This is a genomic window from Nocardia sp. Marseille-Q1738 (assembly GCF_965283145.1).
Map to the genome: position 1 here is coordinate 623,116 of NZ_CBDIMS010000003.1, position 54,831 is coordinate 677,946.

60 protein-coding genes and 3 tRNA genes (2 of these 63 cut by a window edge) are annotated in these 54,831 nt (G+C 68.4%); 24 read left to right on the forward strand and 39 right to left on the reverse strand.

The genetic code is table 11. The annotated features are described in order from the left end of the window. On the reverse strand, positions 1–654 hold the 5' portion of the coding sequence (gene pgsA, locus ACWPXK_RS16445; protein ID WP_454196972.1) for a CDP-diacylglycerol--glycerol-3-phosphate 3-phosphatidyltransferase. It extends 6 nt beyond the left edge of the window; the window shows 654 of its 660 coding nt (coding positions 1–654); the start codon lies at positions 652–654; its stop codon lies off the left edge, out of view. A gap of 163 nt (positions 655–817) precedes the next feature. Here pgsA and ACWPXK_RS16450 point away from each other — a divergent pair, with 163 nt between their 5' ends. Both ACWPXK_RS16450 and ACWPXK_RS16455 read left to right on the forward strand, forming a co-directional pair. After that, the gene (locus ACWPXK_RS16450) at positions 818–1,384 is read left to right on the forward strand and encodes an amino-acid N-acetyltransferase (RefSeq protein ID WP_454196973.1); all 567 of its coding nucleotides are present in this window, start codon (positions 818–820) and stop codon (positions 1,382–1,384) included. Positions 1,385–1,410: 26 nt separating this feature from the next. Continuing rightward, a complete protein-coding gene (locus ACWPXK_RS16455) occupies positions 1,411–1,704 on the forward strand; it encodes a YciI family protein (protein ID WP_454196974.1) in 294 nt (97 codons plus the stop codon). Here ACWPXK_RS16455 and ACWPXK_RS16460 read toward each other — a convergent pair. After that, a complete protein-coding gene (locus ACWPXK_RS16460; protein ID WP_454196975.1) occupies positions 1,701–2,681 on the reverse strand; it encodes a TerC family protein in 981 nt (326 codons plus the stop codon). The two genes, ACWPXK_RS16455 and ACWPXK_RS16460, sit on opposite strands and share 4 nt — an antisense overlap. Before the next feature lie 485 nt (positions 2,682–3,166). On the opposite strand from ACWPXK_RS16460, the gene ACWPXK_RS16465 reads away from it, so the two are divergent. After that, a tRNA-Trp gene (locus tag ACWPXK_RS16465) sits at positions 3,167–3,239 on the forward strand. A gap of 31 nt (positions 3,240–3,270) precedes the next feature. Next, positions 3,271–3,347: transfer RNA gene (locus ACWPXK_RS16470), tRNA-Leu, on the forward strand. A gap of 6 nt (positions 3,348–3,353) precedes the next feature. Here the strand turns inward: ACWPXK_RS16470 and ACWPXK_RS16475 are convergent. Then, positions 3,354–5,933: a DNA translocase FtsK gene (locus ACWPXK_RS16475; protein ID WP_454196976.1), complete on the reverse strand. Its 2,580-nt coding sequence runs from the start codon at positions 5,931–5,933 to the stop codon at positions 3,354–3,356. Between the two features lie 66 nt (positions 5,934–5,999). Then, positions 6,000–6,623: a TIGR03085 family metal-binding protein gene (locus ACWPXK_RS16480; protein ID WP_454196977.1), complete on the reverse strand. Its 624-nt coding sequence runs from the start codon at positions 6,621–6,623 to the stop codon at positions 6,000–6,002. Between the two features lie 225 nt (positions 6,624–6,848). On the opposite strand from ACWPXK_RS16480, the gene ACWPXK_RS16485 reads away from it, so the two are divergent. Then, entirely contained in the window at positions 6,849–7,229 is a 381-nt protein-coding gene (locus tag ACWPXK_RS16485) for a DUF4189 domain-containing protein (protein WP_454196978.1), read from the forward strand. 29 nt (positions 7,230–7,258) lie between these two features. Then, on the forward strand, positions 7,259–7,816 hold the full coding sequence (locus ACWPXK_RS16490) for a hypothetical protein (protein ID WP_454196979.1): 558 nt from the start codon (positions 7,259–7,261) through the stop codon (positions 7,814–7,816). Between the two features lie 66 nt (positions 7,817–7,882). Here the strand turns inward: ACWPXK_RS16490 and ACWPXK_RS16495 are convergent, their stop codons facing one another. Both ACWPXK_RS16495 and dapA read right to left on the reverse strand, forming a co-directional pair. Further along, complete coding sequence (locus ACWPXK_RS16495) at positions 7,883–9,715, reverse strand: ribonuclease J (protein WP_454196980.1); 1,833 nt, start codon at positions 9,713–9,715, stop codon at positions 7,883–7,885. 130 nt (positions 9,716–9,845) lie between these two features. Continuing rightward, positions 9,846–10,754, reverse strand: a complete 909-nt coding sequence (gene dapA, locus ACWPXK_RS16500) for a 4-hydroxy-tetrahydrodipicolinate synthase (protein ID WP_454196981.1) — start codon at positions 10,752–10,754, stop codon at positions 9,846–9,848. 148 nt (positions 10,755–10,902) lie between these two features. On the opposite strand from dapA, the gene ACWPXK_RS16505 reads away from it, so the two are divergent. Next, the gene (locus ACWPXK_RS16505) at positions 10,903–11,346 is read left to right on the forward strand and encodes a hypothetical protein (protein ID WP_454196982.1); all 444 of its coding nucleotides are present in this window, start codon (positions 10,903–10,905) and stop codon (positions 11,344–11,346) included. 24 nt (positions 11,347–11,370) lie between these two features. Here the strand turns inward: ACWPXK_RS16505 and ACWPXK_RS16510 are convergent, their stop codons facing one another. From ACWPXK_RS16510 to ACWPXK_RS16530, 5 genes are all read right to left on the reverse strand, one after another. Then, a complete protein-coding gene (locus ACWPXK_RS16510; protein WP_454196983.1) occupies positions 11,371–12,570 on the reverse strand; it encodes a winged helix-turn-helix domain-containing protein in 1,200 nt (399 codons plus the stop codon). Positions 12,571–12,845: 275 nt separating this feature from the next. Beyond that, positions 12,846–13,865 (reverse strand): hypothetical protein, encoded by a 1,020-nt coding sequence (locus tag ACWPXK_RS16515; RefSeq protein ID WP_454196984.1) that lies wholly within the window; start codon positions 13,863–13,865, stop codon positions 12,846–12,848. Further along, a complete protein-coding gene (locus ACWPXK_RS16520; protein ID WP_454196985.1) occupies positions 13,858–15,183 on the reverse strand; it encodes an ATP-binding protein in 1,326 nt (441 codons plus the stop codon). The genes ACWPXK_RS16515 and ACWPXK_RS16520 overlap by 8 nt, the downstream gene beginning before the upstream one ends. Next, the gene (locus tag ACWPXK_RS16525; protein ID WP_040780472.1) at positions 15,147–15,833 is read right to left on the reverse strand and encodes a response regulator transcription factor; all 687 of its coding nucleotides are present in this window, start codon (positions 15,831–15,833) and stop codon (positions 15,147–15,149) included. The genes ACWPXK_RS16520 and ACWPXK_RS16525 overlap by 37 nt, the downstream gene beginning before the upstream one ends. A gap of 177 nt (positions 15,834–16,010) precedes the next feature. Continuing rightward, positions 16,011–16,388 (reverse strand): hypothetical protein, encoded by a 378-nt coding sequence (locus tag ACWPXK_RS16530; RefSeq protein WP_454196986.1) that lies wholly within the window; start codon positions 16,386–16,388, stop codon positions 16,011–16,013. 323 nt (positions 16,389–16,711) lie between these two features. On the opposite strand from ACWPXK_RS16530, the gene ACWPXK_RS16535 reads away from it, so the two are divergent. Further along, positions 16,712–17,539, forward strand: a complete 828-nt coding sequence (locus tag ACWPXK_RS16535; RefSeq protein WP_454196987.1) for an MmyB family transcriptional regulator — start codon at positions 16,712–16,714, stop codon at positions 17,537–17,539. Positions 17,540–17,767: 228 nt separating this feature from the next. Here the strand turns inward: ACWPXK_RS16535 and ACWPXK_RS16540 are convergent, their stop codons facing one another. The 4 genes from ACWPXK_RS16540 to ACWPXK_RS16555 all read right to left on the reverse strand — a co-directional run bounded on the left by ACWPXK_RS16540 (position 17,768) and on the right by ACWPXK_RS16555 (position 20,110). After that, positions 17,768–18,220 (reverse strand): flavodoxin family protein, encoded by a 453-nt coding sequence (locus ACWPXK_RS16540; RefSeq protein WP_454196988.1) that lies wholly within the window; start codon positions 18,218–18,220, stop codon positions 17,768–17,770. A 28-nt stretch (positions 18,221–18,248) separates the two neighbouring features. Beyond that, positions 18,249–18,749 carry a hypothetical protein gene (locus ACWPXK_RS16545; protein ID WP_454196989.1) on the reverse strand — a complete coding sequence of 167 codons (501 nt, stop codon included), beginning with the start codon at positions 18,747–18,749 and terminating at the stop codon, positions 18,249–18,251. A 127-nt stretch (positions 18,750–18,876) separates the two neighbouring features. Then, positions 18,877–19,623 carry a 4-hydroxy-tetrahydrodipicolinate reductase gene (gene dapB, locus ACWPXK_RS16550; RefSeq protein WP_454196990.1) on the reverse strand — a complete coding sequence of 249 codons (747 nt, stop codon included), beginning with the start codon at positions 19,621–19,623 and terminating at the stop codon, positions 18,877–18,879. Between the two features lie 34 nt (positions 19,624–19,657). After that, entirely contained in the window at positions 19,658–20,110 is a 453-nt protein-coding gene (locus ACWPXK_RS16555; protein WP_454196991.1) for a MarR family winged helix-turn-helix transcriptional regulator, read from the reverse strand. 75 nt (positions 20,111–20,185) lie between these two features. Here ACWPXK_RS16555 and ACWPXK_RS16560 point away from each other — a divergent pair, with 75 nt between their 5' ends. Then, positions 20,186–20,620 carry a MarR family winged helix-turn-helix transcriptional regulator gene (locus ACWPXK_RS16560; RefSeq protein ID WP_454196992.1) on the forward strand — a complete coding sequence of 145 codons (435 nt, stop codon included), beginning with the start codon at positions 20,186–20,188 and terminating at the stop codon, positions 20,618–20,620. A 34-nt stretch (positions 20,621–20,654) separates the two neighbouring features. Here ACWPXK_RS16560 and ACWPXK_RS16565 read toward each other — a convergent pair whose 3' ends face one another. Beyond that, positions 20,655–21,767, reverse strand: coding sequence for an alcohol dehydrogenase catalytic domain-containing protein (locus ACWPXK_RS16565; protein ID WP_454196993.1), 1,113 nt, complete (start codon positions 21,765–21,767; stop codon positions 20,655–20,657). A gap of 149 nt (positions 21,768–21,916) precedes the next feature. Here ACWPXK_RS16565 and ACWPXK_RS16570 point away from each other — a divergent pair, with 149 nt between their 5' ends. The 3 genes from ACWPXK_RS16570 (at position 21,917) to ACWPXK_RS16580 (ending at position 23,340) form a co-directional block, all read left to right on the forward strand. After that, positions 21,917–22,306, forward strand: coding sequence for a VOC family protein (locus tag ACWPXK_RS16570; RefSeq protein ID WP_454197064.1), 390 nt, complete (start codon positions 21,917–21,919; stop codon positions 22,304–22,306). A gap of 25 nt (positions 22,307–22,331) precedes the next feature. Further along, positions 22,332–22,724, forward strand: a complete 393-nt coding sequence (locus ACWPXK_RS16575; protein ID WP_454196994.1) for a hypothetical protein — start codon at positions 22,332–22,334, stop codon at positions 22,722–22,724. 190 nt (positions 22,725–22,914) lie between these two features. Then, positions 22,915–23,340, forward strand: coding sequence for a YbaB/EbfC family nucleoid-associated protein (locus tag ACWPXK_RS16580; RefSeq protein WP_454196995.1), 426 nt, complete (start codon positions 22,915–22,917; stop codon positions 23,338–23,340). A gap of 260 nt (positions 23,341–23,600) precedes the next feature. Here the strand turns inward: ACWPXK_RS16580 and ACWPXK_RS16585 are convergent, their stop codons facing one another. From ACWPXK_RS16585 to ACWPXK_RS16605, 5 genes are all read right to left on the reverse strand, one after another. Next, entirely contained in the window at positions 23,601–24,089 is a 489-nt protein-coding gene (locus tag ACWPXK_RS16585) for an FBP domain-containing protein (protein WP_454196996.1), read from the reverse strand. 94 nt (positions 24,090–24,183) lie between these two features. Next, positions 24,184–24,741 carry a TetR/AcrR family transcriptional regulator gene (locus ACWPXK_RS16590; RefSeq protein ID WP_454196997.1) on the reverse strand — a complete coding sequence of 186 codons (558 nt, stop codon included), beginning with the start codon at positions 24,739–24,741 and terminating at the stop codon, positions 24,184–24,186. Further along, positions 24,738–25,676 (reverse strand): oxidoreductase, encoded by a 939-nt coding sequence (locus ACWPXK_RS16595; RefSeq protein WP_454196998.1) that lies wholly within the window; start codon positions 25,674–25,676, stop codon positions 24,738–24,740. The genes ACWPXK_RS16590 and ACWPXK_RS16595 overlap by 4 nt, the downstream gene beginning before the upstream one ends. A gap of 70 nt (positions 25,677–25,746) precedes the next feature. Then, positions 25,747–25,947, reverse strand: a complete 201-nt coding sequence (locus tag ACWPXK_RS16600; RefSeq protein ID WP_454196999.1) for a DUF6186 family protein — start codon at positions 25,945–25,947, stop codon at positions 25,747–25,749. Continuing rightward, a complete protein-coding gene (locus ACWPXK_RS16605) occupies positions 25,944–26,357 on the reverse strand; it encodes a hypothetical protein (RefSeq protein ID WP_454197000.1) in 414 nt (137 codons plus the stop codon). The genes ACWPXK_RS16600 and ACWPXK_RS16605 overlap by 4 nt, the downstream gene beginning before the upstream one ends. A 144-nt stretch (positions 26,358–26,501) precedes the next feature. On the opposite strand from ACWPXK_RS16605, the gene ACWPXK_RS16610 reads away from it, so the two are divergent. Then, positions 26,502–27,515, forward strand: a complete 1,014-nt coding sequence (locus ACWPXK_RS16610; protein WP_454197001.1) for a Ppx/GppA phosphatase family protein — start codon at positions 26,502–26,504, stop codon at positions 27,513–27,515. 108 nt (positions 27,516–27,623) lie between these two features. On the opposite strand, the gene ACWPXK_RS16615 is transcribed toward ACWPXK_RS16610, so the two are convergent. The 3 genes from ACWPXK_RS16615 to ACWPXK_RS16625 form a co-directional block, all read right to left on the reverse strand. Beyond that, the gene (locus tag ACWPXK_RS16615) at positions 27,624–28,514 is read right to left on the reverse strand and encodes a manganese catalase family protein (protein ID WP_454197002.1); all 891 of its coding nucleotides are present in this window, start codon (positions 28,512–28,514) and stop codon (positions 27,624–27,626) included. A 313-nt stretch (positions 28,515–28,827) separates the two neighbouring features. Then, a tRNA-Gly gene (locus tag ACWPXK_RS16620) sits at positions 28,828–28,903 on the reverse strand. A gap of 74 nt (positions 28,904–28,977) precedes the next feature. Continuing rightward, the gene (locus ACWPXK_RS16625; protein ID WP_454197003.1) at positions 28,978–30,192 is read right to left on the reverse strand and encodes an MFS transporter; all 1,215 of its coding nucleotides are present in this window, start codon (positions 30,190–30,192) and stop codon (positions 28,978–28,980) included. A gap of 93 nt (positions 30,193–30,285) precedes the next feature. Between ACWPXK_RS16625 and ACWPXK_RS16630 the strand changes: the two genes are divergently transcribed. Further along, entirely contained in the window at positions 30,286–30,615 is a 330-nt protein-coding gene (locus ACWPXK_RS16630) for an ArsR/SmtB family transcription factor (protein ID WP_454197004.1), read from the forward strand. Between the two features lie 21 nt (positions 30,616–30,636). On the opposite strand, the gene ACWPXK_RS16635 is transcribed toward ACWPXK_RS16630, so the two are convergent. From ACWPXK_RS16635 to ACWPXK_RS16655, 5 genes are all read right to left on the reverse strand, one after another. Beyond that, on the reverse strand, positions 30,637–31,062 hold the full coding sequence (locus ACWPXK_RS16635) for a hypothetical protein (RefSeq protein ID WP_454197005.1): 426 nt from the start codon (positions 31,060–31,062) through the stop codon (positions 30,637–30,639). 151 nt (positions 31,063–31,213) lie between these two features. Further along, positions 31,214–32,554 carry a M16 family metallopeptidase gene (locus ACWPXK_RS16640; RefSeq protein WP_454197065.1) on the reverse strand — a complete coding sequence of 447 codons (1,341 nt, stop codon included), beginning with the start codon at positions 32,552–32,554 and terminating at the stop codon, positions 31,214–31,216. 38 nt (positions 32,555–32,592) lie between these two features. After that, complete coding sequence (locus tag ACWPXK_RS16645; RefSeq protein ID WP_454197006.1) at positions 32,593–34,869, reverse strand: polyribonucleotide nucleotidyltransferase; 2,277 nt, start codon at positions 34,867–34,869, stop codon at positions 32,593–32,595. Positions 34,870–35,632: 763 nt separating this feature from the next. Then, complete coding sequence (rpsO, locus tag ACWPXK_RS16650; RefSeq protein ID WP_159839097.1) at positions 35,633–35,902, reverse strand: 30S ribosomal protein S15; 270 nt, start codon at positions 35,900–35,902, stop codon at positions 35,633–35,635. A gap of 156 nt (positions 35,903–36,058) precedes the next feature. Then, positions 36,059–37,030, reverse strand: a complete 972-nt coding sequence (locus ACWPXK_RS16655; protein ID WP_454197007.1) for a bifunctional riboflavin kinase/FAD synthetase — start codon at positions 37,028–37,030, stop codon at positions 36,059–36,061. A gap of 434 nt (positions 37,031–37,464) precedes the next feature. Between ACWPXK_RS16655 and ACWPXK_RS16660 the strand changes: the two genes are divergently transcribed. The 4 genes from ACWPXK_RS16660 to ACWPXK_RS16675 all read left to right on the forward strand — a co-directional run bounded on the left by ACWPXK_RS16660 (position 37,465) and on the right by ACWPXK_RS16675 (position 40,310). Further along, positions 37,465–37,917, forward strand: a complete 453-nt coding sequence (locus ACWPXK_RS16660; protein ID WP_454197008.1) for a cupin domain-containing protein — start codon at positions 37,465–37,467, stop codon at positions 37,915–37,917. 1 nt (position 37,918) lies between these two features. Beyond that, a complete protein-coding gene (locus tag ACWPXK_RS16665) occupies positions 37,919–39,103 on the forward strand; it encodes an aminotransferase-like domain-containing protein (protein ID WP_454197009.1) in 1,185 nt (394 codons plus the stop codon). Continuing rightward, positions 39,100–39,519, forward strand: a complete 420-nt coding sequence (locus tag ACWPXK_RS16670) for a hypothetical protein (RefSeq protein WP_454197010.1) — start codon at positions 39,100–39,102, stop codon at positions 39,517–39,519. The genes ACWPXK_RS16665 and ACWPXK_RS16670 overlap by 4 nt, the downstream gene beginning before the upstream one ends. Positions 39,520–39,608: 89 nt before the next feature. Continuing rightward, a complete protein-coding gene (locus ACWPXK_RS16675; protein WP_454197066.1) occupies positions 39,609–40,310 on the forward strand; it encodes a metal-dependent transcriptional regulator in 702 nt (233 codons plus the stop codon). On the opposite strand, the gene ACWPXK_RS16680 is transcribed toward ACWPXK_RS16675, so the two are convergent. Next, positions 40,257–40,796, reverse strand: a complete 540-nt coding sequence (locus tag ACWPXK_RS16680; RefSeq protein WP_454197011.1) for a MarR family winged helix-turn-helix transcriptional regulator — start codon at positions 40,794–40,796, stop codon at positions 40,257–40,259. The two genes, ACWPXK_RS16675 and ACWPXK_RS16680, sit on opposite strands and share 54 nt — an antisense overlap. A gap of 93 nt (positions 40,797–40,889) precedes the next feature. On the opposite strand from ACWPXK_RS16680, the gene ACWPXK_RS16685 reads away from it, so the two are divergent. After that, on the forward strand, positions 40,890–42,476 hold the full coding sequence (locus ACWPXK_RS16685) for a DHA2 family efflux MFS transporter permease subunit (RefSeq protein ID WP_454197012.1): 1,587 nt from the start codon (positions 40,890–40,892) through the stop codon (positions 42,474–42,476). Positions 42,477–42,688: 212 nt separating this feature from the next. On the opposite strand, the gene ACWPXK_RS16690 is transcribed toward ACWPXK_RS16685, so the two are convergent. Both ACWPXK_RS16690 and ACWPXK_RS16695 read right to left on the reverse strand, forming a co-directional pair. Continuing rightward, a complete protein-coding gene (locus ACWPXK_RS16690; RefSeq protein ID WP_454197013.1) occupies positions 42,689–43,771 on the reverse strand; it encodes a tartrate dehydrogenase in 1,083 nt (360 codons plus the stop codon). Between the two features lie 112 nt (positions 43,772–43,883). Continuing rightward, complete coding sequence (locus tag ACWPXK_RS16695; RefSeq protein ID WP_454197014.1) at positions 43,884–45,356, reverse strand: NAD-dependent succinate-semialdehyde dehydrogenase; 1,473 nt, start codon at positions 45,354–45,356, stop codon at positions 43,884–43,886. Positions 45,357–45,490: 134 nt separating this feature from the next. On the opposite strand from ACWPXK_RS16695, the gene ACWPXK_RS16700 reads away from it, so the two are divergent. Next, complete coding sequence (locus ACWPXK_RS16700; protein ID WP_454197015.1) at positions 45,491–46,732, forward strand: aspartate aminotransferase family protein; 1,242 nt, start codon at positions 45,491–45,493, stop codon at positions 46,730–46,732. A 146-nt stretch (positions 46,733–46,878) separates the two neighbouring features. Continuing rightward, positions 46,879–47,373, forward strand: coding sequence for a DUF3830 family protein (locus ACWPXK_RS16705; RefSeq protein WP_454197016.1), 495 nt, complete (start codon positions 46,879–46,881; stop codon positions 47,371–47,373). Positions 47,374–47,418: 45 nt separating this feature from the next. On the opposite strand, the gene ACWPXK_RS16710 is transcribed toward ACWPXK_RS16705, so the two are convergent. Together ACWPXK_RS16710 and ACWPXK_RS16715 are read right to left on the reverse strand one after the other, a co-directional pair. Further along, positions 47,419–48,804, reverse strand: coding sequence for an amidase (locus ACWPXK_RS16710; RefSeq protein ID WP_454197067.1), 1,386 nt, complete (start codon positions 48,802–48,804; stop codon positions 47,419–47,421). Between the two features lie 27 nt (positions 48,805–48,831). Continuing rightward, positions 48,832–49,797 (reverse strand): D-2-hydroxyacid dehydrogenase, encoded by a 966-nt coding sequence (locus ACWPXK_RS16715; protein WP_454197017.1) that lies wholly within the window; start codon positions 49,795–49,797, stop codon positions 48,832–48,834. 86 nt (positions 49,798–49,883) lie between these two features. Here ACWPXK_RS16715 and ACWPXK_RS16720 point away from each other — a divergent pair, with 86 nt between their 5' ends. From ACWPXK_RS16720 to ACWPXK_RS16730, 3 genes are read left to right on the forward strand one after another with little or no spacing between them, the layout of a single operon-like run. Further along, positions 49,884–50,624 carry a maleate cis-trans isomerase family protein gene (locus ACWPXK_RS16720; RefSeq protein ID WP_454197018.1) on the forward strand — a complete coding sequence of 247 codons (741 nt, stop codon included), beginning with the start codon at positions 49,884–49,886 and terminating at the stop codon, positions 50,622–50,624. A gap of 14 nt (positions 50,625–50,638) precedes the next feature. Beyond that, entirely contained in the window at positions 50,639–51,370 is a 732-nt protein-coding gene (locus ACWPXK_RS16725; protein WP_454197019.1) for a maleate cis-trans isomerase family protein, read from the forward strand. After that, a complete protein-coding gene (locus ACWPXK_RS16730; RefSeq protein WP_454197020.1) occupies positions 51,357–52,022 on the forward strand; it encodes a GntR family transcriptional regulator in 666 nt (221 codons plus the stop codon). The genes ACWPXK_RS16725 and ACWPXK_RS16730 overlap by 14 nt, the downstream gene beginning before the upstream one ends. A 164-nt stretch (positions 52,023–52,186) precedes the next feature. Here ACWPXK_RS16730 and ACWPXK_RS16735 read toward each other — a convergent pair whose 3' ends face one another. The 5 genes from ACWPXK_RS16735 to ACWPXK_RS16755 form a co-directional block, all read right to left on the reverse strand. Next, the gene (locus ACWPXK_RS16735; RefSeq protein WP_454197021.1) at positions 52,187–52,609 is read right to left on the reverse strand and encodes an EF-hand domain-containing protein; all 423 of its coding nucleotides are present in this window, start codon (positions 52,607–52,609) and stop codon (positions 52,187–52,189) included. 158 nt (positions 52,610–52,767) lie between these two features. After that, on the reverse strand, positions 52,768–53,142 hold the full coding sequence (locus ACWPXK_RS16740) for a hypothetical protein (RefSeq protein WP_454197022.1): 375 nt from the start codon (positions 53,140–53,142) through the stop codon (positions 52,768–52,770). 24 nt (positions 53,143–53,166) lie between these two features. Further along, the gene (locus ACWPXK_RS16745) at positions 53,167–53,691 is read right to left on the reverse strand and encodes a DUF3558 domain-containing protein (RefSeq protein WP_454197023.1); all 525 of its coding nucleotides are present in this window, start codon (positions 53,689–53,691) and stop codon (positions 53,167–53,169) included. Between the two features lie 185 nt (positions 53,692–53,876). Then, positions 53,877–54,086 carry a DUF397 domain-containing protein gene (locus ACWPXK_RS16750; RefSeq protein WP_454197024.1) on the reverse strand — a complete coding sequence of 70 codons (210 nt, stop codon included), beginning with the start codon at positions 54,084–54,086 and terminating at the stop codon, positions 53,877–53,879. Continuing rightward, on the reverse strand, positions 54,083–54,831 hold the 3' portion of the coding sequence (locus tag ACWPXK_RS16755) for a helix-turn-helix domain-containing protein (protein WP_454197025.1). The gene runs 142 nt beyond the window's last position; 749 of the gene's 891 nt are visible here — the last part of the coding sequence; its start codon lies beyond the right edge, outside the window — the gene reads right to left on this strand; the stop codon is at positions 54,083–54,085. Before ACWPXK_RS16755 ends, ACWPXK_RS16750 begins: the two co-directional genes overlap by 4 nt.

Genomic DNA, 54,831 nt, shown 5'->3' on the forward strand with positions numbered 1-54,831 from the left:
GCCGCGCGTCCGGCCCGGTGCGCCGGCGAACCACACCCTGGCCGCCTGGCCGACGTAGTCCAGTCCCGTCGCCACCGTCAGCGCGACCGCCGCGTACATCAGCGCCATACCGAGGTCGGCGAACCAGCCCGACAACGGCAACAGCAGCAGGGCGATCGCCAGCGACTGCACCAGGGTCTTGAGCTTGCCGCCGCGTCCGGCGGGAATCACCCCGCGCCGCACCACCACCAGCCGCAGCAGCGTCACGCCGATCTCGCGACCGCAGATGACGAGCGTGATCCACCAGGCCAGGTCACCGAGCAGGGACAGGCCGATCACCGCGGACCCGATCAGCGCCTTGTCCGCGATGGGGTCGGCGAGCTTGCCGAAATCCGTGACGAGACCGTATTTGCGCGCCAGTTGCCCGTCGAACCGATCGGTGATCGCGGCGAGGCCGAACAGCGCGGCGGCGGTGATCCGCCAGCCCGTCTGATGACCGCCGTCGACGAACAGCGTCACGACGAACAGCGGCACGATCGCGATGCGCAGCATGGTGAGCACGTTCGCGATGTTCAGCAGCGGCGCCCCTGTCTCGGCCTGGGCGGTCGCGAACCCGGGCCGGACCGGGCCGGGCGCGCTCCAGGGACGGTCCGTCTCCTCTGGCTGCACACTCATACCTGCGCCTCGCCCCTCATTGCCGCCGCCTCGCCCGCGGCTTGCCGCGTCATGGCCGCCTCGTCATCGCGTCGCGCTGCCCGGCGCGATGCGGTGAGCGGAACGGCTGGATCTGCGGCACACGATCAGACTATCGGTAGCCGGGCCGACTACTGTGCACCCCATGACCTCTCGGGGACCACTAGGTGGTTCGACAAGCGACGCGCACCCCGGCGCGGCCTTCGCCGCGCAGACCTCCGTCCCGGTCGTCCGACGCGCCCGAACCTCCGACGTGCCCGAGATCAAGCGCCTCGTCGACGCGTACGCAGGCCGCATCCTGCTGGAGAAGAACCTGGTCACGCTGTACGAGGCGGTGCAGGAATTCTGGGTCGCCGAACTGGACGGCCGCGTCGTCGGCTGCGGCGCGCTGCACGTGCTGTGGGCCGATCTCGGCGAGGTGCGCACCGTCGCGGTGCATCCGGACGTCAAGGGCAGTGGTGTGGGCAAGCTCATCGTGCAGCGGCTGATCGCCGTCGCGCGCGAACTGGAACTGCAACGGCTGTTCGTGCTGACCTTCGAGGTGGAGTTCTTCGGCAGGCACGGTTTCGTGGAGATCGACGGCACGCCGGTCACCGCCGAGGTGTACGCGGAGATGTGCCGCTCGTATGACACCGGCGTCGCGGAGTTCCTCGATCTCAGCTATGTGAAGCCGAACACCCTGGGCAATACTCGAATGCTCCTGACGCTGTGAGCCCGTCCCCACAGGAAGCGATACCCGTGCCGATCTTCGCCGTCCACTACGTCTACTCCGAAGCCACCGCCGCAGGTCGCGACGCTCACCGTCCCGAGCATCGCGCGTGGCTGGCCGGTCTGCTCGAGTCCGGCACCCTGCTCAGCAGCGGGCCGTACCCGGACGGGTCCGGCGCGCTGCTGATCTTCCGGTCGGAGGACGCGGGTGCGTTGAAGAACCTCCTCACGCAGGATCCGTTCGCCCGAGAGGCCCTGATCGACGACGTCCGCGCGGTCGAGTGGGCGCCGGTGTTCGGCGCCTTCACCTCCTCCAGCCGCTAGCGCCCCACCCGGGCGCGTGTCCGGAGCAGGCTCGCGACCGTGGCGACGACCAGGATGGTGAGGATGACGCCCAGGGAGACCGGCGTGGAGATCTCCGGGACCGTGACGTGCTCGCCGCCGTTGATGAACGGCAACGTGTTCTCGTGCAGTGCGTGCAGCACGAGCTTCACGCCGATGAACGCGAGGATGGCCGCCAAGCCGTAGGACAGGTAGACCAGCCGGTCGAGCAGTCCGCCGATCAGGAAGTACAGCTGCCGCAAGCCCATGAGCGCGAAAGCGTTCGCGGTGAACACGAGGTAGGGCTGCTCGGTCAGGCCGTAGATGGCCGGGATGGAGTCCAGCGCGAACAGCAGGTCGGCGAAGCCGATGGCCAGCAAGGCCAGCAGCAGCGGCGTGACGGCGCGGCGTCCGTCGATCCTGGTCACCAGCTTGTCGCCGTCGTACTCGTCGGTGGTCGGCAGGATCCGCTTGGTCAGCGCGACGATGCGGCTGTCGCGCTTCTCCTCGACTTCGACCTCGTGGCCGCTCTCCCGCAGCAGCTTCACCGCCGTGTAGACGAGGAACAACCCGAACAGATAGAACACCCAGCTGAACGCGCTGATCGCGGCCGCGCCGACGCCGATGAACACACCGCGCATCACCAAGGCGATCACGATGCCGATCAGCAGCACCTTCTGCTGATAGATCCGCGGCACCGCGAAGGTGGACATGATGATCAGGAAGACGAACAGATTGTCCACCGAGAGCGCCTTCTCGGTGACGAAGCCCGCGTAGTACTCCCCCGCGTAGGTCGTGCCCCATTGCCAGGCGACCACGCCACCGAAGGCCAGCGCCAGCCCGATGTAGACCGCCGACCAGAATCCGGATTCCCGGAACGTCGGCTCGTGCGGGGTGCGGACGTGCGCGAAGAAGTCGAAGACGAACAATCCGAGGATCACCGCGATGGTGATCACCCATTCGAGCGCGGTTACCTGCATGCGGTGTGCCGATCGGAAGCGAAGGTCATGGCGTCCATATTGCCCGATTTGTCCATTTGACTAGGTAGCGGGGTAGTTGCCGACCATGATTGCACATGCGCTACCTCGACCGTCCTCGCTAGTCGTCGATCGTGACCGACGCCCTACCACACCGCTGAACACCGTTGCGCTGTACCCGTCGAGCGCACGAGAGCGGAACCGCGCCGGGGCGGCGGCGGAAAGCGGTTCACAACACCGGAAGCGGGTGTTAGTTTCGGTAGCAACGAAAATCACAGGAGAGGCAAAGCGATGACCGGGTCGGTGCGGCGACAGCTGTCGCTGAGCAGTGCCCGGCAGTCGTGCGCCCAGACTGTGCTATCCGCATCGTCCGCCCTGGATTGGCGGATGAGCGTGCGGAGCGGCCCCTGAACGTGTCTTGCGCAAGGACCCGTGCGAAAAGGGGCCACCCGCGGCGAAATGCCTGAGGGTGGCCCCTTTTCGTGCAGACGGACGTAGCTCAGTTGGTAGAGCGGCGGTCTCCAAAACCGTTGGCCGGGGGTTCGAGTCCCTCCGTCCGTGCCGGACCGGGTGGTTGCGCACCGCCCGCCGATCCCTCGTAGCCCAATAGGTAGAGGCGCCGGACCTAGATTCCGGGAGATGCGAGTTCGAATCTCGCCGAGGGAACCATCAGGATCACTCCTGCTCGGCCGGATCGCCGCCCTCGCCACCACCTCCGCGGATCGACCAGAGCAACCCTTCCAGCTCATCGGGTTTGACGAGCACGTCACGCGCCTTGGATCCTTCGCTCGGGCCGACCACGCCCCGGGTCTCCATGAGGTCCATCAGCCGGCCCGCCTTGGCGAAGCCGACGCGCAGCTTGCGCTGCAGCATGGAGGTGGACCCGAATTGGGAGGTGACCACGAGTTCCACCGCCTGCAGGAAGACGTCGAGGTCGTCGCCGATATCGGGGTCGACATCCTTCTTCTCGCCCGGTTTGGCCGCGGTCACGCCGTCTTGGTAGTCGGGCTCGGCCTGGTTCTTGGCGAAGTCGACGACGGCGTGGATCTCCTCGTCGCTGATGAACGCGCCCTGCAGGCGAGTCGGCTTGCCCGCGCCCATCGGCAGGAACAGCCCGTCACCCATGCCGATCAGTTTCTCGGCGCCGGGCTGGTCGAGGATGACCCGCGAGTCGGTCAGCGACGAGGTCGCGAACGCCAGCCGGGAGGGCACGTTGGTCTTGATCAGACCGGTCACCACGTCCACCGACGGACGCTGCGTGGCCAGTACGAGATGGATGCCTGCCGCACGGGCCTTTTGGGTGATGCGGACGATCGCGTCTTCCACATCGCGCGGGGCGGTCATCATCAGGTCGGCCAGCTCGTCGACGATGGCGAGGATGTACGGGTAGGGCCGGTACACCCGCTCGCTGCCCAGCGGCGCGGTGATCGCACCCGACTTCACCTTCTTGTTGAAGTCGTCGATGTGGCGCACCTTGTTGGCCTGCATGTCCTGATACCGCTGCTCCATCTCCTCGACCAGCCAGGCCAGCGCGGCGGCGGCCTTCTTCGGCTGCGTGATGATCGGCGTGATCAGGTGTGGAATGCCCTCGTAGGGCGTCAATTCCACCATTTTCGGATCGATCAGGATCATCCGGACCTCGTCCGGCGTCGCCCGTTGCAGCAGCGACACCAGCATCGAGTTCACGAAACTCGACTTACCCGAACCGGTGGAGCCCGCGACCAGCAGATGCGGCATCTTGGCCAGATTGGCCGAGACGAACTCGCCCTCGATGTTCTTGCCGAGGCCGATCACCAGGGGATGGTGATCCGTGCGGGTGGAGGGCGCCTTGAGCACGTCGGCCAGCCGGACCAGCTCGCGGTCGGCGTTGGGTACCTCGATGCCGACGGCGGACTTGCCCGGGATCGGCGCGAGCAGCCGGACGTTCTCCGTCGCGACGGCGTAGGCGATGTTGCGGGCCAGAGCGGTGATCTTCTCGACCTTCACGCCGGGCCCGAGTTCGACTTCGTAGCGGGTGACCGTCGGACCGCGCACGAAACCGGTGACCGCCGCGTCGATCTTGAACTGCACCAGTACCTCGGTGATCGCCTCGATCATCGATTCGTTGGCGGCGCTGCGCTTCTTGGGCGGGTCGCCGTCGGTCAGCAGCGACAGCGGCGGCAATATGTAGTCGCCCTCGACTTCGCGGTCGGTGACGAATTCCAGCTGCTTCGGCGGCGGTGGGGTCTGATCCTCGACTGCCGCCGGACGCTGCTTCTTCGGCTTCGGTTTCGCCGCGGGTTCCTCGACCGCGATCGGCTTGGCGTCACGCAGCGGCGGTTCGCCGAGCATCTCGGTGACCGCGCCGGGGTCGCCGAACTCGTCGGGCGGGTAGTTCTCGGCGGGCGTGCGACCGCGCCGTTTGGTGCTGGAGCGGTGCACGGGGAAGCCGTCGGCGTCGTAGTCGGCCGAATCGTGGTCCCGGTAGTCGCCGTATTCGTCGCCCCCGCGCTCGGTGCCGAAGTACTGGCGCAGCTTGGCGGGCACCTCGCGCACCGTCGTACCCGTCACCAGCAGCAGGCCGAAGACGATGGCCAGCAACAGGATCGGTATCGAGAGCCAGGCGGTCAGCCCGTTGGTCAGCGGCCCGCCCACCACGAAGCCGACGAAACCCGCTGCGCGGGAACGTCCGTGCGCATCGGTGGGGGCACCCGCGGCGATGTGCCACAAACCCAGCATCGGCAGGCCGATCAGCAGGCCGCCGAGCACCAGCCGCGGACGGATCTCCGGGCGCGGTTCGGTACGCATCAGGACCACGGCGATTCCGGAGGCCACGAAGGGCAATGCGGCCGAGGCCGATCCGGATATCGCGCGGATGACGTCCTCGACCCAGTGGCCGACCGGCCCGCCCGCCGACAACCACACCGCCGCCGCGATCACAGCGCTCACCGCGATCAGGGCCAGCGCGACACCATCGCGCCGATGTCCGTGTTCGATCTCCCCGGCCCGGCTCAACGTGCGGGTGGTCGCGCCGAGGCCGCGGGCCAGCATCGTCCAGCCGCTGCTGATACCGCGACCGATCACCGCGAGCGGCGCCGTGTTCGAGGTGCGGCGCACGGGACGCCGGGTGCGCGTGGTTCGCCCACGGGCCGCGGCGGGCGTGCGGGGCGCCGCTGAGCGGGGCGTGGCCGCGCGAGACCGTGCCGTGGTGGTCCTCCCCCGCGCCGATCCCGCCCGCGCCCGAGTCGTCGTGGTGCTGCGGGACTTACCTGCCATGGCCCCCAGGCTAGCCTGTTCCGCCTCTCCGGGGCTTCAGGCCGTGCGCTCAGGTCGTTGCTGCGATCACACCGAGCGATCCAGGCCGAGCACCGCGCGGACGGCGTCGGGAGGACCGGCGGTCTCCAGGCGGACCTCGTTCCGGCCGAACGCGTGCAGTAGCAGCTCCGAGGGCAGGCCGGTCAGCGTGACCACGGTGTCGGACCTGGACCGCACCCTCGTGCGTTTGCCGTCGGGTGTCGCGAGTTCGACCGTGACCGGTGCCTTGCGATAGGACGTCGACGCCATTCTGCGCACCACCGACCACAACTTTTCCTGGTCGGCGGCGGTGAGTTCGCGTGGCTGCCAGCCGGGTTCGGCGCGACGCACGTCTTCGTGGTGGACGAACATCTCCGGCAGATTCGCCAGCGCGTCCACCGGGCGCAGCGGCGACCACCACGGCGGACCCGTGCGCACCTGGTCCAACAACGCGGGGAACGGCTGGTTCGCCGTTTTCGCCTGCACCCGGGCGAGATATCCGGCCAGCGGCTTCAGCAGGATGCCCGGGGCGGCGTCGGGCCGCCGTTCGCGAACCACCAAGTGCGCGGCGAGGTCCCGCACGGTCCACCCACCACACAGCGTCGGCGCATCCGGCCCGGCGGCCCGCATCGCCTCGACGAGCCCGCGACGTTCCCGCTGCGCAAAAGTCACACGTCGACCATACCCAGCACCCGGCCACGGCTACGGCCACGGCGCGGCGGGAAAACACCGAGCAACGCGAGTCCGGCGCCTACTCGAAGATCAATTTTCTATACCACAGGGTCTGTTACTCCCCATGCCGGGAAATCTCCGGCTAGCGCAACGAGTATCGGCTCTGTACCTTGTCTCTCGGTCCATCGGGTCGTGGGCCTAATGACAAGAAGGGGCAAATCCTCCGTGAAGAAGTTTGCTACCGGTGTGGCCGCGTTGGCGGCGGCGGGTACGGCGCTGGCCGTCAGCGCGCCCGCCGCGCACGCCTACACCAACAACTACGGCGCCATCGCGCTGTCCACCTCCACCGGGTTGATCGGGTACTCCTACGACTACCCGGATTCGGCTTCCGCGCAGCGGCGCGCCGTGAGCTCCTGCGGCGCCGCGGACTGCCAGTCGGTGGTCTGGTTCCGCAACGGCTGCGGCGCCGTGGCGTACTCCAGCGGCAGCGGCAGCTGGAGCTGGGGGTATGCGTCATCACGGCGCAGCGCGCAGGGCCAAGCCCTGCTGCACAACGATTCCGACGCCTACATCGTGCACTGGAACTGCACGTCCAACCACGGCTGATGCCCGGTATTCGAGTCGAAGGAAACATCGTGAAGCACCGCACTTTCCGGACCGCCGTGGCTGTCGTTCTCACCGCAGCGGCCTGCTCGCTGACCGCCTGCGCCTCCGGCGACGACTCCTCGTCCCCGAGCACCAACGCCCACCCCAGCCATGCGGCGGGCGAATTGGAAGGCGGCTCGGACAAGGGCGACAAGGAGGCCGGCTCCGCGCCGACCACTCCGTCCTCGCCCGCACTGGCCAAGCCAACGGTTCAGCAGCTGAACGAGCGGCTGCAGAAGGCGTTCGATCCGAACGTGCCCAACGCGGAGAAGATCAGCTGGATCCAGGCCGCCGAGCAGGATCCCTACCTGGTCGCCAACCTCGTCGACGCCGCGAAGAAGCAGAAGGTCACCGTCGAGGTGACCAATGTGGGCGACCCGAAGGACGGCAAGCTCAAGGCCGACGCCAAGGTCACCATCGACGGCACCCCGGTGGACGACGCGTTCATCCAGTTCGTCTCCGAAGGTGGCCAGTGGAAGGTCGACCACACCTTCGCCTGCAACATCGTCAAGAGCGCGAAGATCGAATCCGCGGCCTGCCAGGAGTAACCGCGCACGAATCAGCGAAAAGCGCCGGATAGCCCTGCTATCCGGCGCTTTTCGTAGTTCGGGAGATCAGACGCCGATAACCGTCGGCACGATCATCGGACGACGCCGATAGGTATCGGCCACCCAGCGCCCGACCACCCGTCGCACGCCCTGCGCGATCCGATGGGTGTCCGTGACGCCCTCGCCTGCCAGCCGCAGCAACTCGGCCTCCACCAGTTCCGCCGCGTCCAGCAATGCGGTCGGATCGTCGGAGAAGCCACGCCCGCTGAGTTCGGGTGTGCTGACCGCCTTGCCGGTGGTCTCGTCGATGGCGACGGTGATCGCGATGAAACCGCCCTCACCGAGCACCAGCCGGTCCGACAGCGTCGACTCGCCGACATCGCCCACCGACAGCCCGTCGACGTACACGTGCCCGACCGGCACTCGGCCGACGATCGAGGCGATGCCGTCGACCAGATCGACCACCACACCGTCCTCGGCGAGCACCACCCGGTCCTCGGGCACACCGGTCGCCACCGCCAAGGCGGCGTTCGCCCGCAGGTGGCGCCACTCGCCATGGACCGGCATCGCGTTCGTCGGCCGCACCGCGTTGTACAGATACAGCAGCTCACCCGCGGACGCGTGCCCGGAGACGTGCACCTTGGCGTTCTGCTGCGTGATCACCGTGGCACCCAGCCGGGCCAGGCCGTTCACCACGGCGAACACGGAGTTCTCGTTGCCGGGGATGAGCGAGGAGGCCAGCACCACCAGATCGTCGGCGCGAATGTTGATCTGCCGGTGCTCGCCGCGCGCCATGCGCGACAGCGCCGACAGCGGCTCGCCCTGCGAACCGGTCGAGATCAGCACCAGACGATGGCCCGGCAGGGTCGCGGCGACGTCGAGGTCGACGACCACGCCGTCCGGCACCGTCAGATAGCCGAGATCCTGCGCGATCTGCATATTGCGCACCATCGAGCGCCCGATGAAGCACACACGCCGCCCGTACTTCTGGGCCACGTCGACCACCTGCTGGATGCGATGCACGTGACTGGCGAACGACGCGACGATCACCCGGCCGCGCGCCTTGCCGATCACCGTGTCCAGTACCCCGCCGATCTCGCGTTCCGGCGTGACGAACCCGGGGACCTCCGCGTTCGTGGAGTCCACCAGGAACAGGTCGACGCCCTCGTCGCCGAGCCGGGAGAATCCGGCCAGGTCGGTGAGCCGTCCGTCCAGCGGCAGCTGGTCGAGCTTGATATCGCCGGTGTGCAGGGCGACGCCCGCGGGCGTGCGGATGGCGACGGCGAGCGCATCCGGAATGGAGTGATTGACCGCGAAGTACTCGCAGCCGAACGGGCCGTGCGTGGTGTGCTGTCCCTCGGTGACCTCGACCAGCTTCGGATGCTGACGGTGCTCCCGGCATTTCGCGGCGACCAGCGCGAGCGTGAACTTCGAGCCCACGACCGGAATATCCGGCCGCAGCCGCAGCAGGAACGGCACCGCGCCGATGTGGTCCTCGTGGCCGTGGGTGAGCACGACGGCGACCACGTCGTCCATCCGGTCCTCGATGGGACGGAAGTCGGGCAGGATCAAGTCGACGCCGGGCTGCTGGTCCTCCGGGAACAGCACGCCGCAGTCCACGATCAGCAGCTTGCCGCCGTACTCGAACACGGTCATGTTGCGGCCGATCTCGCCGATGCCGCCGAGCGCGAACACGCGCAGCCCGTTCTTGGGCAGGGCGGGCGGGACGCCGAGCCGGTCGTGCGGCGATCGCAACGCGCTGCGGCCGGGCGCTTCGGCCCGCCGCCCACCGGAGGAGCACGTCCACGGCGCCGGGACGGCGCCTCCTGCCCGGGCTCCGTCTGGCCTGCGCGGGCTTGGTCCCTCGGCGCGCACGACCACGTCGGCCTCCGCCGTCACCTCGGCGGGCGCGGCCTCGCGGGTTCGGGCGCCTGTGGCGGTGCGGGGGCGGCGTCGGCTCGACCGGTGCGGACGGGCGGGCGCCCCGCGGGGCGGGATGCGCTGCGGCGGCGACGGGCTAGCGGCTCACTCATGACAGCACCCCGACCTTCCGCAGATCGGCAGCCAACGCTTCCAGTTCGTCGGCGGTGGGCATCAGCTGCGGCAGCCGCGGCTCGCCCACCTCGACCCCGAGCAGGCGGAGGCCGCCCTTGCTCATCGCGACGCCGCCCAGCTTGGCCATCGCGGCGTGCAGCGGCAGCAGCGTGGTGTTGATCTCGCGGGCGCGCACCACCTCGCCGACGGTATACGCCTCCAGCATCGCACGCAGCCGTTCGGGCACGAGATGCCCGATGACACTGATGAATCCGGACGCGCCGACCGACAGCCACGGCAGGTTGAGCGCGTCGTCGCCGGAGTAGAAGGCCAAACCGGTGCTCGCGATGAGCTCGGCGCCCATGTTCAGGTCGCCCTTGGCGTCTTTGACCGCGACGATGCGCGGGTGCTCGGCGAGCTTGCGGATGGTGTCGCTGGCGATCGGCACCACCGACCGGCCCGGGATGTCGTACAGGGTGACCGGCAGGTCGGTAGCGTCGGCGACGGCGGTGAAGTGCGCGATCAGGCCGGCCTGGGTGGGCCGGGAGTAGTACGGCGTCACCACGAGCAAACCATGCGCACCCGCGCGCTGTGCGCAGCGCGCGAGTTCGATCGAGTGCGCGGTGTCGTAGGTGCCCGCGCCCGCGATCACGGTGGCCCGCTCGCCGACCGCGTCGACGACGGCGCGCAGCAGATCGGCCTTCTCCGACTCGGTGGTGGTCGGCGACTCACCGGTGGTTCCGGAGATCGCGAGCAGGTCGACGCCGCGGTCGACCAGGCGGGCCGCGAGCGCGACCCCGGCATCGACGTCGAGCTTGCCGTCGGCACTGAAGGGGGTCACCATCGCGACACCTACCGTGCCGGACGCGCGCAGCTCCGTTGGCGTCGATTCACCGTTCGTCATGGTCAAAAAGGCTACCCGGTCTGGGACGGACCCTCGACACCCTCGTCGGCGATCTGGCCGCAACAACCGGGCGATCACCCAAGAATGACTGCATGATGGCGTCGAAACCGCACTTGCCTGACATCAATTATGACGTCAGACTGATGTCATGGATCTGAACAAGTACACCGGACAGCTGCGCGAGAACCTGATCGCCGCCGCGGCGCTCGGCGACGAGAAGACGCAGGCCACGGCGGCCGCGCTGGCCGCGGCTACCGAGGGTTCGGCCCGGTTGGTATTGCTCGCCGCGCTGTCCGAGCTCGCCGCGGAGGTCAGCACGGCGCTCGGCGACCGCACGGTGCACGTGTCGGTCGACGGCACGGACGCCTCCGTCGATGTGCGCAAGAGCACGGCGACCGACGAACCGCCCACATTCGAGGAGATGACCGGGGACATCAGCAGGGTGACGCTCCGGCTCGTCGAACAGATGAAGGCGCGCGCGGAAGAGGCTGCGGCACAGAGCGGTCAGTCGCTGAACTCCTGGCTGTCGAGTGCCGTGCACGGCGCGCTGCGCGACCAGATGCGCGGCTACGGGCCGAAGCGCGACATCTGAGTCCGGCACCGCCGGCCGCTCGCGCTACAGCAGCGCGGCGAGATCGCCGCGGTCCCCGATCACCACGTCGTCGAGTTCGAGCCAGTCGGCCAGCTCCCGCAGCGCGCCGGTGAGCGCGTGAGCGGTGGCGGGGGTGTCGTACCCCGGTTCGGCGAACGCGGCCGGTACCAGCAGCCGGCCGGCGGCGCGTTCGGCGCGCAGGTCGACGCGGCCGACGAGTTCGCCGTCGAGCAGAAACGGGAAGACGTAGTAGCCGTGCACCCGTTTGTGTTCCGGCGTGTAGATCTCGATGCGGTAGTGGAAGTCGAAAATCCGCTCGGTGCGGGCGCGGAAGAAGATCAGCGGATCGAACGGGCACAGCAGTGCGGCACCCTCGATGCGGCGCGGCGTGGATGCCCCGGCCCGCAGATAGGCCGGCTTCCCCCAGCCCGCCACCTCCACCGGGATCAACTCGCCCGCGTCCACCAGATCGGCGATGGCCGGCTCGGTCTGGGTGCGCTGCAGGCGGTAGTAGTCGCGCAGGTCGGCCTCGGTGCCGATGCCGTGCGCGGTAGCCGCCCGCAGCACCAGCTCGCGGACCGCATCCTGCTCGGAAACCGAGCGCGCCAGCACATCCGGCGGAATCACCCGCTCCGCGAGGTCGTAATGCCTGGTGAACCCCACCCGGGAGGCCACAGACAGCGCGCCCGCCGCGAAAAGCTGCTCGCAGATCATCTTGGTGTCGCTGAGATTCCACCAGGAGCCCTTGGGCCGCGGCTTGTCGAGTTCGAGATGGCGCTCCACCTCACCGGCGGTGGCCGCCCCCACCTCGGTGATCACGTCCAGGATGTCCTTGCCCAACGTGGGATTGCGCTCGATCACCTTGCGCATACCGGACCAGCGCCCGTGCTCGTACCGCCGCATCCGCCAGCGCAGCAGCGGCCAGTCCTGCACCGGGATCAGCGCGGCTTCGTGCGCCCAGTACTCGACCAGCGCGCGGGGACGCCGCACGCCGTTGCTCCATGCGGCCTGATCGAGCAGGGCGCGATCGTAAGGACCGATTCTGCTGAACACCGGCGCGTAGTGCGCCCGCACCACCGCCGACACCGAATCCAGCTGCAACAGCTGCGTTCTGTCCAGTACCCCCAGCACCGATCGCCGTGTCGCCCGCCCGGGCTTACGCCCCCCGAAACCCTGCGCCGCCAACGCCGTTCGACGCGCAGCCGCCGCGCCCATCTTCCGCATGGATCGAACCATGCCATGGGCCACCGACAGTATCTTTGGCAGCGCCTCCGGCGCTGCGTGTTCGCGGCCCTCTGATGGCTCGCGTCCGAGCGACCGCCGCTGGCGACTGCGTCGCGGACGCGACGGCCACTCGGGCGCGAGCCGGGCCGCGAACGGGCAACGCTCGGTCTCGCTTCGCTCGAAACCAGGAGCGTTGCCCATGTAGTTGCGTGCGCAGCCACACTCACCGCAGGCAGGATTCCGCCCTTTCGACGCCGCACGAGTCCGGGTACTGCTCAGGTCGACACGGTGACCGCGCCAGTTGCGTCGATCTCGGTGCGGCGGTCTCGGTCGGACGCGGTCGCCAGTACGGTGGCCAGGATGCGGCGGCCGGTCGGGAGGATGCGGACCGTGACCGAGCCCTCGTTCGCGGCGTCCAGCTCGCGGGTGGCCGCATCGATCACCTGCTGCCGCACTCGGCCCGGGACGCCCGCGAAACCGCCGTCATCGAGCAGGACCACTTCGACGCCACGCGAGCGGGCGCCGCGAGCGGCGCTGCTGAGCTGGTCGGTGACCAGGTGTGGGGCCCGAAGGCCGTCGCGCAGCTCGGCTTCCAGAAGCCGGCACTGTTCCCGCTCGGAGGCGGTGAGTTCGTCGCCGTCGGCGATGCGTTCCAGGATCGGACGCGCCACCGCGTCGAGGTGGGCGATCTGCCGGTTGCGTTCCCCGTTCTCCGCGGCCATGGCGGCCTCGGCGGCGGCGCGCATGCTCGCCTCCTCCCGCAGCAGGCGCAACGACCGCTGGGTGGGGCGCATGATCGCCACGAACAGCGACACCCCCGCAACCGTGGCCACCGGCACGATCGAACCGACGACCACGCCGACCCGCAGCCCGGCCACCACACCGACCACCGCGATCACCACGCCGATGCCCGCGACGCCGAGCCAGGCCGCGGCAAGCCGGCCGCGCAGCACCAGCACGGCGAGCACGTACGAGGCGGCGAACGCCGTCCACACCTGCTTCGACCAGCCGTGTTCGACGTCGAACGAGGTCAGGATCGTGGCCACCGGCCCGGCGGCGGCGACGAACACGGTCGCGGGCCAGGGCAGCGGATCGACCGGCAACGCCACGACCACGACGCCGGCCAGCGCCAGCACCACCAGCGCCGCGACGGCGGCGATCAGCGGCGTTTCCGAGAAATTCCGGACCATGTACAGCACAATGGTCGCCTCGAGGATGACCAGGAACAGCCACGCCGCCCGGTCGCGCAGGCCGAGCAGATCCCGCAGCTCGAATTCGGTGTCCTGCTCAGCCATTGCCGCCCCACACCAGCGTGACGGTCGTTCCCTCGCCCGGCTGGGATTCCACGAACCCGGCGCCGCCCGCCAGCTGTCGCATGCGGCCCAGGATGCTCACCGAGATACCGAGCCGATCGACGGGCACCTCGCTCAGATCGAAACCCGCACCGTCGTCGCGGAACACCACGCGGATACCGCCTGCGCTGATCGTCACGGTGACGGTCCGCCGTACCTCGCGCCCGGCGACGGTGGCGTGGCGCAGACTGTTGCGCACGGCCTCGGCGAGTGCGGCGGCGATCGTGCTGGCGGCGGCCACCGGCAGATGTAGATCGTCGAATCCGGTCCAGCGCCGCGCCGTGAACCGGATTCCCGGGTTCACCTCGTGCACGGCCGAGCGCAGGAATCCAATGGCGGATTGCGCGTCCAGCCGGTCGGGTTCGGTCTCCCCGACCCGGCATTCGTCGAGTTGTTCCAGGGTTCGCTCGGCCTGGCGGCGCAGGACCGGCGATTCGGTCCCGGCGCGCGAGGCGTCCAGCAGGGTGGACAGGACCGCGTCGTGGATCAGTGCGGCGAAGCGCGCGCGTTCCCGCTCCCTGGCCGCCGCACCCGCGACCGCCGCCGCCCGGCTGCTCTCGATCGCCGACTCCCGATCCACGCGGTCGGCCGCGGCCCTGGCGTAGATCACACACCACAGAAACAACGCGCTGAGCCCTGCCGCCCTGGCGAAATCGCCGAGCAGCGCAAACGCGGTGGTCTCGCGCAGCACGGCCAGGTTCGCCAGCGCACTGAACGCGGCGCCGACGATCAGATACGCCACGGCGAACGGCGGACGCCACGCGAGCACGGCCGCAAGGACGCCCAACGCCAGTACCCGATACAGCCACACCGAAGCCGCGCCTTCGGCGTCCGGCCCGGCGTACGCGAACGGCACCACGGCCATGGCGGTGAGGAAACTCACCGCCGCCACACCGGCGACCAACTGGATCGCTCGCGGGCCCAGTGCGATCGAGACGACCGCGAGCACCGGGAACCACCCGAAGGCCAGTGCCACCTCGACAGCCGTCCAGCCGACGGACACGAACCGGCTCTGGTCGGCGATCTCGGGTAGTTCGACAACCGCGGCGATCACCCCGGCGATGCCGATGGCAAGCCCCAGCCTGCGCAGGATGCGGTCGGCCGCGCCCTCGGAGGTCTTTTCGCGGGACAGCGCGACGACACCGCGGCGCCAACGGCTCGGACGGAGCCGATCGAGCGGGAGAGAGCGGGAGTGCGACGGGGTGTCCAGCATGCTGGACGCGGTCATCCGCGGGGATGCCGCTCGGGCACCGGAAGCCATCCGTCCTCCACCGCCCGCTTGTACAGGTCGGTCTTGGTCGGCGCCGGACGACCGGCGTCGGCGTACTTCTGGCGGATCCGGCCGAGATAATCGTTGACCGTCTGCTCGGACAGACCGGTCAATCGCGCGACCCGGGAGGCCTTCTCGCCGGACGCGTACAACGTGAGCACTTCTTCTTGCCGTGGGCTCAGACCCACGTCGGACAGTTGCGGGTCGCCGTCGATGGCGGCCGCCCAGTCGGTGGTCACCACTTGTTCGCCGGAGGCCGCGCGGCGCACCGCCGCGACGACGGTGGGCACGTCCTCGGATTTGCGCACGACGCCGAGCACACCGGCACGCGCGGCCGAGCGCACCAGGAAGGCATTGTCCGCACCGGTGAAGACCAAGACCTCGATGCCGCGGGCCCGCAGGGCGCGCACGTTGTCCTCGGGCGAGGACCCGTCGGCCAACCGCAGATCCAGCACCACCAGATCCAGTGGCGCGGCGCCGTCCGCGGCGGCGAGCAGTTCCGGCACGGTGCCCGCGGTCAGTACCAGATCGAGGTCGGTTTCCGGCGCAAGCATCGCGGCGAGACCGATCGCGACGGATTCGTGGTCTTCGACCAATCCGATCCGGCGCGGCGCGTTCTCGCCCCCTTCGGCCCACGTCACCTGACTCTCCTATCCCGAGCAATCACATCCCCACCGGAACAACAACCATGCCAGTATGCCGGTCCATGGTTCGGAATGGTCAGACACCAGAAATCGGGGGACGTCCCGAGGCCGTCAGTCCCGCGGCCAGGGTGGTTCGTGGCTTCGCGCACGGCGGTGCGGCCGAGCCGCCATCGGTCAGACCGGATCAGTGTCGTTGTCGAGCGCTTCGAGCCGTAGTTCCTTGAGCCAGCCATCGGCCGTGCATTCGTAGAACCGAGCGCCGCGCTCGGTGAGGTACTCCGGCCCGAGAGGTTTCGGCTCGGCGGACGTGGCACCGGCGCTGTGGCCGAAGAGGGCGAAGACGGCTTCGGCCTTCATTTCGGCCGCCTGCCGGTCCGCGGCCATGAACGCCAGCTCCAGTCGTTGCCTCTGTTCGCTGGTCACCTCTTTATAGGTGCCGTCCATGTAGGTCAGGCGTGTCGTCGGCCGACCGTCGTCCATTCCGGTGATCAACCACATCGGTGCGTGATAGTCGGCATGGATCAGTGTTGCCTCCGTCGCCTCGAATGCCATAGCGCCCCCTTCCACTTGGTCGGATCATCGCTCAGCTTACCGTGCGACGACGCATGACGGCCTGCCAGCGCATCGAGTTGTGTTGCGGGACAGGCAATTTCCCGAGTGATAGCGGAGAATTACTGGGCGGCGGCCTGATCCGTCGAGCGGCATGCGTGCATCGCATGCGGCATGATCAGGCTGGGTGCGAAGCAAGCTCGAGGCCGAGGCAGCCCGAAGCGTTTGCGTTGCAATAGCATTGGCCGCCAGTATGCGAAGGGCGGGTACGCATCGGAGCGGAATGAGATGTCGACGGATGTGACGTGTTGAGCGGTACCGAACGGATGACAGGTAGGCGAGGCGGGAGACGGAAGCTCTCCGACGATTACCTGCCGGTCGGCGCGATTTTGCAGCGTTATCGCAAGGAAGCCCAGGTCGACCTGGACAGGCTCGCCGAGGAGGCCCACCTTTCCACGTCCCTGCTGTCGAAGATCGAAGCGGGGCATCGGCAGGCGACCAAGAAGACCATTGTCACCCTCGCACCCATCCTGAAGATCCCGGAGTCCGACCGGAAACGGCTGTTGTGGCTCGCCGATCCCTACCTGCCCGAGATGAGCCAGCGGCCGGATGGCGGTCGGCGTCCGACGCCCCGTGAGCTCACCGTGCTGGACTCCAACCCGTTTCCGGCCTGCTACATGGGGCCTCCCATGGGACTGGACGGTGCGCTCCATGTGATCGTCGCGACGAACGCCGCCTTCGACAGGTTCTTTCCCGGACTCGAGCCCGGCGCCAGCACCGTCGACTACGAACTGCTGCACCGGACGGCAAAAGATGTCTTCGTGCGTTGGGACGAGGACGCTCACCATCTCGTGCGAGCCTGCCGGGCGCAGCTGACCGGTTTCGTCACGGAAACCCGGATCGAGGAGATCAAGACGAAGCTGCGTCGCAATCCGGACTTCGACGGCATGTGGGACACCCCCTATCCGTCGAAGCTCGAGTCGAGGGACACCGTGTGGGTTCGCGATATCAGTGACGGAGCCGTCTTCGAAATGTACTTCCGCGTGTCCTGGGATGACAGCCCTTGGCTGCATTACGGGCTGATGCCGGTCGACCTCGCGAGCTACTTGAAGCGCTACCCGGTCGAGTCGCATCGGAAGCAGACCGGCCGCTGAGCACCACGTGGATGGCGTTTCTCAGTCCGCCGCGACCGGCGTTTTGCACAAAGAGTGCATTGATACCGGGTGCGTCCGCACAGGACACTGTCTACTCGAGGAAGGCAACGGTCTTCCTCAGTGCAGCACTTCGGTGCGGTAGGCCGATCTCGATACGCGGAGGGGAGAGATCGGCACACCGCTCGGACCCTCACCGGGACGGCCGCTGTAGTCGGCAGGCACCCGGGTTCATTCCATCAGTTGAGCCGCCACCGTCGCGCCCAGTTCCCAGCACCTCGTCAGATCGGCCTTCGTCGGCGGCCCCATCACCACCACGGGGGCAGCGGCTTTCACCCAGCCCATCCCCGTCGTGACGGTATCGACGCTGCGCTCGGCACCCTCGGTGCCCTGGTTGCCGTGAACGTACAGACCGTAGGGACGCCCGCGCGTCGAATCCAGGCACGGGTAATAGCAAACGTCGAACGCGTGCTTGAGCGCGCCGGACATGTACCCCAAGTTCGCCGTCGTTCCGAGCAGATAGCCGTCAGCCTCCAGCATGTCGACCGGCGTGCAGGCCAAGGCCGCGCGGCGAACCACGTCGACGCCCTGGATCTCCGGATCGGTCGCGCCGGACACCACAGCCTCGAACATTTCCTGCATATGCGGAGACGGCGTGTGATGGATGATCAGCAACCGGGCCACCCTGCGATAGTATCGGCCGCCGCGGTGATCAGGTGTTGTCGCGCTCGTGCCGTTCCAGCTCGACCGCGCGGCGCATGGCCTCGCGCGCTCTGGTCCGGTCACCCGCGTAGTCGTAGGCGCGTGCGAGGCGGTAGGAGACCCGCCAGTTGTCCGGATCGGCTTCCCATTCGGCCTTGACCGTCGTGAAGAGTTGGTCAGCGGCCGCGCGTTCGATGCGGCCGGACGGGAGGCGCGGCAACGTCGAGGTGTCGAGCTCGAGGCCTTCGTCGTGAATGCGCCGCGCCAAGTGCTGGTGCGCCAGCGCCGCGCGTACGGTGGCCGCGACGATCCAGACGCCCAGCAGCGGCAGGATCAGCACACCGACGCCGATAACGATCGCCGCCACCTCGCCGGAACCGATCAGGCCGAACGCGATCCGGCCGAGTAGCAGGAAGTAGAAACCGAGCACCAGTACGAGCGCCGCGATCAACGCGACGACCTTGACAACCTCCGCGCCGCCCTTCGGCTCGACGGGCTCCGCGCTGCTCACGACCGCTCCTTGCCGGGGCTCGGCTCCGTGCGCGACCGCGCGCGGTGTCCTCGGTCGACTTCCCGGCCCTCGGCTCCGGCACGAGCGAGCGCTCGGCCGTGTCGATGGTTCACTCGCTGACGCTCGCTCACAGGTCCAGGAACGGATCGAGTCCGACGGTCAGGCCCGGACGGTTCGCGATTTCACGCACGCCGAGCAGTACACCGGGCGCGAAGGACGAGCGGTCGATCGAGTCGTGCCGGATGGTGAGGGTCTCCCCCTGGGTGCCGAACAGCACCTCCTGGTGGGCGACGAGACCTGCCAGACGCACCGAGTGCACCCGCACCCCGTCCACGTCGGCGCCGCGCGCGCCCTCGAGCTCGGTGGTCGTCGCGTCGGGGCTTCCGCCCACACCTGCCTTGTCCCTGGCCGCGGCGATCAGTCCCGCGGTGCGGTAGGCGGTGCCGGAGGGCGCGTCCGCCTTGTTCGGGTGGTGCAGCTCGATGACTTCGACCGAGTCGAAGAACCGGGCGGCCTGCTCGGCGAAACGCATGGACAGCACCGCGCCGATGGCGAAGTTCGGTGCGATCAGCACGCCGACGTCCGGACGTCCGGCCAGCCAGCCGCGCACCTCGGCCAGGCGGGCCGCGTCGAACCCGGTGGTGCCGACCACCGCGTGAATACCGTGCTCCACCAGGAACTCCAGGTTCCCCATCACCACGTCGGGGTGGGTGAAGTCGACGACGACCTGCGTCCGCGCCGCGGTGAACAGGTCGAGCGAATCGCCCTTGTCGACTTCCGCGACCAGTTCCAGATCATCCGCCGCCGTCACCGCCCCGCAGATCGCCTGTCCGACTTTGCCACGCGCCCCGAGCACTCCGACCCGAATGGTCACCGCACCTCCTCGTTCCGCTTCGGTCGGTGTCAGCCTATAGAGCGCGCCCCCGCGCCGGGCTGTCGACCTCCGCGGTCGGCGCGCCCGTCAGGTTCGCCGCCATTCGTTGCAGCATCCGCACGGTTTCGGCGAACTGCTCGTCGGTGATGCCGTTTGCCATCTGCCGCCTGCGCCGGCCGATCCGGCCCCATGCCTCGTCGTGCGTCACTCGCCCCGCCTCGGTCAGCGACAGCACGCCTCCGCGCTGGGACACCAGCCCGTCTTCGATGAGGTCGGCCAGTTCGGCGGGCCATTCGGCGTCGTCGGCCCAGAAGGTGTCCAGCGCGTCGCGGACGTCGTCGGTGTGCTGCGGCCCTTCCGCCAGTGAGTGCAGTACCTGCCAGCGCCTGCGGCCGAGCCCGCCCGCGGCGAGATCCTCGTCGAAACGCTGGTTGATCAACCGGTCGAGTTCCACGAGCCAGTACCCGATTCCACGCTGGACAGCCATCACGAATCCTTTATATGTCGACTGACAATTACATGTAGTATTACATTTATTGACCCGGCGTGGAAGGCTGAGCGAATGGACGTGCACGACGCGAACACCATCGCCGTGGAGGCGGCCATGGTCCGAATCCGGCGCAGGCAGACACGCGGCGCGCTCGGCGACGGTGGGATTCCCGTCGCCGTGTTCCGCGTGCTCGATGCCGTTGCCGACGGTGCCGCCGACACGGTCGGCGCACTCGCTCCCGCTCTCGGTGTCGACCAACCCCGAGCGAGTCGCCTGGTCGCCCAGGCGGTCTCCTCCGGACTGCTGGAACGGGTCGCCGATCAGCGCGACGGACGGCGCGCGGTCCTGCGCCTGACCCCCGCCGGACGCGACGCCATCGCCGCCGCCAAGGCCGGGCGTCGTGCCGCCATGGCCGCCGCCATGGCGGACTGGACCCCCACCGAGCGCGCCGATTTCGCCCAGCTGCTCGAACGATTCGTCGACGCGATGGACCGGGCCTCCGAGTGAACGGCACACCGGGTCGAACGCGTCTCGCGCCGCGTCAGTCGAAGACGATCACCTGACGCAGGGCGTGGCCCGCGGCGAGTTCGTCCATGGCGCGGTTGACGTCGTCGAGACCCACACGCGCGGAGACGAGCCGCTCCACCGGCAGGCGTCCCGACCGCCACATGCGGACATACTCGGGAATGTCGCGGGAAGGCACCGCGGAACCGAGATAACTGCCGACGATCGAACGCCCCTGCGCGACCAACGCCAGTGGCGAAATGCTCGCACGCGCACCTGGAGCGGGGAGTCCGACGGTGACCGTAGTGCCGCCGGGTGCGGTCGCGGCGACGGCGGTCTCGAAGGCGCGGATATTGCCCGCGGCCTCGACCACGACTTCGGCCTGCACACCGAGCTCGGCGACCTGGGCCGGGGTATACACCGCCTGCGCTCCCAATTCCCGTGCGAGAGCGAGCTTCTCGGGCACGGTGTCGACCGCGATGACCTCGTGGCCCTCCGCCGCCAGCGACACCGCGACCAGTACCGCCGCCATGCCGACACCGCCGAGACCGACGACCATGATCCGGTCGCCGATGCCCGGCTTCGCCGAATTCAGCAGGGCGCCACCGCCGGTCAGCACCGCACAGCCCAGCACGGCCGCCACCTCGGGTGGCACATCGTCGTCGACCGGGACCACCGACCTGCGATCCACCACCGCGTACGTGGCGAAGGCGGACACGCCCAAGTGGTGGTGCACTTCGGCGCCGTCGCGGAGCAACCGCCTTCCTCCGCTGAGCAGTTCACCCGCGTTGTTGGCGATGCTCCCGGGCACGCAGGGCGTGCGGCCCTCGGTCGCGCAGCCCGCGCATTCGCCGCAGCGGGGCAGGAATGTCATCACCACGCGCTGCCCGACCGCGATATCACCGTCGCCAGGGCCGACCGACTCGACCCGCCCCGCGGCCTCGTGTCCGAGCAGCATCGGTACCGGCCGCACCCGGTTGCCGTCCACGACGGACAAGTCGGAATGGCACAGCCCCGCCGCTTCGATCCGGACCAGCAGCTCCCCGGGGCCCGGTTCGCGCAAGTCCAGGTCGCATACCGTGATCGGCGTCGATTCGGCGAACGGCGCCGGCGCCGCGATCCGCTCCAGTACCGCGCCACGAATCCTCATTCGGCCGAGTTTAGTTCGCGGCGCTCGGACGCGAGCCCCGCGAGGTGCCCGGATTCGGTGCTATCCTCGTCGACCGTGACGGTGCTCCCGTTGGCCGCCTTGTACCGAGCCCGGGGTCGGGATCGTCACGACTCAGAGGAGCAATTCCGCTGTCCGTACAGTTCAACCACACCATTGTCGGTTGCCACGACAACCGCGAGTCCGCCGAATTCTGGGCGGACATCCTGGGCCTGGAAGTCGGAACACCGTGGGGACCGTTCATTCCGGTGTCCCTCGCGGGCGGTGTCACCTTCGACTTCGCGAACGTGCCGCCCGATCTCGGCGAAATCCAGCCCCAGCATTACGCCTTCCTGATCTCCGAGGCCGAGTTCGACGCGGCCTACGCCAAGATCCAGCGCTATCGACTCGATCATTGGGCCGATCCGCGCCGGCAGCGTCCCGGCGAGATCAACCACAACGACGGCGGGCGCGGCGTGTACTTCCTCGACCCCAGCGGTCACTACCTGGAGTTGATCACCGTCCCGTACGGCGGTTTCTGACTTCGCCGGCCGTACGATGCCACGCATGGGTGTCGATCTTGTCGGCCAGGTCGAGCGGTTGCACGCCGACCTCGCGACGTGGCTGGGGTCGCAGGCGCCGGTCGCGGTGTTCGAGCGGTTCGCGGCGGCGCAGCACGAGCGGTTCACGATGGTGACGACCGGCGGTGCCGTGCTGGGCCGCGGCGAGTTGATCGCCGGTCTGCGCCAATCCGGAAACGCCGTACCGGGGCTGACCATCGAGGTGTCCGAAGTCGAGGAACTCCTGCGGTGGGAAACCGCGGCGGTGGTTCGCTTCCTGGAGACCCATCGTGCGCCCGGAAGTGTGACGCGGCGCCGGGTTACCGCGGTGCTGACCATCGATGCCACGGGCGAAGTGCGCTGGTTGACAGTGCAGGAAACCGAAGCGCCGGTGGACTGAGCCCGGCCATCCTCCCCGGCACTGGGAAGATATCGCCGCGGCAGCCGCACCGGTACCGAGACAATTCTGCTTTCGGTCTTCGGACGATCGGTAGGGCACAGTTCGCCATCCTTACCGATCGCACCTCGGTGCGGAGTTTCCTTGCTTCGAGGACGGTCCGAGAGCAGGTGAGTCGAGGAGGTACGTTCCGGTGGATCGGTGGGAACGCGACGGGCTACGCTCCGCCAACAGCGGAATCCGCAACCAGGTCGACCACATTCTGGATGCGCTGGCCGAGCAGCGCACCCACCTGACGGACCTGCACGAGAAGCTGTCGGCGGTGCGATGCACGGCCACATCGGCCGATGGCCTGGTGGAAGTGACCGTGGACGCCGGGGGCGTTCTCACCGATGTCCGGTTCACTCCGGCCGCCTTGCGCAGCACTCCCGAACAGCTGGGCCGTTCGGTCACCGAGGCAGGGCGGGAGGCGGCGCGATCGGCCCGCGAACAGCACGCGGAGATCATCGCCCCGATCGCCGCCGAAGCCGGGTCCGTCCCCGATCTGCCCGACCTTGTTCCCGGTGCACCGAGCTTGCGCGAGATATGGGAACCCGCACGCCAGGACCCGGCGCAATGATGCGGCCGCGGGCGCATCACCTCGACGAAGTCAGTTCGGAACCAACCGCTCTGGACTGCGGATTCCTCGCCGGATGGGACGGCCCGGGCGATCCGGGCCGACTCAACCGGTGAGGAATCCGGCACCGCCCCGAGTGCTGCTGCGGTGTCGCTGCACTCGGGGCGGCTCGGCCGGTGGTCCTCGAGTGTCGGCACATGGCATCTACCTCCGTTCGGGCGGGCAGCTCGTCGGCTGCCGGGTGGACAGGCATCGCAAGGCGATCAGGCGTAGAGCTTGGCGAGGAACGCGGCCAGGTTGTCGCGCACCCGCTCGATCTTCTCCTCGAGCGTGAGATCTTCTCGATAGCGGCTCCCGAGCGCGGGCCGCTTCTTGTTGCGTGCGTACAGCGAACAGGCGAGGTCGGTGCACATATAGGTGCCGACCGAGTTACCTCGGCGCCCGGATTCCCCCGCCTTGTGCGCGGTCATCAGGGAGACGCCGCCGCCGATGTGGCCGGTCAGGCAGATTGTGCACATCTGTGCCCGGCCGTTGCCGCCAGAGGCATAGCGCAGTGCGACGCCGACCAGGCGGTCGTCCTGCGGGACGACCAGGTAGCCGCGACCGGGCAAGGAGGGATCGCTCCAGCCGAGAAAGTCCAGATCGTCCCATGGCCGCTCGTCCAGGTCCCTGGGCACGGGCAACCGCTTGGCATCTCCTTTCGAACAGTTGACGAACGACGACCGGATGTCGCGTTCGGTGACGGGCTCCATGACGGTTCTCCTTCGGTTGATCGGTGGACAAACCGAAGCGACGTTACGGTCCGCTCCCGGCCCGGACAAACGGATTTTCCGTCGGGCCTCGGACTCAGCTCGGTCGGCTGATCGCCCGCCAGCACGCGGCGGCGATGTCGCCGAGCTGGTCCTCGGTCAGCTCCATCCCGCCGGCCGCGAGCCGCACGGCGGGCGCGAGGCCGAGTTCGTAGAGCACCTCGAGCGGCAGCGGCAGCAGCCGGGCGGCGACATCCGGCATCGCCACCTGCTCCACCAGCGGGTCACCGTCGGCGATCGCCGCCTGATGGGCGGCCTCGCGATACGGCGAGTTGTCGACCTGCAGCAGGAAACGGGCGTGATCTCGATGCTCTTCGAGATAGCGGTAGCTGTTCACCCAGACACCGCGAAAACGCTCAGCTGGCGGCATACCGGCGTCGAGACCGGTCGTGGCGGCCACCGCGAGCTGAGCCTTCGTTTCCCGGTAGGCGGCCAATACCAGCTCGTCCTTGGACGCGTAATGCGTGTAGGCGGTGCCGGTCGCCACACCGGCCTGCTTGGCCACGGCGTTCATCGATGTGCCGTGAAAACCATTGCGCGCCACCAAGGTACGCAGCGACCGGCGGACCGCGGCGGCACGGTCCACCGTCGTCATCTGCCCGACGGGGTGGACACGTCGATGGACACCCCGGTCTCGCGCTCGGAGACCTCCCACAGCTTGGCGATCGCAGTGCTCATGCCGAGTCTGCGAAATATCGGCTTGCGTACCGGCGGTCCGTTGTTCACGAACAGCGGACCGTAGAACTCGCCACCCTTCGCCGCCGGGTCCGTCGCCGCGCGCAGCTGTGACAACGCACCGTCGGACGCGGACATGCCCGTGTGCCGGGCCGCCCAGAGGCTGATTCGCTGAGTGAGACCGCCGCCGGACTCTTGCACGCTGACCGCTTGCAGGTTGGTGTCCGACAGTCCCGGATGGGCGATCAGGCTGGCCGTGGCCACACCCGCCTTCTCGAACTCGCGCTGCAGGCCGAGGCCGAAGTGGAAGTTGGCGAGTTTGGCCTGCCCGTAGGCACGCCACGGCCGGTAGCGGCCCTCCAGGTGCGGGTTCGCCGGGTCGACGGCGCGCCCCATGTGATGCGCCGTGCTCGTGACCGTGACGACCCGCGCGCCATCGCCCCGCCGCAGCGCGGGCATCAGCAGCGCGGTCAGTGTCCAGTGCCCCAGATGGTCCACACCGAACTGCGTTTCGAACCCATCGACGGTCTTCGTCTCACCGACCGCCATGACCCCGGCGTTGTTGACCAGCAGGTCGACGCGCTCATGTGCGCCGAGGATCTGCTCGGCGGCGGCACGGACCGATGCCTGCGACGCGAGATCCAACGCCACCAGCTCGAGCGAGGCATCCGGTGCGCTACCGCGAATCTCGTCGACCGCGGTCGCCGCCTTGTGCTGATTCCGTACCGCCATCACGACATGGGCGCCCTTCGCGGCCAGCTGCCGCGCGGTTTCGAGACCGAGTCCACTATTGGCGCCGGTCACGACGGCCGTCCGGCCGCGTTGGTCCGGGATCTGCGCTGCATTCCAGAACATCAGGGACCTCCTGATTGAATGTTCATTCGGTCGCCTCCACGCTACCAGACCGGCGCAGCGCCCTGCTTCCCTACCGAGCCAGAAAGTGCCAGCCGAGCCATGCCCACACGAGAACGGCGGCGATCCGCGCCACCCGAGTACGGGTCAGGTACGCGACCGTTTCACCGACGGGCGCGACCAGATCCCGGCGAACGTGTGTGAGCACAACCGCGCCCAGCGTGGCCACCAGCACCACCGCGAACCCGACGACGACGATCGTCCGATCGCTCATCTCGACACCAGCCACCAGCCGACACCCAGCCACACCAACCACCCGGCGAGCCGCAGCGGCAACTGCTCGAGTGCCGGATCCAGCAACGTCGACAAAGTCGGGTCTTCCTCGCTCGGCCGCATCCGATCCGGTTGCCGCAAAAAGGCATAACTCTCCCAGATCACCGCCGCGATCAGCAGCGTCGACCACAAGGCCGCGCCGCGCCGCAGCCGGGTGGTCGGTGGAGTCCGCGCGGGCCGCGCCCGCCAGGCCAGCGTCGAAGCCACGACCACCGGCACGACCACCAGCGCGGTGGCCGGCCAGCTGAACGGCTGGGTGGCGGCACCACCCGCCGCCAGCACGGCGCCCGCGGCCAGCAGCGCCACGCGTCGCCGGAATGGTCGTGCGGGAGATGCCGGTTCGGTCGTCACATTGGCAGAATATGGCTCCCGCGCGACCGTCCCAGGGACATTCTCACTTGCGGTTATCGAGGCCGCGGCGCCAGCCGAGGATCCGGAGGCGTGTCCGGGAAGGAAGCCGGGTATGAAAGCGGCGTAGCCGGGTAGTCGCCGGTTGTGCGACTGGGTGTGCTCGACGTCGGTTCGAATTCCGCGCAGTTCCTCGTGGTCGACGCCTCGCGAGGGGCGCCGCCGCTGCCGTTGCGCGCATTGAAGGAACCGGTGCTGCTCGGCGAGGACATCGACGCGGCCGGTGTGATCAGCGCGGACGGAGCGCAGCGTGTCTCCGACGCCGTCGAACGCGTGCTGCGCGAGGCAACCCGCTACGACATCGACAGCTTCTACGCGTTCGTCACCGCCGCGATTCGCGACGCACCCAATCAGGAAGCGGTGCTGGACAAGATCGAGGCCGCCTGCGGTATCCGGCCCCAATTCCTCAGTGGAGTACAGGAAGCGCGCCTGACCTATCGGGCGGTTCGCCACTGGTATGGATGGTGTGCCGGCACCCTGCTGATGCTCGACATCGGCGGCGGGTCCATGGAGATCGCGCTCGGCCGTGACGCCGAGCCGACGCTCGCGCTGTCCCTTCCTCTCGGTGCGGGCCGGCTCACGCGAGCGTTCTTCCCCGACGACCCGCCGGGGCGGGCCGAATTCAAACTGCTGCGCGGGCACATCCGCGACTGCCTCGGGCAGGTACGCGACCGCCTGTTGTGGGAAGGCAGGCCGCACCGGGTGATCGGCAGTTCGAAGACGTTCAAACAGCTGGCCCGGCTGTCGGGAGCCGCGCCGCAGCGCCACGGGCCATTCGTCGAACGCACGCTACGACGGCGTGCGGTACACGCCAACGTGCGCAAGCTCGCGGCCATGCCCGCCGAGAAGCGCGCGACACTGCGCGGCGTATCCCCGGCGCGGGCGCGCCAGATCCTGGCCGGAGCCATGGTGGCCGACGCGACCATGTCCGCACTCGACATCGACTCCCTGGAAGTCAGTCCCTGGGCGCTGCGCGAGGGCGTTGTCCTGGAACACATCTCCACGCGTGTCGACAGCGACCGGACACTGCCGCTGAACGCGCTCGAGCTGCCCCGGAACGGGCCGAAATCACCGGTGAGCGTCCTACCGCGGCGGCGGTGATCGGTCCGCACCGGGCGCGCGGTCGTCGCGACACCGGCACGGCCCCGTACAGCGGCGGCGACGGCGCGACCGCGGGCCGCACCGTCGCCGCTATCGGCCGGAGACGTCTCAGTCGGCTACGTGCGATTCGTGGGTGAACGGCTTGGTGCCGTGCACCGCGGGTTCGCCCTGCGGGTTGGTTTCGGCGCCATGGTTCGCGTGCTCATCGGAGGGGAGCCATTCGGCGACGGGGTTGTCGATGTAGCGCCATTCCGTGCCCGCGGGCCAGGGGCCTTGCCCTTCGTTCCAGGGCCCGCGGGCGCTTGCGGCGCCGTTGGACATGTTGAACGCGACGTTCTGGAACCGATCGTCGCCGGGCAGCGCCCCGGGCGGGAAGTTGACCGGCAGTTCGTTCAGGGCGGCCGTGAACTGCTGGAAGTGCGCGATTTCCCGGGTCATCAAGAACGACAGCGTGTCCTGCACGCCGGGGTCGTCGGTGAACTGCTTGAGGTACTCGTAGACGATTTTGGCGCGCGATTCCGCGGCGAGGTTGCTGCGCAGATCCACCGAGGGCTCACCGTTGGCGTTGACGTACGCGCCCGACCACGGCACGCCCGCGGAATTGCTCACGTCGAGGCCGCCGCCGGTCAGCGCGAAGTACACCGGGTTCACCGCGACCTGGTGGATGGCCTGTTCGCGTCCGCCGGAGGTCGACACGACCGGCATCCAGTCACACCGCTCGTTGGCCTGCTTCAAATCGTCGTTGAGGCCGTCGAGCAGCATGGTGATCATGGAGCCGACGATCTCCAGGTGGCTGAATTCCTCGGTCGCGATGTCCATGAACAGGTCGTAGATCTTGGGATGCGTGCGGCGCAGCAGAAACGCCTGACTGAAGTACTGCATGGCGGCTTTCAGCTCACCATTGGCGCCGCCGAACTGTTCTTGCAGCAACGTGGCGAAACGCGGATCAGGCCGGTCCACGCGTACCTCGAACTGGAGCTCTTTGTTATGGGTGAACATCGCTCTCCTTACCAGTGTGGTGGCTGTTCGATGATCGTCGACGTCAGGACGTCCGCATAGCGCAATCGGCATCGGACCGGCGAGGACGGATCCTGGTGCGGGCCGCCATCGCTCCGCCTCCAGCGCGGCTTTCAATGCCGTAACAGCCCGGGGACGAGCAAGTATTTCGTGTACATGGCGACCATACGGGCCGGAACTGCCACTTGTTCGCAGCGACACGAGGGGTCGAGCGTCCCAGCACTGACGACAGTTTGTAAAGTTCCCGGTCGTCCGCAGCGGCGAACGCTGCTCAGGAGACGATGCGTGTTTTTCGTGGAGCGGATGACGGGATTCGAACCCGCGACCCTCACCTTGGCAAGGTGATGCGCTACCAGCTGCGCTACATCCGCACTCGCATCGCGGTGTTGTCCGTGATGCGACACAGAACATTAGCCGACACTCGGCGGGAAATGCCAATCGCCGCTCATGCCGGCTGCTCGGCCGCCCGGTTGCGGCGCAGGCCCAGCCCGGCCGCGATGAGGCAAGCCACCGCGACCACGCTGACGAACCACGGGAACACGGTGCTCAACCCCCAGGTGGTGGCGGCCCAGCCGGCCAGAATCGTGGGCAGGGCCATGGCCGAGTAGGCCAGCAAGTAGTACGCGGACATGGTCTCGCCCCGCTTGTGTTGCGGCACAACGTCCGACAGATGACGCAGCGAACCGCCGAAGCCGAGGCCGAAGGTCGCTCCGAGCGCGACGCCCGCGACGAGCACCGCGACCCAGTTGTGCGTGGCCAGCGCGGGCACGGTCGACAGCAGCGCCAGCGCCATGCCGGTGTCGCCGAGGATCGCGGCCCACCGTGCCGGCACACCGGTCGCGAACAGCTGCGCGGTGGCGCCGGAGAGCGCGGTCGAGGCGACCACCGTGCCGCCGAAGACCAGGTTGTGGATGCCGGTCTGCTCCGCGGCCAGCGACGGGTACAGCGACAGCAGCACGCCGAGCACCGACCAGGCCGCCATCACGCCGATCGCGGAAAACCAGAAGTCGGCGCGGATTTCCTGCGGAACAGCGGGTTTCGCGATCCGGATGCGTCCGGGCACCCGCGCGGAGTGCGGTTCCCGCAGTGCGAGCACGCCGGCGCCGATCGCCAGGCAGACGACGGTGATCACGACGTAGGGCGTGCGCAGCGGATGCGGGGCGTACTGCGCCAGCAAGGCCGAGCCCAGAATCGCCACCGCCATCCCGACATTGAACGCGACGCCGCTGAGCTGCCCGGACCGCGCTCCTCGGTGTGGACGCAGATCCAGCAGCGCGGCCGCGCCCGCCACCACGGTCGATCCGACGGCGATCCCGTGCAGCGCCCGCGCCAGCAGCAGCATGGGGACGCTGTCGGCGAGCACGAACACCACCAATCCGACGACCATCGTGCCGAAGGCGCCCAGCAACACCGGTTTCCGACCGACCACGTCGGAGATACGGCCGGACACCAGCACCGCACCCAGCGCAGCTACGGCGTAGACGGCGAACACGATGGTCGTGGTGAGCGGCGAGAGGTGCCACTGCGTCTCGTAGATGCCGTAGAGCGGCGCCGGCACACCGGACACCCCGAGTGCGACGCCACTGGCCGCGAGAATCAAGGCGTAGGCCCAGCGTTGCACGGTCTGCTCGTCGGCGGCCACCGTCATCGTCGCTGCCATCAGATCTCCGATCAGGTAAGTTTGATAATGATCGAACCGCAATCGACAATACATCCGGTACGACAATCATCAAACCTAGGAGTGAGCCAGATCATGGCCGACGCCAACGACGCAGCACAGGAGCCGCCTCCGGTGGCCGGGCTGTCCACCGTGCTCGGCGCGCTGCAGGATCCGGTGCGCCTGGAGATGGTGCGCCGGCTCAGCAACGCGGGTACCGCGGTCCGCTGCGGCGCGCTCTACGAAGCCATCAACAAGTCGACCGCCACCCACCACTTCAAGATCCTGCGCGAGGCGGGCGTCACCGAGCGCCTGATCGTGGACGGCCACATCTACCAGCGCCTACGCGTCGACGATCTGGAATCCGCGCTGCCCGGCGTGATCCCGGCGATCGTCGACGCCGCCAATCGCGCCCACACCGAGTGACCCGGCGGGGCGAGCGCGCGCTCAGCAGTTGTCGAAGCGCCACTGCCCGTCGATGAACGTCCAGGTCTGCGTCTTCGCGTCGTCCTCACCCGCGCGGGCGTCGAAGTTCTCGACCGTGACCGATCCCGTCGTTCCCGACGTGGTGACGCTGACCGCGGACGGCTTGGTCTTCAGATCCCTGCCGTCGTACAACTGCGCCATGGACGCCATGTAGTCGTCCTGGTTCAGCGTGAGCTTGCATCGCGCGGAACGGAATTGGTAAGCGGCCGCGTAGTCGTGACTTGCCAGTGCGGCGTTCATCTCGGTGGCCTTCGCACGCAGCGCGTCCGCGGTCGGCTCGCCCGGCTTGCCCGAGGCGTCCGCGTCCTCCCCGCCGCAGCCGGTCAGCATGAGGATCGGCAGCGAGATCGCGCCCAGCACGAGAAGGGCACGATACGTTCGGTTCATCTCGACTCCTTGCCAGAAATCGCCGGATCGACACCCGGACAATCGAGTTCAGCGCCTTCCCGACGCGGACGACGGCGGACGGCCGAAACAATATCGCGCCAAAGGGCTGCGCGCCGAGCCGCGGGTGTCGGTGGGCCGCGGCCCACCGAGATCAGCTCGGGACCAGCCGCCGGACGGCCGCGGGCAGCTCACGGGTGCGCTGGTACGGCCCGGCGACCGACGCCGCGAACGGCCGCGCCAGCAGGGTCCGCGCGACAGCGGAAACCTGGTCGGTGGTGACGGCGTCGATGCGGGCCAGGGTCTCGGACACGCTGCGATGGTTGCCGTAACTGAGTTCGCTGCGCCCGAGCCGGTTCATTCGTGAAGCGGAATCCTCCAAGCCGAGCACCAGACCGCCGCGCAGCGAGCCCTTCGCGCGGGCGCACTCGGCGTCGCTGATGCCGTCCGCCGCCACCTCCTCCAGCACGCCGCGCGCCAATGCCGCCACGTTGCCGAGGTTCTCCGGCTGGCAGCCGATGTACACCGAGAACGCACCGGTGTCGGCGAAGGTGTCGACGCTGGAGTACACCGAGTAGGCCAGCCCGCGTTCCTCCCGGATGCGCTGGAACAGCCGGGAACTCAGCCCGCCGCCGACCACCGTGTTGAGCACCGACAGCGGCCAGCGCCGCTCGCCCTCGTGCCGTCCGAAGGCACGCACGCCGAAAGCCAGGTGCGCCTGTTCGCTGTCTCGACGACTCCAGTGCAGCTGCGGGGCGCTGTGCGGCCGGAACCGCCCCTCGCGCCGCCGCGCGGGCGTCGCCGCGGGATCGAGCTGGTTCTCGAAAGCGCGGTGCACCAATTCCACCGCGTGGTCGTGCTCCACATTGCCCGCGACCGCGACCACCATCCGGTCCGGACGGTAGCGGCGCACGTGGAAGGACCGCAGCTGGGACGGGCGCATGGCCTCGATGGATTCGACCGAGCCGATCACCGGACGCCCGATCGGGTGGTCGCCGAACAGCGCGCTCAGGAATGAGTCGCCGACCAGGTCCTCGGGGTCGTCGTCGCGCATCGCGATCTCCTCGAGCACCACCTGACGCTCCACGTCCACGTCCACCGACCGGCACAGACCGTTGAGCACCACGTCGGAGACCAAGTCGACCGCCAGCGGCAGATCCTCGTCGAGGACATGCGCGTAGTAGCAGGTCTGCTCCTTGGCGGTGAACGCGTTCAGCTCGCCGCCGACCGCGTCCATCGCCTCGGCGATGTCGAGCGCCGACCGCGTCGGGGTCGCCTTGAACAGCAGGTGCTCCAGGAAATGCGCGGCGCCCGCGACGGTCGGGCCTTCGTCACGCGACCCGACTCCGACCCAGACGCCGATGGACGCCGAGCGCACCCCGGGCAGGTGCTCGGTCACCACGCGCAATCCACCGGGCAGCACGGTGCGCTTCACTCCGCTGTCCGTGTCCACCCGCAGCTCGAGTGACGAACCCCCCCGCCCGGTGTTGAGCAGAGGGGTTGTCGTCTTCTTCTTCGTCACAGAGACAAGTACTACTCGGTCCCGGCCGAGCCCGCATCGGCCGCGTCGTCGCCGGGCTCCTCGGTGGTCTCGTCGACCGGCACCAGCGAGATCTTGCCGCGGTTGTCGATGTCGGCGATCTCCACGCGCAGCTTGTCGCCGACGTTCACCACGTCCTCGACCTTGGCCACCCGCTTGCCGTTGCCCAGCTTGGAGATGTGCACCAGGCCGTCGCGGCCGGGCAGCAGCGAGACGAACGCGCCGAAGGCGGTGGTCTTGACGACCGTGCCGAGGAAGCGCTCGCCGACCTTTGGCAGCTGCGGGTTGGCGATGGCGTTGATCGCGTCGATCGCGGCCTGCGCCGACGGGCCGTCGGTCGCGCCGACGAACACGGTGCCGTCGTCCTCGATGGAGATGTTGGCGCCGGTGTCCTCGGTGATCTGGTTGATCACCTTGCCCTTGGGCCCGATCACCTCGCCGATCTTGTCGACCGGGATCTTGATCGCGGTGACCCGCGGCGCGTACGGGCTCATCTCGTCCGGGGTGGCGATGGCCTCGGCCATCACGTCCAGGATGGTGGTGCGCGCGTCGTGCGCCTGGCTCAGCGCGCCGGCCAGCACCTGCGAGGGGATGCCGTCCAGCTTGGTGTCCAGCTGCAGCGCGGTGACGAACTCGCGGGTGCCCGCGACCTTGAAGTCCATGTCGCCGAAGGCGTCTTCGGCGCCGAGGATGTCGGTCAGGGCAACGTAGCGGACCTCGTCCTCGCCCTGGTCATTGGTGATGGTGTCGGACACCAAGCCCATGGCGATACCGGCGACCGGCGCCTTCAGCGGCACACCGGCGTTCAGCAGCGACAGGGTGGAGGCGCACACCGAGCCCATCGAGGTGGAGCCGTTGGAGCTCAGCGCCTCGGAGACCTGACGGATGGCGTACGGGAAATCCTCCTGGCTGGGCAGCACCGGGATCAGCGCCCGCTCGGCCAGCGCGCCGTGGCCGATCTCGCGGCGCTTGGGCGAACCGACGCGGCCGGTCTCACCGGTGGAGAACGGCGGGAAGTTGTAGTGGTGCATGTAGCGCTTGCTGGTCTCCGGGCCGAGCGAGTCGACCTGCTGGGCCATCTTCACCATGTCCAGCGTGGTGACGCCGAGGATCTGGGTCTCACCGCGCTCGAACAGCGCCGAGCCGTGCGCCCGCGGCACGACCGCGACCTCGGCCGACAGCGCGCGGATGTCCGCCAGACCGCGGCCGTCGATGCGGAAGCCGTCGGAGAGGATGCGCTGGCGCACCAGCTTCTTGGTGACCGAGCGGAACGCCGCGCCCAGCTCCTTCTCGCGCCCGGCGAAGTCGTCGCCGAGGCGATCGAGCACGGCGAGCTTGATCTCGTCGATCTTCTCCTCGCGCTCCTGCTTGCCCGCGATGCTCAGCGCCTCGCCCAGCTCGCGCTTGGCGGTGCCCTCGACGGCCTCGTACACGTCCTGGCCGTACGGCGGGAAGAGCGGGAACTCTTCGGTGGGCTTGGCGGCCAGTTCGGCCAGGTCCTGCTGCGCGCGGCAGAGGCGGGCGATGAACGGCTTGGCGGCCTCGAGCCCCTCGGCCACGACGGCCTCGGTCGGGGCCTGCGCGCCGCCGTCGAGCAGCGCGATGACGTTCTCGGTCGCCTCGGCCTCGACCATCATGATGGCGACGTCACCGGACTCGACCACACGGCCCGCGACGACCATGTCGAACACGGCGTTCTCGAGCTGCTCGGTGGTCGGGAACGCCACCCACTGCCCCTCGATCAGCGCGACGCGCGCACCGCCGACCGGGCCGGAGAACGGCAGGCCGGCGAGCTGGGTGGACGCGGACGCGGCGTTGATCGCCACCACGTCGTAGAGATCCTTCGGGTCCAGGCTCAGCACGGTGACCACGACCTGGATCTCGTTGCGCAGACCGTCGACGAAGGACGGACGCAGCGGACGGTCGATCAGGCGGCAGGTGAGGATCGCGTCGGTGGTGGGACGGCCCTCGCGGCGGAAGAACGATCCGGGGATGCGGCCCGCGGCGTACATCCGCTCCTCGACGTCGACCGTCAGCGGGAAGAAGTCGAACTGCTCCTTGGGCTGCCTGCCCGCGGTGGTGGCCGACAGCAGCATGGTCTCGTCGTCCAGGTAGGCGACGACCGAACCGGCGGCCTGCCGGGCCAGGCGCCCGGTCTCGAACCGGACGGTGCGGGTGCCGTAGGCGCCGTTGTCGATCAGCGCGACGGATTCGAAAACGCCCGGCTCGACCTCGACGGCGGAGCTCTTGCGTTCAGTTGTTTCGGTCATTCTTCTCTCTCAACCTCTCGTCTTCGCCGGCTCGAGCGCCCGGTGGGCGCGATCCGGCTGTCGTCAGCCGTACCGGGTACGGGCGCGCGGCAACCCTCCTGGCTGCGACGCGCACACCCGGCCGAATCCCCTTGGAGACGGCGACGCGGAGGCGGTCATCGATCGAAGCCCGACGGCGCGAATCCACGGCCGAAAGGCCACTACCGAAGACCGACGCCACGCGGGCGGGTGCATACGGCTGTGCAATGTTGTCGTGCGACGGGACAGATCCGCCCCTGATCCACAAGTAGCCAACGAAAAGATTGTACGTCTCCCCGTTCGCCGAGCTATCGACCGCCTCGGCTACGGCACGGATGGAGCTATCACTCGAGCCCTCGAACCGCCGCGGGAATCAGGCCCCAGAGCATCGATCGAGCACCCGGTTCAGCCCCGCACGGCCACGCGACTCACCGGCACCCAGCCAACAGGTGGCGCGAACATCGAGTGGCACGGTCTCCCACCCGCGACGCGTCGGCCCCGCTCCGGCTTTCGAGCGTCAGCGAGACCGAGCATTGCTTTGTTCGCGGCCAGGTGCTGCGGTTTTCGCGCTGCGTTGCCGCTCGGCTCAACTCCCGTTTTCGAGCGGAGCGAGATCGAGCATTGCCCGTTCGCGGCCCGGCTCGCGTCCGAGCGGCCGACGCGTCCGCGACGAAGTCGCCAGCGGCGGTCGCTCGGACGCGAGCCATCAGGGGGCCGCGAACACGCAGCGCCGCAGGCGCTGCAATTACCTACGCAGCCCGAGGCGCTCGATCAGCGCACGGTAGCGGTTGATGTCGTTGTCCTGCAGGTACTTCGACAGCCGCTTGCGACGACCGATCAGCGCCATCAGACCGTGGCGGGTGTGGTGGTCGTGCTTGTGCTTCTTCAGGTGCTCGGTGATGTCGGCGATCCGCTTGGACAGCAGCGCGATCTGCGCCTCCGGCGAACCGGTGTCCTTCTCGTGCAGGCCGTACTCGGCGAGAATCGCCGACTTCTGCTCGGTGGTCAGTGCCATGGGGCATCCACTCCTGTTTCTCAGTTCCGCGCTCGAAGATCCGGTTACCCGGTGCGGGCGCCGCCGCGGACCGCAGCAAACCCGAGGATCCACCCTACCGGACCAGGACGTCTCCGCCGAAATCGCGGGCCGGTTCCCCGCATGCGGGCCCGGCGCTCACCGATCGTCGACGGCGGTCAGGATCTTGCGCGCGGTCTCCACATCGCGGCCCATGGTCTCGATGAGCTCGTCCACCGAGTCGAACTTGCGCTGGCCGCGGACGTGTTCGACGAAATCGACCGCGACGTGCTGGCCGTAGAGGTCGGCCTCGCGGTCGAGCACGTACGCCTCGACCGTGCGGGCCCGGCCGGAGAAGGTCGGGTTGGTGCCCACCGAGATGGCGGCCATGGCCCGCTCGCCCGGTGTGACGGTGCCGATCGTGGGGCCTGGGCCGAGCACGGTGAACCACCCCGCGTACACGCCGTCGGCCGGGATCGCGGCGTGCATCGGCGGCGCGACGTTCGCGGTCGGGAAGCCGAGCTGCTTGCCGCGGCCGTCGCCGTGCACCACCACACCCTCGACCCGGTGCGGGCGGCCCAGCGCCTCGGCCGCGGCCGCCATGTCGCCCGCGTCGACGCAGGCGCGGATGTAGGTCGAGGAGAAGGTCACCGCGTGTTCGCTGAGCAGTGTGACCGCATCGACCTCGAAACCGAAGCGGTGACCGAGTTCGCGCATGGTCTCGACCGTCCCGGCGGCCTTCTTGCCGAAGGTGAAGTTGTCACCGACCACCACCTCGACCACGTGCAGACGCTCGACCAGCAGATCGTGGACGTAACGGGCGGGGGTCAGCTTCATGAATTCCTGGGTGAACGGCATGACGCAGAACACGTCGACGCCAAGTTCCTCGGCCAATTCGGCGCGGCGGGTCAGGGTGGTCAGCTGAGCCGGATGCGAGCCGGGGCGCACGACCTCCATCGGGTGCGGGTCGAAGGTCATCAGTACCGCGGGCACGCCGCGTGCGGCGGCGGACTTCACGGCCCGGCTGATCAGCTGCGCGTGGCCGCGGTGCACACCGTCGAACACACCGATCGTGAGGACACAGCGCCCCCAATCCGCGGGCACCTCGTCGAGACTTCGCCATCTCTGCACAGTGCGCAGCCTACGCATATCAGGTAGCGAACAGTATTCCGGCGTGCTGACGTCACACAACGGTTCCGATGCCGGGAACCGACGAGCTATCCCGGGGTGCAGGGGGCCTCGGCCCGTCCGCACCGTCTGCCCTGCGGGGAGCACGCAGATCGCGTGATCACAACGGATCCGCCTTCCGGGGGATGCCCGCCCGTATCCGGGAGATAGCCGAGCGATGACCGCGCCCGCCCGCATGGCGTGGATCGTTGCGCCGCAACGTCGCGGTTCGCGACATCGCCGACGGAAAACTTCGCCCGCCCGAAACGCACCGGACGGATTCCCGAAAGAGCGGGTACATCCACGGTTTTCCGTGCTCGAGAAGCTCGTCTCGCCCCAGTGGCGGGAATGGTCTAGCGTCCGAATTCGTCGGCGACGGAAGTGCCCCCGGAGTAGCCATGAAAAGCGCAGTCAAGCAGGTTCGTGTGATCAACCCGTCCGATTCGGCCGAGACAATCGGGCGGCAGCGACAACGCCTCGTCCCCTGCGTCACCACCGAAACCTGTGGCGCGACCGGCATCTCGGCGGGCATGGTCAACATGGCTCCCGCCGGGGTATCGAAAGCGCATTACCACGCGCACAGCGAGATCGTCGTCGTCTGCTTACGCGGTAGCGCGGTCACGCTGGTCGGTCCGGACCTGACGCCTTATTTCCACGGTCCCGGCGAGTTCATCTACATTCCGGACGGTGTCGTGCATGTCGCGGTGAACTTGGCCGAGGCCGACGACCTCGTCGCGCTGGAAATGCGAACCGATCCGCTGTTCAACGACGACGTGGTGCTGACGCCGGAATACGACGCCCGCGTGCCGGAAGTCGTTGCCCGCCTGCGCCGTGACCGGGCCGGTTCGTGAGATGGCGCTCGTCAGACGCAGCAGCGGCGCGGCCGCGGTGGCCAGCGGGCCGATCGACGACATCTTCGCCGCGCTCGCAGGGCGCCCTGACGTCGTCTCCTTCGCCGTCGGGGCGCCGGACCCGGCACTGCTGCCCGGCGAACTCGTCTCGACGCTGTCCCAGGACGTCATCGGCAAGTACGGAAGCGCCGTTCTCCAGTACGGCATGACCCAGGGATTCGGCCCGCTGCTGGATGAAGCCCGAAACCTTTTGCGCAACCGCCATATTCGATGCGCACTGGATAGCCTGCATATCTCCACGGGCGGATCCGGCGCATTGCACAACATCTGTCTGGCGCTGCTGGACCCCCATGACGTGGTACTGGTGGAAACCCCGACCTACGGGCCCGCGGTCAAAGAATTCCGTAGCCACGGCGCCACCGTTGTGGGGGTGCCGTCGGACGAATCCGGAATCGTGCCGGAAGCGCTGGATGAAGCACTGGCCCGATATGACGTCGCATTCGTGTACCTCTTGCCGACTTTCCAGAACCCGACCGGGCGAACCATGCCGACCACACGGCGCGAACAGATCGCCCGGATCGTCGCTCGTCACGACACGCTGGTGGTCGAGGACGACGTCTATACCGACCTGCGCTACCGCGGCGTGTCACCGCCTGCGCTCGCGTCGTTCGCACCGGAGAATTCGATCTACATCACCTCGCTGTCGAAAACGCTTGCCCCGGCACTCCGTGTCGGCATCACCGTCATGCCTCCGGATCTCTTGCGCAGTGTGCTCGCCCTGAAACAGGGCATCGATATGCAGACGTCGACGTACTGCCAGGCGATTGCCGCCGAGTTCCTGGGCAGCGCGGCGGGGGCGGCGCACCTCGCTCACGTCGTCGAGGTCTACTCGGCCAAATTGGACACCCTGGCCGATGCCGTGCAGCGGCACTTTCCGCCCGGCTTCCAGTGGGTCACGCCCGAGGGCGGGATGTTTCTGTGGGTCGAGGGCCCGCAGGGGTTCGACGCCGACGCGCTGCTGGGCACGGCGCTGCGGGAGGGCGTCGCCTTCCTGCCGGGAAGCGTCTTCTACGCCGACGACGCCGACCACCGCAACACGATGCGGCTGAGCTTCGCGAACGTGCCGCGGGCCGATATCGACGGTGGCATCGCGAAGCTGGCCGCCCTCTGCGCGGACGCCATATGAGTGATCAGCATCCGATCCTCGGCACCTGGGAGGTGATCGCCGACGGGGCCCCGTTCGCCTACCACGTGATGCAGTTCCATCCCGGCGGGACGATGCTGCAATCGAATCCGGACCGGGGCAATCGCGCCACCAGCGACAGCAACGGCATGGGCACGTGGCGTTCCGATGGAGACCGCGTCACCGGTGCGTTCCTGGAGTTCGTCGTCGATCGAGCCGACCCCGCCGTGGTCGGCAAAGGGATCGTCGCGTTCGAACTCGACGTGACCGGCGACCGGTTCTCCGGATCAGCCATAGCAACGTTTTATGACCTCGCGGGTGCGCCGCTGCGGCCGCCCGCGACCGCGCTGCTGACCGGCCGGAGATTCGATGGCACGGCGTTCACCGACCGCGGGGATTCGCGCGCTCGGGATGTCTGACTGTGTATATCGGCACCGCCCCGCCTAAGCTCGGGTGTGTGCCCGGTAAACGAGATATCGCCACGCGACGCGAGCTGGCCGACACCTCTGTGCCAGGCGAAGCCCACGGTGGTACCACGACTATCGCGCCGGTGCTCTCCTCGGTCGCCCAGGACTATCTGAAGGTGATCTGGACGGCGCAGGAGTGGTCGCAGGAGAAAGTGTCCACCAAGTTGCTCGCGGAGCGAATCGGCGTGTCCGCCTCGACCGTCTCCGAAGCGGTGCGCAAGCTGGCCGACCAAGGGCTGGTCGAGCATGCCCGCTACGGTGCGATCGCCCTGACCCCCGAAGGGCGCCGCGCCGCCGTCGCGATGGTGCGCAGGCACCGGTTGATCGAGACGTTCCTGGTCAACGAGCTCGGTTACGGCTGGGACGAGGTGCACGACGAGGCCGAGGTGCTCGAGCACGCGGTCTCCGAACTGCTGATGGCGCGCATCGACGCCAAACTCGGCTATCCCGACCGCGATCCGCACGGCGACCCGATCCCCTCGGTGGACGGCGCGGTGCCCACCCCGCCCGCGCGCCGGCTCAGTGACTTCGCCGCGGGCGAATCCGGCCGCGTCGCCCGGATCTCCGACTCGGACCCGGACATGCTGCGCTACTTCGACTCCGTCGGCATCGCCCTGGACACCACCATCGCGGTCGTCGAACGCCGCGACTTCGCCGGCACCATCGCCATCCGCATCGGCGCGACGGAGTCACCGACCGACTTGGGCCGCCCCGCCGCCGAGGCGATCTGGCTCACCAGCTGACCGTTCCGGTGTATCCGCGGCCAGCCGGTCGTCGAGTGTGGCCCGCATCCGGCTCAGGAAGTCCTCGAACTGCCGCAGCACTTCCGGCGGATACTCGGCGAGGACGGCGTCCTGGCGCGCGTTGAGCGGACCGAAGTACTCGTCCCCGATCTGCTTGACGGATTCGCTGCTGCGCAGGGTGACCACCCTCCGGTCGGCGTGCTCCCGAGTCCGGGTCACATAGCCCGCGCGCTCGAGGCGGTTCAGCAACGCGGTCATGGCGCCCGAGGTGAGCCGGATACGTTTGCCGAGCAGCGCGGGTGACAGCGGCGTGCCCATCGCCTCCGCCGACGAGATCTCCAGCAGCGCAAAGGCATCGGTGGTGTGCACCCCGAGTTCGACGGCGAAGCGGCGGCCTAGCTCGGTGAAGCTCGCACCATAGGCACGCAGCCCTTCGACGAGCCGCTCCCGCTGTTCGGCGATGCCGTCGCGCCCCTGCTTCGCCATTCGGTTTCTCCTCCTCGTCCGCGTGGTCCCGGATTGACAACCTACCCGCCGAAAATTATCTTCATCGTGAAGTTACTTCACCATGGAGGTAAATTGGACACCACGGATCGCCCGCCCGCACGCGTCTGGCTGGGCCTGATCGCCGTCTCCCTCGGCGTCGCCTTGATCGTCGTGGACATCACGATCGTCAACGTGATCGTCGCGCCGATCATCGAGGACCTGTCGATAACCTCGATCGAAGCCCAATGGATCCAGGAGTCGTATGCGATCGTCTTCGCCGCGTTGCTCCTGCTCAGCGGACGCCTCGCCGACCTGCACGGCGCCCGCAAATTCTTTCTGATCGGCCTATCGGTATTCGGACTCACCAGCCTGCTGGCGATGATCGCGCCGAACGGCACACTGCTCATCGCGGCCCGGTTCGCCCAAGGCATCGGCGGGGCGATGATCCTGCCGACCTCGCTGGCACTGGTGAACACCGCCTTCACGGGCAAGGCGCGCGGACAGGCCTTCGCGATCTGGGGGTCGACGATCGGCGCCGCCGCGGCGGTGGGGCCGTTGCTGGGCGGGTGGCTCGCGGACTTCTCTTGGCGCTGGGCGTTCGGGATCAACATCCCGCTCGTCGCGGTGGTCGCCCTCGGCGTTCTGCGGTCTCTGCCCGCCGCACCGCGTATTCCCGGCCGCGTCGACCGGGTCGGCGCCGCCCTGTCCGTGGCCGGGCTCGGCCTGCTGGCATTCGCGCTGATCGAAGGCAGGTCGCACGGCTGGGTACGGACTGTCGAACCGCTCACCATCGGTGAATTCACCTGGCAAAGTGGCCCATCGCCGGTACTGATCGCCCTGCTGGCCTCGGGACTCGCGATGGCAGCTTTCTGGCGCAGGCAGGTGGCGCTGCGGCGTGGCGGCGGGGAGCCCCTGATGGACGTCGAACTGTTCGGCATCTCCTCGTTCCGCACCGGCAACGTGGTCACGCTCATCGTCGGACTCGGCGAGTTCGGCATCATCGCGGTGCTGCCGCTGTGGCTGCAATTCACGCTGGACTACAGCGCCTTCCAGGCCGGGCTCGCGCTCGTGGCCCTCGCGGCCGGCAGCTTCTGCGCCAGTGGAGCCAGCTTCTCGCTGCGCCTCTCGGCGCTCGCGCAGGTACGGATCGGGCTGCTGCTCGAGGTGGGCGGACTGGTGCTGCTCGGCCTGATCGCGGCGACCGAGACCCGCTGGTGGGCGATCGCGGTCGCCTTGTTCGTCTACGGGATCGGCGTGGGGTTCGCCACCGCGCAGGTGACCAATGTGGTGCTGGCCGACGTTCCGATCGAACGCGCGGGTCAGGGGTCGGGCATTCAGAGCACGGCGCGTGAGCTGGGTTCCGCGCTCGGTATCGCGGTGCTCACGACGCTGTTCTTCAGTGTGCTCGGCACCGGCCTGCGCGATCGGCTCGCGGGATCACCGGACGCGGATCAGCTCAGCGAAAGCGTGACCGCCAGTGCGGGTTCGCAGATACCGGCGCTCGCGACCGACCCGTCGACCGCCCTGGCCGCCGACGCCGCGCGGGACGCGATGAGCAGCGGCCTGTCGATCGCCAGCTACGCGTGTGCCGCACTCCTGTTCTTGGCGCTGGCGGCGACCGCGTTCATCTCCGCCGACACCGACTCGCCCGCTCCTGCCTCCACGGCCCCTGCCACCTGATGTGCCGTTGCTGTCGAGCGGTACCCGGCTGTAGGCGTTCTCCGTTCTGCCGCGGCCGGGTATCGCTCGACCGGTATTCTGCGATAGCGCTGGGGTGCCGGCCGGGTCGATCAGCTCGAAGGACCGGTGGTCGTTCGGCCCCCCGGTGGTCCGGACGAGCCTCGCGGGCAACCGAAATCTTTGCTGTCGAACCGTATTTTTCGCAGAACGGGTCAGGTGCGGGCGGTGGTGGTGGGTCGGCGGATCAGCTCGGCGGCGCGGGTGGCGATGGCGCTGCCGAGGTCGGTGGTGGTGGCGGTGCCGCCGAGGTCGGGGGTCAGGACCTCGCCCGCGGCGAGCACGTCGCCGACCGCTCGGTCGATCGCGGCAGCCGCGGCGGACTCGCCGAGATGATCGAGCAGCATGGCGCCCGCCAGGATCTGCGCGACCGGATTCGCGATCCCCTGACCGGCGATGTCGGGAGCGCTGCCGTGCACGGCCTCGAACATCGACGGGGCACTGCGGTCCGGATTGATGTTGCCCGACGGCGCCAGGCCCAGCCCGCCGGTGACCGCGGCGGCCAAGTCGGAGAGGATGTCGCCGAACAAATTCGAACCGGCGATGACGTCGAGCCGGTCCGGGTGCAGCACGATTTCGGCGGCCAGCGCGTCGACGTGCATCTGGCGCGTGGTCACCTGCGGGTACTCGGCGGCGACTCGATCGAAGACACTGTCCCAGTAGGGCATCGAGTGGATCAGCCCGTTCGATTTGGTCGCCGAGCAGAGGCGCCCGCGACGTTCCGCGGCTCGGTCGAAGGCGTAGCGAATGATCCGTTCGCAGCCGACGCGGGTGAACACCGATTCCTGCAGCACGAACTCGTCGGGACGGCCCGGATTGTGTATGCCGCCGATCTCGGAGTACTCGCCCTCCGAGTTCTCCCGCACGATAAGGATGTCCAGGTCGGCGGCCGTCCGGTCGCGTAGCGCCGATCGGGTGCCGGGCAGCAACCGCACCGGCCGCAGGTTGACGTACTGACCGAAGGCGCGGCGTAGCGGGATCAGCAGGCCCCACAGCGAAACATGATCGGGCACCCCTGGAAAGCCGACCGCGCCGAGCAGGATCGCGTCGAATCGGGTGAGCCGGTCCGGACCGTCGACGGGCATCATCGCGCCGGTGCGCAGGTATTGCTCGCAGGACCAGTCGAATTCGGTCCACTCGATACCCGGCAGCACCGCGTCGAGCACTCGCACCGCCTCCGCGGTCACGTCGACGCCGATGCCATCGCCTGGGATGGTCGCGATCCGGTATCCGCTCACCCGGGGTTCCTCTCCGCTTGCGCCCCCGCACTGGCGTCTCCAGCCGGGCTGTGGTCCTGGTTCCGACTATCCGTGGTCATCGGCTGGAAGGCGCGCGGCTCGGCAAACCGGCTCACAACTTCACTCCGATGTACTTGGTCTCCAGGAATTCATCGATTCCGGTCAGCCCACCCTCGCGTCCGAGCCCGGACTCTTTGACGCCACCGAACGGCGCGGCCGGATTCGACACCACACCCTGGTTGAGTCCCACCATGCCGGTCTCCAGCGCCTCGCATACCCGCAGCCCGCGCCGCAGGTTCTCGGTGAACACGTAGCTCACCAGCCCGTACGGTGTGTCGTTGGCCCGGTCGACCGCTTCGTCCTCGGTGTCGAAGACGCCGATCGCGGCGACCGGGCCGAAGATCTCGGTGTGGCACAGTTCGGCGTCGTCGGGGACGTCGACCAGCACTGTCGCCGGGTAGAAGGTGCCGGGACCGTCCAGCGCCGTCCCTCCGATGAGCACCGTGGCCCCGCGAGCGCGGGCGTCGTCGACAAGGCGCTGCACCTTGGCGACGGCGTCGGCGTCGATCAACGGGCCGACCACCACGTTCGGTTCGGTCCCGCGACCCATCGGCAGCGCCGCCATCCGATCGGCGAGCCTGCGTGCGAAGACGTCGGCGACGCCGCGCTGGACCAGAATGCGGTTGGCGGCGGTGCATGCCTGGCCGATATTGCGCATCTTCGCCGCGAGCGCGCCCTCGACCGCCTCGTCCGGATCGGCGTCGTCGAATACCAGCAGCGGGGCGTTGCCGCCGAGTTCCATCGAGGTGCGCATCACCGTCTGCGCGCACTGGGCGAGCAGTTGTTTGCCGACCGCCGTCGAACCGGTGAAGGACAGCTTGCGTGAGCGCTGGTCGCGGATCAGTGGCGTCATCACCGCGGCGGGGTCGGCGGTCGTGATCACGTTGACCACCCCGGCGGGCAGCCCGGCGGCGGCCATGATCTCGGCCAGCGCCAGCATCGAAAGCGGTGTCTGCTCGGCAGGTTTCACCACGCAGGTGCAGCCTGCGGCGAGGGCGGGAGCGATCTTGCGCGCCCCCATGGCCATCGGGAAGTTCCACGGCGTGATGAGCAGGCTGGGGCCGACCGGCTGCCTGGTCACCAGGAAGCGGGAGCCGCCGGTCGGCGCGGGCAGGTACCCGCCGTCCAAGCGCACGGCCTCCTCGGCGAACCAGCGGAAGAACTCCGCGGCATAGGCGATCTCGCCGCGCGCCTCGGCCAGCGGTTTGCCCATCTCCAGCGTCGCGATCAGCCCGAGCCGCTCGGTCTCGGCCAGCAACGCGCGGTGGACGCGCATGAGCAGGTCGCTGCGCTCTCGCGGTGGGGTGCGCGCCCACTCCGGTTGCGCAACGCACGCCGAGTCCAAGGCCGCGAGGCCGTCGGCGGAGTCCGCGTCGGCGACCGAGCAGAGCAGTTCGCCGGTCGCGGGATCGAAGACAGGGAGCGATCGGGCGGTCGCACGCCACTCACCGTCGATGAACAGGCCGCGCGGCACCGTGTCGATCGCGGCTCGTTCGGCTGTGCTCAGGGGGCTTTCGGTGAGCATCGTCGGTAGCTCCTCTCGACCGGGCGGCGTTCGGCCATTGCTGCGACCCGTGCGGCCATGTTATGCATATTGTCGACAATCCGACAATAGACAATCACGCCACTCACCCCACCCGCTCCGGGAGGCGAATCACCATGACCGAGCTATCGCCCGTCCTGAAACAGGCCACTCCGGTGACCGTCGACCACGGGTCGGGGTGCTATCTCTACGGCACCGACGGACGCCGATACCTGGACTTCACCGCCGGTATCGGCGTGACCAGCACCGGCCACTGCCACCCGCACGTGGTCGCGGCGGCGCAGGCGCAGGTCGCCTCGCTGATCCACGGCCAGTACACGACCGTCCTGCACCGGCCGCTGCTGGAACTCATCGACCGCCTCGGCACGGTGCTGCCGGAGGGGTTGGACGCGCTGTTCTTCGCCAATTCCGGTAGCGAGGCAGTCGAGGCGGCGCTGCGGCTGGTACGCCAGGCGACCGGACGGCCGAACGTCATCGTCTTCCACGGCGGTTTCCACGGCCGTACCGTCGCAGCCGCCACGATGACGACCTCCGGCACCCGGTTCTCCGCCGGATTCAGCCCGCTCATGCCGGGCGTGCACGTCGCGCCCTTCCCCACCGCGTTCCGCTACGGCTGGAGCGAGCAGGAGGCCACCGCCTTCGCGCTGCGCGAACTCGACTACCTGTTCACCACGCTCACCTCCCCCGCCGAGACCGCCGCATTCCTCGTGGAGCCCGTGCTCGGCGAGGGCGGCTACATCCCCGGCAACACCGAGTTCTTCCGCGGACTGCGGGAACGCGCGGACCGGCACGGCATCCTGCTGGTCTTCGACGAGATCCAGACCGGCTTCGGACGTACCGGAAAGTTCTTCGGCCATCAGCACTTCGGTGTGCGGCCGGACGTGATCACCATCGCGAAAGGGCTGGCCAGCGGGTTCCCGCTGTCGGGTATCGCGGCGCCGCGCGAGCTGATGGCGCGGGCATGGCCCGGCTCGCAGGGCGGCACCTACGGCGGCAACGCGGTGGCGTGCGCCGCGGCGATCGCCACGCTGGACGTCATCGAATCCGAAGGGCTGGTGGAGAATGCGGCGGCCAGGGGCGCGCAGTTGCTGCGCGGTCTGCGCGACAGCGCCACCAAGGCGATCGGCGACGTGCGCGGTCTCGGACTGATGGCGGGCGCCGAATTCACCACGGCCACCGGCGAACCCGATCCGGTCACCGCCGCGGCCGCGCAGCGCGCCGCGGTGGCCAAGGGACTGCTGCTGCTGACCTGCGGCGCGCAGATGAACGTGGTGCGGATGATTCCGCCGCTGATCGTGACCGACACTCAGATCGAGGACGCGCTCGCCATCTGGTCGGAGGTCCTCGCCGAGCTGTAGCCCGGCGACCACCGCCGGTGCCCCGCCGCGCCTGTGCGGCGACCCGGCCGGTGTCCTCGCCCGCTATTCCTGCCCGGCAAACTCCGCCGTTGTCCCCGACTCCACCCGTGCCTGCCCGGCGGGTACAAATCAGGAAGCAGGACCGCATGGCCCGCTACATCACCATCACTCTCACCAAGGCCGCGGTAACCTGCCGCGCCCGTTTGCTCGATGAGGAGGCGCCGCGCACCTGTGCGGCGGTGTGGAACGCGCTGCCGCAGGAAGGCGACGCGTTCCACGCCAAGTACGCCCGCAACGAGGTGTACACCCTGCTCCCGCGGATCGGCGCGGCCCCGCATCGGGAGAACCCGACCGTCACGCCGATCCCCGGCGACGTGTGCCTGTTCGATTTCGAACCGTGGGAGATCGGCAATCCGGCCTACGGCTACGAACCCGGCTCCGCGGCCGAGCACGAGCACGGCGCCACCGACCTCGCGCTGTTCTACGGCCGCAACAATTTGCTGATCAACGGCGACCTCGGCTGGGTGCCCGGCAACGTCTTCGCCACGATCGAGGAAGGCCTGGCCGAGATGGCCGCGGCATGCAACACCCTGTGGCTGCACGGAGTCCAAGGCGAAACACTCGCCTTCGCCCGCGCCTGACCGAACGAACCCGTGGCCCCGCGGCACCCGCGGGGCCACTCCGGTTCAGGAGGCCAGCACGAATTCGGCGTAGCGGGCCACTGCCAGCACCAAATCGTCGGAGTGACGCGGACCGACGATCTGCAGCCCGACCGGAAGACCAGCGGGTGTGGCGCCCGCCGGGATGCTGATCGCGGGCTGCTGGGTGAGGTTGAACGGGTAGGTGAACGGCGTCCACTGCGGCCAGCTGCGCAGCCCGCTGCCGGGCGGCACGTCGTGGCCCGCCGCGAACGCGGGAATCGGCACGGCCGGAGTGATCAGGACGTCGTAGTCGGTATGGAACGCCCCCATGGTTATGCCTAGCTGCGCCGCCACGTTGCGGGCGGCGAGATAGTCGACGGCGCTGACGGTTTCGCCGCGCTCCCACACCGCGCGCAGTCCCGGGTCGACCCGCTCACGCGTCCCCTCCGGGAAGCCGGACAGCATGGTGGCCGCCCCCGCCGCCCAGAGCAGTTCGAAGGCCTCACGCGGATCGCCGAAGCCGGGATCGGCGGCGCTGACGAGCAATTCGGCCTCGGCGAGGCGGGCCACCGCCGCGTCGACGACCGCGGCGACGTCGGTGTCGAGCTCGGCATAGCCGAGCGTGGGCGAGTACGCCACGCGCAAACCGCGAACGTCGCGTTGCATTTCGCCGCGGAAGGCAGCGACCGTGGGGGCAAGCGCGGTCGGGTCGCGCGGATCGGGGAGCGACAGGATGTCCATCAGCAGCGCCGCGTCCTCGACGGTGCGGGTCATCGGGCCCGCGTGTGCCAGCGGACCGAAAGGGCTGGCCGGGTACAGCGGAATCCGGCCATAGGTGGGCTTGAACCCGACGATGCCGCAGAAGGCGGCCGGAATGCGCACGCTGCCACCGCCATCGGTGCCCACCGAGACCGGCCCCATGCCCGCCGCGACGGCCGCGGCGCTGCCGCCGGAGGATCCGCCCGCTGTGGTGGACGGGTCGGCGGGGTTGCGCGTGATGCCGGTCAACGGGCTGTCGGTGACCGCCTTCCACGCGATCTCCGGGGTGGTGGTCTTGCCCAGGAAGACCATGCCGTCCTCGCGCAGCCGCGCCGCCACCGGGCTGTCCACCGGCCACGGCCCAGCCGGGTCGATCGAGGTGGATCCGCGCCGGGTGGGCCAGCCCTCGGTCAGGAAGACGTCCTTGATCGAGATCGGCACGCCGTCCAGCAGTCCGCGGGCGTGCCCGGACTGCCAGCGCGCCTCGGAATCCTTCGCCTGCACCAGGGCACGATCGGGATCGACGAGGCAGAACGCGTTGAGCGCGCCGTCACGATCGGTGATCGCCCGCAGGATCGCCTCGGTGGCCTCGACCGGCGACAGGGCGCCGGCCGCGTAGGCGGAGACCAGTTCGACCGCTGTCATCGCGGTCGGATCGGTGGGAGAGTTCATGTCGGGGTAGCTCATGGATGGGCTCCTTCAGCTGGGTACGTACCCCAGCCTTTTGTCGACCACGTTGTCCAGCGGGCGTCCGGTGATCCATTTGTCGAAGTTCTCGGCGAACGTGTTGACGATCTCGGTGCGCCATCCGACGACGTCACCGGAGTTGTGCGGGGTGATCCGGACATTCGGCAGTTCCCACAGGGGGTGATCGGCCGGTAATGGCTCGGGATTCACCACATCGAGCGCCGCCGCGGCGATCGATCCGGTGCGCAACGCGGCGACGAGATCGTCGGTCACAACGAGTTCCCCGCGGCCCACGTTGACAAACCTGGCGTGCGGCCGCATCGCGGCGAAAGCGGTGGCGTCGAACATATTCCTGGTCTGTTCGGTCAGCGGGGCGATCGCGATGACGTAGTCGGCCCGGCCCAGTTCGGCGTGCAGATCGGTGGCGACGACGCCGAAATCCGGGTCCCCGGAGCGTTCGCGCCTGCCCACCGCCCGCACCGTCATCCCGACCGCGCGCAGCAAGCGGGCGATGTGGCGTCCGATCGAGCCGGTGCCGACGATCAGCGCGTTCGTGCCCGCGACGCGCTCGGATTCCCGATGACGCCACTCGTGCCGCTGCTGCAACAGCAGCGATCCGGACAGGTCCTTGGCGAACCCCAGAATCTGTCCGAGTACGTATTCCGCGATCGCCGAGTCGAAGAGGCCGCGGGTATTGGTCAGCACCACAGCACTCTCCCGCAGTTCGGGAAACATCGCCGGGTCGACGCCGGTCGACCCCATGTGCACCCAGCGCAGCCGGTCGGCGGCATACCACGCGCCGGGCAGCGCGCGAGTGCGAAAGTCATAGACGAACAACACTTCTGCTCCGCGCAGGGCGTCCGCGAGGCCGGAGGCCTCCGTGTACCGGACCGTGGCACGGTCTGCCACCTGGGCCATGCGGTCGATGTCGGGCACACTGTCACTGTGCAGGACGGTGACAATCGGGCCCTGATCCACATTGACACACTAAGATCACATCGTATGATTGTCAACAATCCGATCGTGTTCGGAGGTCGTCCCGGCTGAGCGCGAGAGGGGCCGCAGTGGATCTGAGCTTTCCCGACCTGGAGGGCCCCGTCGCGCAACGGGGCATCGGGATCATCGCTCCGTTCGACCTCGCACTGGAACGGGAGCTGTGGCGCTGGGCGCCCTTGGAGGTCAGCCTGCACCTGGCCCGCACTCCCTATGAACCGGTGCCGGTGTCGCTGGAGATGGCCGAGCTCGTGTCCGATGCGGCCCACCTGACCGCGGCCACTCGCAACGTCTTGCACGTGGAGCCCGAGGTGGTGGCCTACCTGTGCACGTCGGGAAGCTTCATCAAGGGCCTGGCCTACGAGAAGTCGCTGCGCGAGACCATCTGCCGGGCCGGGGCGCAGGACGCGGTCACCACGTCGGGCGCGTTGCTGGAGGTGATCCGCCATTTGCAGCTCACCCGGATCTCGGTACTCACCCCCTACGACGAGATCCTCACGCACAAGCTGCACGAATTCCTCGCCGAGGCCGGGTGCGCGGTGGTGCGCTCCGATCACCTCGGGCTCGGTGGCGGCATCTGGAAGGTCAGCTACCGCACCATCGCCGAACGCATCGCCGGCGCCGACGATCCCACCGCGCAGGCAGTCTTCGTCAGCTGTACCAACCTGCCGACCTACGACGTCATCGAGCCGCTCGAACAGGCGCTCGGCAAACCCGTGCTCACCGCGAACCAGCTGACCATGTGGGCCTGCCTCGGCCGGATGAAGCTGCCGATGATGGGCCCGGGCAAGTGGCTACTCAACGTTTTCTGAAGGAAGAACATCGCATGCACGCACCCACCGTCGGCTTCATCTACCCCGACCACGCGGCCGAGGGCGACTACCCGCTCGCGGCGGCGGCCCTCGGCGCACACCTGCCGGTAGCCCACATCTACGGCACCGATCTGCACGCCGTCCCCGAACTGCTCGAACTGGGCAGCCCGGAGAAGTTGCGCGTCGGCGCGGCACTGCTCGCCCGGCACCGGCCCGACGCGGTGGTCTGGGCCTGTACCTCCGGCAGTTTCGTCTACGGACCCACGGGCGCTCGCGAGCAGGTGCGCGCACTGGCCGGGGTGGCGGGCGTCCCCGCGACCAGCACCAGTCTCGCCTTCGTCGATGCCGTGCGAATGCTCGGGTTGCGTTCCGTCGCGGTCGCGGCCAGCTATCCCGACGACGTCGCCCGGCTTTTCGTGGCATTCCTCGCCGACGCGGGCATCGACGTCGTCTCGATGTCCAGCGCCGGTATCGACACCGCCGCCGAGGTCGGCACGCTCACCCCGGCCCAGGTGTTGCGGCTGGCGGTCGACAACGACCACCCGGACGCGCAGGCGCTGCTCGTTCCCGACACCGCTATGCACACCATGGCGGTGCTGCCGGACCTGGAAGCTACGCTGGGCAAACCGGTGCTGACAGCCAATCAGGTCACGATCTGGGCAGGCCTGCGGCTGGCCGGCGCCGACCCGGTCGTTCCCGGGTTCGGCACCTTGTTCGCGGAAAGGCAGATCGATGTCCGTCGTTGATTTCGAGCCGGTGAACCGGCAGTCGACCGCGGAGATGATCGCCGATCGGCTCCGCGAGGCAATCATGCGCGGCAACCTCCCGCCGGGATCGCAGCTCGGCGAAGCGGATCTCGCCGCGCAGTTCGCCGTCTCGCGCGGGCCGGTGCGCGAGGCCATGCAGCGCTTGGTGTCCGAGGGCCTGCTGCACAGCATCCGCCACCGCGGGATCTTCGTCATCGAACTGAGCCTCGACGACGTCATCGACATCTACCGGGCCAGAACGGCGCTGGAAGGCGGCGCGCTGGAGCTGATCCTGGACGGCCGCCGCCCCATCGCCTACGAGGCACTCGGACCCAGCGTCGAGGAGATGGTGGCGTGCGCCGAACGCGGTGACGCGGTCGGGGTGTCCGACGCCGACCAGGCCTTCCACGAGGCTCTGGTGGAGAGCGCGGCCAGCCCGCGGCTGGTGCGCGCCGCCCGCACCTTGCTGATCGAGACGCGAATGTGCCTGGGCGCCTTGCAAACCACCTACCCCGACCTCCGCGAACAGGCCCGCGAACACGTCGACCTGCGCGAGGCGATCGCCACCGCCGCGCCCGCCCGAGCTCGCGCCCTCCTCGTCGAGCACATGGACGACGCCGTGCAGCGCCTCCGCCACCAGATCGGCAGTTAGGCGGCTGCCTCGCCTACGCTCGGCCCGGCGCGGGCTATCGACGAACTACGTCCGGCTGCGCCTGTTCTGCGGCTGCCTCTGCTTTCGCTCGGCCCGCCACAGGCCACCGACGAACGCCTCCGGCTACGCCGTTCATGCGGCTCTCTCGGGGGGCCGCGGCCCGGCTAACGAGAGAGGAAATCGAGCAGCGTGCGGAATTCCGCGAGCGACAGATAGCCGTCGCCATCGCGGTCGGCCGCGGCCAGCAAGGCGTCGGCCGGTTCGTCGATGCGGCCTGCGCCGACGTGGCGGATGAGCGATTCGAGTTCCTCCACCGAGATGCGGCCGTCGCCGTTGACGTCGAAGACCTTGAAGGCGGCGTCGGCGTCGGTTACCTCGATGCGGCCACCGGCCAGCGCGGCGTCGAATTCCGCACGGGAGACCAGGAAGTCGCCGTTGGTGTCAGCGGCGGCAACCATCCGCTCGACCGCCTCCTCATCGACCTCCAAGCCGAGCTCTCGGATACCCGTCGTGATATCCGCCACCGAGACGAGTCCGTCGCCGTCCCGGTCCCACAACCCGAACGTATCGACCGGTCGTTCACTCATCGCCCACTACCTTCGCCGCCACTGCCAACCCGTGGCCGCCACTGGACTCCGCGTACGACGGCCACCGCACACACTGTACGGATTCCATTGGGGCGGTGCGGCTCCGATTCGCAGTGGGCAACGCCCAGCCGCTCGGGCGCGCATGGTCGGTCCATGGGCTACATCGACTCGATGATCGCCGTGATGGCAGCCGAGTTGGTGTAATCCTGGCCCCTAAGACGGGCGATGGAGATCGCCATGACATCGCGCATGTTCTTGACGACTTCGATGTCCTGCTCGAGGACTTCTTTCAGGGAATGGTCGGCGTCGCTGGCCTGGCTCCGAAATTTCGCCTCTAGCGCTCGAGCCATGTCGAAATCGCCGAAGCCCGACACCGTCTCGACCCGCCAAACGAGCGCGATCATTTCTTCCAAGTCCTCGATACGTTTGGTACAGGCCGAAAGGCAGGCCCGCGCCGCTTCCTCATCATGCAAATAGAGTTCCCCAGCCCTCGCCTGCGCGGCCAATTTCTGCCAGTTCGCGGCACCACTCACCGGAACTCCCCTCCCTCTTGATCGCTATTCAGGCAGACTCGGAACGACCGCTTCACCTACGCGGGCAAGCGTCGCGCACGGATCCTCCGGATTGTCGTCGGACACACGTCCCAACACCTGGAGGTGCACCGCACCCTGCCCGGCGGAGAAGACGACATTGCATCCACGGTCCCAGTTCTCCGACCGAAATTCTGTCCCCGTGCGCCCAGCTATCGTGACATCCCGCTGGCCGGTGTTGCCCGCCTTGCCCGAGATTTCGGCGGGCGGCTTAGCTGTCGAGTAGACGGTTATCGAGTAGCGCTTGCCCTTCCACCCACATATCTCCCACCCGGACTGGTGTACGCCCGCGATCCCGCTCTCCTCAGTGGCCGGGTCGACCCCCGCAGCCCGCAACGCGCTGTCGGGGATGCCGGTGCAGGGGTTGAACAGGACTGCTGAGACTGTGGTTGTGCTGGGCTGAGGATCACCGTCCGCGGAATCACACCCGGCCAACGCCGCCCCGGCGACCAACAGGCCCGCTACGAGGACTGCGCCTGTGATCGGCCGCATGCCTACCCCCTGCTTACTAGTGCGCCAATCGATCGTCCTCAGCGACTATACCGGCATCGCAACACAGGAAACCGAGCAGCACCAGCGTGATTCGGCGGCCACTTCCGCCCTCTCGACCCGGAACGGCTCAGATTGTGCCGACAGGAGTAGACGACGGCCGACTGCTCGTGAAGCGGTTCGACTGGTCAGGCAGGCCGGGTGAATCCGTTGTTCTTCACGCCTGCGGTAAAGGCGTCCCATTCGCCCGGCGCAATGACCAGTGCCGGGCCGGTCGGGTTCTTCGAATCACGGACACCAACGTGACCAGCATCGAGCCAGGCGACTTCGACGCATTCCTTCTGGGAGCTGCTTCGACTGGACTTGAACCACTTCGCCCTGGATAGGTCGATGCTCACCCGGCATACTCCTTCGCTACTTCCAGGATCAGCCGCCTGGACTTGCCTGGATCCAACGCTACACGGCTGATCTCACGGAGTGCATGACGATACCGTTCCACCTCGGCGTCACGTTCTAGGTACAGATCGCCCGCATACTCCTCCACATAGACGATCGGCGGCTCTACGATCTTGGACTGCGGCAGCGCTGGAAACTCCAAGAGGAAGAACGACCCCACAAGCGAGCCGAGATGACTCGGCGCCGCAAAGGGCACCACACGAATTGAAACATTAGGGAGCTCAGCCATTTTTGCCAGATGCCGCATCTGACCTTCCATCACCGCCGATCCGCCGACCTGGTCGCGTAATACGGCTTCTGACAGCAGAACATCAACGGTGAAGTCGGGCTTTTCCAGGAGCGCTTGTCTGCGTGTTGCCAGCTCGATGCGCTTCTCGATCTGCTCTGGGGGCACCCCTGGCGACTCGGTCCAGGCCAGCGCGCGTCGGTACTCAGGAGTTTGCAGTAGCCCCGGAACGATCGTGACCTTCCATGCGGTCAGACGTCGTGCCGACTCCTCCAGCGCTAGATAGTGGTCGAAGTCCGTTGCGATTTCATCGGCATAGGCGCGCCAGTAGCCTCCACCGCGCTCCCGCGCAGCCCTGATCTCGTGCACGAATCCCAACAGCGCATGGCGTTCGGCATCGCTGGCACCGTAGAAGTCGCACAGAGCGTTCACCTGAAAGCTCGTGACACGAGTCGACTGGC

Coding starts and splice junctions, on each gene's coding strand:
- ACWPXK_RS16450 (WP_454196973.1), top strand. CDS start 818: ATGACCTCTCGGGGACCACTAGGTGGTTCGACAAGCGACGCGCACCCC.
- ACWPXK_RS16460 (WP_454196975.1), bottom strand. CDS start 2,681: ATGCAGGTAACCGCGCTCGAATGGGTGATCACCATCGCGGTGATCCTC.
- ACWPXK_RS16475 (WP_454196976.1), bottom strand. CDS start 5,933: ATGGCAGGTAAGTCCCGCAGCACCACGACGACTCGGGCGCGGGCGGGA.
- dapA (WP_454196981.1), bottom strand. CDS start 10,754: ATGACGAACGGTGAATCGACGCCAACGGAGCTGCGCGCGTCCGGCACG.
- ACWPXK_RS16505 (WP_454196982.1), top strand. CDS start 10,903: ATGGATCTGAACAAGTACACCGGACAGCTGCGCGAGAACCTGATCGCC.
- ACWPXK_RS16510 (WP_454196983.1), bottom strand. CDS start 12,570: ATGCGGAAGATGGGCGCGGCGGCTGCGCGTCGAACGGCGTTGGCGGCG.
- ACWPXK_RS16515 (WP_454196984.1), bottom strand. CDS start 13,865: ATGGCTGAGCAGGACACCGAATTCGAGCTGCGGGATCTGCTCGGCCTG.
- ACWPXK_RS16520 (WP_454196985.1), bottom strand. CDS start 15,183: ATGGCTTCCGGTGCCCGAGCGGCATCCCCGCGGATGACCGCGTCCAGC.
- ACWPXK_RS16530 (WP_454196986.1), bottom strand. CDS start 16,388: ATGGCATTCGAGGCGACGGAGGCAACACTGATCCATGCCGACTATCAC.
- ACWPXK_RS16535 (WP_454196987.1), top strand. CDS start 16,712: ATGACAGGTAGGCGAGGCGGGAGACGGAAGCTCTCCGACGATTACCTG.
- ACWPXK_RS16555 (WP_454196991.1), bottom strand. CDS start 20,110: ATGGCTGTCCAGCGTGGAATCGGGTACTGGCTCGTGGAACTCGACCGG.
- ACWPXK_RS16560 (WP_454196992.1), top strand. CDS start 20,186: ATGGACGTGCACGACGCGAACACCATCGCCGTGGAGGCGGCCATGGTC.
- ACWPXK_RS16565 (WP_454196993.1), bottom strand. CDS start 21,767: ATGAGGATTCGTGGCGCGGTACTGGAGCGGATCGCGGCGCCGGCGCCG.
- ACWPXK_RS16575 (WP_454196994.1), top strand. CDS start 22,332: ATGGGTGTCGATCTTGTCGGCCAGGTCGAGCGGTTGCACGCCGACCTC.
- ACWPXK_RS16585 (WP_454196996.1), bottom strand. CDS start 24,089: ATGGAGCCCGTCACCGAACGCGACATCCGGTCGTCGTTCGTCAACTGT.
- ACWPXK_RS16590 (WP_454196997.1), bottom strand. CDS start 24,741: ATGACGACGGTGGACCGTGCCGCCGCGGTCCGCCGGTCGCTGCGTACC.
- ACWPXK_RS16595 (WP_454196998.1), bottom strand. CDS start 25,676: ATGTTCTGGAATGCAGCGCAGATCCCGGACCAACGCGGCCGGACGGCC.
- ACWPXK_RS16600 (WP_454196999.1), bottom strand. CDS start 25,947: ATGAGCGATCGGACGATCGTCGTCGTCGGGTTCGCGGTGGTGCTGGTG.
- ACWPXK_RS16615 (WP_454197002.1), bottom strand. CDS start 28,514: ATGTTCACCCATAACAAAGAGCTCCAGTTCGAGGTACGCGTGGACCGG.
- ACWPXK_RS16625 (WP_454197003.1), bottom strand. CDS start 30,192: ATGGCAGCGACGATGACGGTGGCCGCCGACGAGCAGACCGTGCAACGC.
- ACWPXK_RS16630 (WP_454197004.1), top strand. CDS start 30,286: ATGGCCGACGCCAACGACGCAGCACAGGAGCCGCCTCCGGTGGCCGGG.
- ACWPXK_RS16635 (WP_454197005.1), bottom strand. CDS start 31,062: ATGAACCGAACGTATCGTGCCCTTCTCGTGCTGGGCGCGATCTCGCTG.
- ACWPXK_RS16645 (WP_454197006.1), bottom strand. CDS start 34,869: ATGACCGAAACAACTGAACGCAAGAGCTCCGCCGTCGAGGTCGAGCCG.
- rpsO (WP_159839097.1), bottom strand. CDS start 35,902: ATGGCACTGACCACCGAGCAGAAGTCGGCGATTCTCGCCGAGTACGGC.
- ACWPXK_RS16660 (WP_454197008.1), top strand. CDS start 37,465: ATGAAAAGCGCAGTCAAGCAGGTTCGTGTGATCAACCCGTCCGATTCG.
- ACWPXK_RS16665 (WP_454197009.1), top strand. CDS start 37,919: ATGGCGCTCGTCAGACGCAGCAGCGGCGCGGCCGCGGTGGCCAGCGGG.
- ACWPXK_RS16670 (WP_454197010.1), top strand. CDS start 39,100: ATGAGTGATCAGCATCCGATCCTCGGCACCTGGGAGGTGATCGCCGAC.
- ACWPXK_RS16680 (WP_454197011.1), bottom strand. CDS start 40,796: ATGGCGAAGCAGGGGCGCGACGGCATCGCCGAACAGCGGGAGCGGCTC.
- ACWPXK_RS16695 (WP_454197014.1), bottom strand. CDS start 45,356: ATGCTCACCGAAAGCCCCCTGAGCACAGCCGAACGAGCCGCGATCGAC.
- ACWPXK_RS16700 (WP_454197015.1), top strand. CDS start 45,491: ATGACCGAGCTATCGCCCGTCCTGAAACAGGCCACTCCGGTGACCGTC.
- ACWPXK_RS16705 (WP_454197016.1), top strand. CDS start 46,879: ATGGCCCGCTACATCACCATCACTCTCACCAAGGCCGCGGTAACCTGC.
- ACWPXK_RS16710 (WP_454197067.1), bottom strand. CDS start 48,804: ATGAACTCTCCCACCGATCCGACCGCGATGACAGCGGTCGAACTGGTC.
- ACWPXK_RS16725 (WP_454197019.1), top strand. CDS start 50,639: ATGCACGCACCCACCGTCGGCTTCATCTACCCCGACCACGCGGCCGAG.
- ACWPXK_RS16730 (WP_454197020.1), top strand. CDS start 51,357: ATGTCCGTCGTTGATTTCGAGCCGGTGAACCGGCAGTCGACCGCGGAG.
- ACWPXK_RS16735 (WP_454197021.1), bottom strand. CDS start 52,609: ATGAGTGAACGACCGGTCGATACGTTCGGGTTGTGGGACCGGGACGGC.
- ACWPXK_RS16745 (WP_454197023.1), bottom strand. CDS start 53,691: ATGCGGCCGATCACAGGCGCAGTCCTCGTAGCGGGCCTGTTGGTCGCC.